We start from the raw sequence: 57421 nt of genomic DNA on the forward strand, positions 1-57421 counted from the left end.
GCCGGGGTCGGCTACGCGCGCACCCCGCCGTGGCTGCTGCGGCCCGGCGACGTCGTCGAGGTCGAGGCCGAACGCCTCGGCAGCGTGCGCAACCCGATCGTCGGCAACGACGCGCGGGCGCTGACGGGCGCCCGAGGGGTGACCGCGCCGGAGGGGTGAAGCGCGACACTGGGGTGGTGGAGACACGACCTGTCCGCGGCGGGGCGGGGCGGCCGGGGCACCGGTTGCGCTTCGGCCCGGCCGCCGAGGGCATCGAGCGGCTGGCGGCCTCGCTCGTCGGCGAGGCGTTCGCGCCCCACCGCCACGACACGTACGCGATCGGCGTCACGCTCGCCGGCGTGCAGACCTTCCGCTACCGCGGCGAGCTGCGGCGATGCCTGCCGGGGGAGTGGCACGTCCTGCACCCCGACGAGCTGCACGACGGGGCCGCGGGCACCGACGCGGGCTTCGGCTACCGGATCTTCTACGTCGACCCGTACCTGATCCAGGAGGCGCTGGGCGGCCGGCCGCTGCCGTTCGTCGCCGACCCCGTCGTGCGGCCGGAGGGGATGTCGCCGGCGCTGCTCGCCTGGCTGCGGCACCTGGACGAGCCCCTGGAGGAGCTGGCCCGGCTGGAGGTCGCGCTGCTGGTCGCGGCGGCCCTGGAGCGTCACGCCGACGTCCCCGTCCGGCGGCGGCGCGATCCCCTCGCGATCGAGGCGCTGGCACGGGTGCGCGAGCTCATCGCCGCCGACCCCGCGACCCGGCACCCGGTGGCCGAGTTCGAACGCGTCTCGGGGCTCGACCGCTGGACGATCGCCCGCCAGTTCCGCGCCGTCTTCGGCACCAGCCCGACCCGGTACCGGACGATGCGGCAGCTGGACGTGGCCCGGCGGGCGATGAGCGGCGGCCTGCCGCTGCGGGAGGCCGCGCTGCGGGCGGGCTTCGCCGACCAGAGCCACCTGACCCGCATGTTCAAGCGCGCCTACGGACTCACCCCCGGCGAATGGACCACCGCCCTCACCTGACGCCCGGCGCGTCCACCCCTGTGCTCACCTGACGCCCGTCGGTCCTGGCCTCGATCGCGCGGATCACGGCCACCATGTCGAGCGTGCCGTGCCCGAGCGCCAGGGTCTCGGCGAACAGCGCGTGGCAGACGTCGATCAGCGGCGAGGCCACGCCCGACGCCCGCGCCGCCCCGGCGATGAGCCGGTTGTTCTTCAGCACGTCGGCGATGGCCGCTTGGGCGGCGAGGTCGCCGTCCAGCAGCTTGCGGACCTTCCCCCGCGACACGTCGCTGGCCATCGGGCCCGAGTCGAGCACCTGGGCGAACCTGTCCAGGTCCAGGCCGTGCCGGGCGGCGAAGTGCGCGGCCTCGGCCAGGCCGCTGACCATGGTGATCAGGAAGATGTTCACCGCCAGCTTCATCAGCAGCCCGCCGGGCACCGGGCCGCACGCGATCGTCCCGGCGCACATCGGCGCGAGCAGGGGGCCCACCTCCTCGACCGCCGCGGGCTCGCCGGCCAGCATCGCCACCAGCCGCCCGGCCTCGGCCGGGCCGCGCGAGCCCGACACGGGCGCCTCGACGTAGTCGCCGCCGGCCGCCCGCACCGCCGCGCCCAGGTCCGCCGACCACGCCGGGGACGTCGTGCCCATGTGCACCACGATCCGCCCGGCCACCATGGACGCGAACCGCGGCGTGCCGCGCCCGAGCACCGCGTCCACGGCGGCCTCGTCGGCCAGCATGAGCAGCACGACCCTGGCCCGCGCGAACACCTCGTCCGGGCTCGCCGCCACGTGCGCGCCGGCCGCCCGCAGCGGCTCGCACCCGGCCGCCGTACGGTTCCAGACCACGACCGGCGTGCCCGCCCGCACCAGGTTGAGCGCCATGGGCCGGCCCATGATCCCCAGTCCGATGAATCCCGTTCCGGCCATCCGTCCTCCCGCTCCGCGTGTCCCGCCGTCACCGTTGTAGCGGCAGGGACCGGCTCCGGTCTTGAACGGTTGTGCGGCCCGCGCCGGCGTCAGGGCGTGGTGACGTCGAGGTCGACGCTGGAGACGCCGAGCACGCCGTCGATCTCCAGCAGCTCGGTGACCAGCACCTCGACCGGCCCCGGGCCCTGGACGACGAGCCAGATCGAGATCGACTCCCGGTCCTTGGGCGGCTGGTCGCGTTCGAGGGTGAGCTCGGCGATGACGAAACCCCTGTCGCTGCACAGCGCGAGCACCCGCCGGAGGGCGCCGTGGCGGTCGAGGTAGGTCAGGTGCAGGCGCGACTGGGCGTACTTGGAGCGGGGGAGCCGGGCGCTGAGCGGGGTGAAGGCGAACAGGACCAGGAAGTGGCCGGCGGTGACGGCGACCGCCAGCAGCCACAGTCCGGCCCCGGCGGCCATGCCGACCGCGCAGGTCAGCCAGACCACCGCGGCGGTGGTGAGCCCGCGCACCGCGTCCCGGCGGACGAAGATCAGGCCGCCGCCGATGAACCCGATGCCCGACACGATCTGCGCGGCCACCCGGGACGGGTCGAGCGTGACGTGCTCACCCAGGACGTCGGCGAAGCCGTACTTGGACACCAGCATGATCAGGGCCGAGGCGAAGCCGACCAGCGTGTGGGTGCGCAGGCCGGCGCTCTTCTGGCGGATCTCGCGTTCGAGCCCGATGGCGGCCGACAGCAGCAGGGCCAGACCCAGTTCTCCCAGCTGGGTCCATCCTTGTCCGGCCAGTGCCGTCGTGGCGAACGCCGTCCCCATTTGCCCAGATGTCCCCGGCGTGCGGGGGTCTCACACCTTGCCAGCGAGAAGTTAGTTGCCTGACTTAGTTTCTGTGCTACGGTTCTTCTTAGTCAGGCAACTAACTAATGATTGAGGAGAACCATCATGTTCGTTGTCACGGGTGCCACCGGGAACGTCGGCCGCACGCTGGTCGGTCTGCTGGCCGAGGAGGGCCTGCCGGTCACCGCCGTCGCCCGCCGCGTCACGGAGGCCGACGTGCCGCCGGGCGTCCGGGCCGTCGCCGCCGACCTGGGCGACGTCGCGAGCCTGCGTCCGGCCCTGGCGGGTGCGGACGCGCTGTTCCTGCTGGTGGCGGGGGAGGACCCGGAGGGCGTGATCGCGGCGGCCGGGGAGGCGGGCGTGCGCAAGGTCGTCCTGCTGTCCAGCCAGGGCGCCGGGACCCGGCCGGGGGCCTACCCGCACGCCGTGCGGTTCGAGGAGGCCGTCCGCGGGTCGGGGCTGGCCTGGACGGTCCTGCGTTCGGGCGGCATGGCCTCCAACGCCTACGCCTGGGCCGAGCCCGTACGCCTGAGCCGCACCGCCGAGGCCCCCTTCGGCGACGTCGGCCTGCCCTTCGTCGACCCCGCCGACGTCGCCGCCGTGGCGGCCGCCGTCCTGCGCGAGGACGGGCACGACGGGGCGACGTACGTGCTGACCGGCCCCGAGGCCACCACTCCGCGGGACCGGGCGGCGGCGATCGCGGCGGCGCTCGGCGAGCCGGTGCGCTTCGCCGAGCAGACCCGCGAGGCCGCCCACGCGCAGATGGCGCAGGTCATGCCGCTGCCCGTGGTGGAGGGCACGCTCGCCATCCTGGGCGAGCCTACCCCGGACGAGCGGAGCGTCAGCCCGGACGTCGAGCGCGTTCTCGGCCGTCCCGCCCGCCCGTTCGCCGCCTGGGCCGAGCGCAACGCCGCCGCCTTCCGCTGACCACCGGCGACGGGCCCAACACCGCCGGTCTTGTCGGTGGCGGGTTCTACGGTGGTCCGCATGACCGACAACGACACCCCCAAGACCACCTGTCCACCGTCAGGCTGACCGGCGCCCCGCTCGGCGAGCCGTGGGAGCCGGCCGATCGGGACGGCCCCGACTGGCGTTCACCTCCGCCGTGCACGACAGCCCCGCCAACCTCCTCCGCGAAGCCGTCGACGGCCTGGTGGGCGAGGACCCGCCGGCCGGCTGGCAGCCGGACAACCACCGGTAACGCCGCAGAAGCCGGTGACGGCGGGCGTCACCGGCTCCGGATCCGCGCCCGTCAGGTGATCGGGCAGGTGTCGCGGTACTCCTCGATCGCGGTCCCGCGCGGGGCGGGGCACAGGAACTGGTCGTAGCGGGTGTCGTCGTCGACGAACCGCTTCAGCCAGGCCACCATCGACTTGGCCATCGTGGTGTTGGTGACCTGCGGGAAGAAGTGCGAGGCGCCGTTCAGCTCCAGGTACGCCTTCTCCACCGACGACGGGATCGACTGGTAGAACGGCTCGGAGTGGGTCGCCACCGGCGCGATCGTGTCGGCCTCACCCCCGATGATCATCGTCGGCACCCGGAGGCCCGACCAGCTCTTGGTGAGGTTCCACGGCGCGAGCGGCACCGCCGCCTGGAGCGACGGGCGCGCGTCGGCGGCCTCCAGCGTGCCGCCGCCGCCCATGGAGTGACCGGCCACCGCGAGCCGGGACGCGTCGATCCTGCTGCGCACGGCCGACGGGCTGCCCGAGGTCAGGTAGTCCAGCGCGGCCAGGAGCTGACGGCCGCGGCTGGCCGGCTGGTCGTAGATCGTGGTGGTCTCGATGCCGATCACCACGAACCCGTGCGAGGCGATCCGCGGCCCCAGCCAGGCGAGGCTGGACCAGGTCGCCGTGTAGCCGGGCGAGATGGCGATCGCGCCGAAGGTGCCCTGGCTGGTGTCGGTCGGGTAGTAGATCGTCCCGCCGCCGAAGCCGGAGACGCTCAGCCGCGAGACGCCGAGCTCGGCGGTCGCGAACGGGCCGCGGGCGGCTTCCAGGATCGCGCCGGTCGGGTCGGGGCCGCGCTCGTACGGACCGGCCGCGTGGGCCGCCGGCGCCGCCGCGACGCCACCGGCGAGCAGCGTGACGGCCAGGGCGAGCTTGGTGAACGTTCGCGCGCCGAAGTGGGGGGTGGAGAGCTGCACGTCGTCGAACTCCCTGCTCATCGGGGGAATGACTGCTGTCTGTCGCCATTGTCGGGACACGCGGTCAGCCGTGCATCGGTGAAATCACCGGTCTCGTGCCGCCCGCCGCCCGGTTCAGGCGCTACATGAACCTGACCAGCTCCACCCGTGAGCGGATGCCGAGCTTGCTGAAGATGTTCCGCAGATGGTGCTCGACCGTGCGCCTGCTGAGGAAGAGCTGCTCGGCGACCTCCTTGTTGGTGGCGCCGGCGGCCACCATGCGGGCGATCTGCGCCTGCTGCGCGGTGAGCTGCGACACCGTCGCGTCCGCGGCCGGCCGGACCGGCTCGCCGGAGGCCCGCAGCTCGGCCCTGGCCTGCTCGGTCCACAGCCGCGCGCCGTGCCGTTCGAACGTCTCCAGCGCCGTGTGCAGGTGGTTCCTGGCCGCGCCGGGCCGCCGGTCACGCCGCAGCGCGCTGCCCAGCAGCAGGTGCGTACGGGCCGCCTCGAACGCGCAGACGCCCTGGCCGTGCAGGCGCAGGGCGTCCAGGAACAGCTCCTCGGCCTCGCCGGGACGCACCGCCAGCAGCGCCCGGCAGCGCGAGACCAGCGCCCGCAGGCCGGGGCTGCGCGTGCTGCCGACCCAGCGTTCGAGCACCCGCAGGGCGGCCGCGGCCCGCTCGCGGTCGCCGGTGCGGGCGGCCGCCTCGATGTAGTGCGGGGTGGACATGACCCTGATGACGACGTGGCGGTTGCGCCGCTCGGCCCGCAGCCTGCCCGCGGCGTCGGCCACGCGGCCCGCGGCCAGGTCGAGGCAGGCCAGCGCCCAGTTGCCGACCGCGCCGGCCAGACCCAGCTCGTGGGCGTCGGCCAGCTCGATGGCGGCGTCCGCGCGGATCCGGCACGTCTCCTGGTCGCCCTCCACGGCGGCGCTGATCGCCAGCCAGGCCAGGTGCTGGGCCGCGGTGTTGTGCTGGCCCGTCTCCCGGGCCAGCCGCAGGCCCTTCGCGGCGGTGGCGGCGACGGAGGCGTACCGGCCCGTCCAGACGTCGGGGTAGATCGTGAACTCCAGGAGCTGCGGCACCGCCGACGCGGCCCCGCGCAGCCGGGCCTCCTCCACGGCCCGCGCCGACAGCCGGTGGGCCACCGCGTCCTCGCCCAGCAGCATGCCCGCCACGCACGCCCACGTGAGCACGGCCGGGTCGCGTACCGAGCCGGCCAGCTCCAGCACCCGCCGCAACGGCCCGGCCGCCTCCTGGTGCAGGCCGCTGAAGGTGTGGGCCATGCCCGCCAGGTACTCGAACATGAGCTGCGCCGGCGCCGGCTCGTCCGGACGTCGCAGGGCCGCCGCCTGCCGGGCGATCGCGATGAACGCCCGGTTGTCGCCCGCCCGGTAGCTGGCGTCCGCCGCGCGGACCAGCGCGCGCACGCCGAGCACGCGGTGGCTGTCCAGCAGCCCGCGGGCCGCCGCCAGCAGCTCCTCGCGGGCGCTGCCGGTCTCGCCGCCCAGCAGCTCCAGGCTGCCGCGCAGGAGCTGGACGTGGCCGCGCAGTTCCTCGGGCGCGCCGGGCGACCGCAGCCGGGCCAGCAGGGAACGCGCGGCCAGGGGACGTCCGGACACCCAGGCGTGCCTGGCGGCGGCGGCCAGCCGTCCGGCCTTGACCGCGGGATCAGCGGTCAGCTCGGCGGCGCGCTCCAACGCCAGGTAGGGCTCGGGGAACCCGGCACGACGCTCCGAGGCCAGGCACGGCTCGGAGCTCCCGGCGGCCCACCGCACGGCCAGCGCCGCCCGCGCCAGCTCGTCCCCGGCCTCCTCCCCGCCATCCCCCGCCCAGGCCCGATGCCACGCCCGCCGCAACCCCTCCCAACCACCTGCGTGGCACCCGCCCGGGGTGAGCAGGTCGGCGAGGAGGCGGTGGGCGCGGCGGCGCTCGGCCAGCGACGCCGCGTGGTACGTGACCGCCCGCATCGCGGGTTCCCGGAACACGAACGCGTCCCCGTCGGCCCGCAGGACGCCCGCCCGTTCGGCCGGTTCGAGCACCGACAACGCGCACGCCGGGCTCGCCGCCCTGGCCAGGGTCGCCACGTCCAGGGCCGGATCGGCGGCGATCAGCAGCGACAGCCGGCGCGTACGCGCGGGCAGCCGGGCCAGCACGCCCGTGTGCTCCCGCCACAACCGCCCACCAGGAGGCAGGACGGCGGGCGGCGCCGCGAGCCCGGCCCGCTGGTCGGGGGTGAGCGCGCCGATCAGCTCGCGCAGCGCCAGCGGGTTCCCGCGGGCGATCTGGTCGAGCGCGGCCGACAGGTCCTCGGCGAGCCCGCCGGGCGCCAGGTCCGCGGCCAGCTCCCGCACCGCCGGCCCGTCGAGCCCGCGCAGCTCCCGCGCGGGCACGCCCTCAAGCCGCCGCATCGCCTCGCCGTCGAACCCCTCCGGCTCCCGCTCGCCGTACGGGACGGCGTGGGAGGGCGGGGGTCTGCTGGTGAAGAGCAGGGCGATCGGCTCGCAGGACAGGCGGCGGGCCACGAACGAGAGCGCGTCCAGGCTCGCCGCGTCCAGCCGGTCGGCGTCGTCCACGCAGGCCAGTACGGGACGCTCGGCGGCGACCGCCGACAGCAGCCCGAGCACGGCGGCGGGCAGCACGAGCCCCGCCCCGCAGGTCCCGGACTCCAGGGCCTCGGCCAGCGCGCGGGCCTGGGCGGCCGGCAGCGCCGCGACGACCCCGGACACCGGCCTCAGCAGGCCGTGCAGCCCCGCGTACGGCACCCCCGACTCCGGCTCCACCCCCGACACCCGCAGCACCCGGAACCCGGAGGCCCGCGCGGCGGCCAGGTCGAGCAGCGCCGTCTTGCCCATGCCCGCCGCGCCGGTCAGCAGCAGCGCCCCTCCGGAGCCGGCCCGGGCGTCGTCGAGGAGCCGCAGCAGGACGTTCTCCTCCGCGTCGCGGCCGCGTAACACGGGAACGCGCGTGACTGGGGACACGCCGTCCAGTGTCACGCGCGGATGCCGCCTCTGAAAGAGGCCGCCACCCACGGAAACCGCCGACGCCCCAGGAGCACGAGAGAGGGCGGACGGGAGAAAGTATGGCATTCCGGTGACAGCAAGCGCTTGGTGACCTACCTTGAGTCCTGACCGTCAAGGAGTGCCGATGCGGAATCAGGGGCTTGGGTCATGGCCGGCACGCAGGGCGCGGATGACGCCCGCCCGGCCCGCCGTCGGTTACCAGGGGATCGACCGCACCTACGGCGACCTGTACGACCGGGTCACCCGCCTGGCCCACGGGCTGACCGGCCTGGACGTGGGCCGCGGCGACCGGATCGCCTATCTCGGGCCCAACCACCCGTCCCTGGTGGAGACGTTCTTCGCCGCCGGACTGCTGGGCGCGGTGTTCGTCCCGCTCAACGCCCGGCTGGCCCCGCCCGAGCTGCGCTTCCTCCTGGACGACTCCGGCGCCCGCGTCGTCGTCCTCGGCGCGGGCCAGGACGGCGGCGGCCTGCCCGGCCGGCACCTGGACCAGGACGCCTTCGAGGAGCTGATCGCCGGCGCGCCCGCCGACCCCGTGGACGAGCCGGTGAGCCAGGACGACCTCTGCCTGATCATGTACGCCTCGGGCACCACCGGCCGCCCCAAGGGCGCGATGCTCACCCACGGCAACCTCATCTGGAACGCCGTGAACCTGCTGGTCGACGTGCCGCTCGCGCACGACGAGGTGACGCTGGTCAGCGCGCCGCTGTGGCACATCGCGGCCCTGGCGCAGACGCTCGTCCCGACCGTGCTGAAGGGCGGCCGGGCGCTGCTGGAGCCGTCGTTCCGGGTGGACAGGACGTTCGACCTGGTCGAGTCCGAGCGGGTCACGATGATGTTCGGCGTGCCGTCGATGTTCGCGGCCCTCGCGCGGTCGCCGCGCTGGGCGGACGCCGACCTGTCCAGCCTGCGGCACCTGCTGTGCGGAGGAGCGCCGGTGCCCGAGCCGCTGATCAGGACGTACCGGGAGCGCGGGCTGCCGTTCCTCCAGGGGTACGGCATGACGGAGACCTCCCCGGGCGCGCTCTTCCTCGGGGCGGGGCACCCGGACGCCGAGCTCGGTTCGGCCGGGGTGCCGTGCTTCTTCTCCGACGTGCGGCTGGTCGCCCACGACGGCTCGCCCGCCGCCCCCGGCGAGCCCGGCGAGGTGTACGTCCAGGGCCCCAACGTCATGCCCGGCTACTGGCGGCGTCCGAAGGAGACCGCGAAGGTGTTGTCCGCCGACGGCTGGTTCAGGTCCGGCGACATCGGCGTGGCCGACGAGGGCGGGTACGTCCGCATCCGCGACCGGATCAGCGACATGTACATCTCCGGCGGCGAGAACGTCTACCCGGCCGAGATCGAGAACCTGCTCCTCGCCCATCCGGCGGTGGCCGAGTGCGCGGTGATCGGCGTACCGGACGAGAAGTGGGGGGAGACCGGCAAGGCGCTGGTCGTGCTGCGGCCGGGCGCGAGCGCGGAGCCCGGGGAACTGCTCGCCCACCTCGACGGCCGCCTGGCCCGCTTCAAGATCCCGAGGTATCTGGAGCTCGTCCCCGGCCTACCGCGGAACGGCGCCGGCAAGCTGCTCAGGGCGTCCCTCAGAATGCTGCACGGGCAGCGGGGGCGGTGACCGGGCGGGGAGCGGCGGGTCAGCCGATGGCGGGCAGACGCAGGTCGGCGAAGACGCCGCGGTGGTCGGTGCCGGGCACGTCGAGGATCTCCGTACGGGCCACGCCCACCCGGCGGTCTGCGAGCACGTGGTCGATCGTGATGATCGGCGGTATCGCCCTGCCGTTGGGCCAGGTCGGGACGAGCCCCTTGCCCACCTGGTCGGCCGCGTCGACGTAGCCCCGGGCCAGCAGGTCGCGGAAGGCGCGGTGGTCGAGGCTGGCGTTGAAGTCGCCGGCCAGGATCCTGATTACCTCCGGCGACGGGGACGGGAGCGCCTTGAGCGAGGCGTCCCACTCGGCCGCCATCCGGCCGAGCGGCGGGTTGGGATGCACGGCCACGATCTCGACCTTGCCGCCCGAGGGCAGGGACAGCGTGGCGGCCGGCATGTTGTGGCCGATCGGGGTGAACAGCCCCCGCCGCGGCCGCAGCGGGTGCTTGGCGAACAGGCCGCTGCCGATCGCGCCGTCCGCGGCCTGGAGCACCCGGTACGGGAGCAGCTTGCGCAGCCCCGCCTGGTCGAGCCGCCGGACCGCGTCCGGGGGCAGCTCCAGCGCGCTGAACACCTCGATCTCGTACGTGCGCACCAGGCGGACCACGGTCTCGGCGTCTGCCCGTCCGAACAGGTTGACCGACAGCACCCGCAGCGGGATGCCGTCGATCACTCTGCCCGGCTCGACCCCGGACGTCCTCGGGATCAGGCACGCGACGAACACCATGCCCACGACGGCCGCGCTCAGCCCCGCCGGGCGGTTGCGCCTGAGCACCGCCAGCAGCGCGGTCAGCGCGGCCAGCCCCGCGCCGATCGGCGTCACCGTCATGAGCTGGATGAGGAAGGAGCCGGTCTCCAGGCCACCGACCCGCAGCGCCGCCCAGGCCGCCAGCAGCGCGACCACCGTCCAGGCGAACCAGCGCCTGCGCCGCCGGGGTGAGGGACGCTTGCCGGCGGATGCGCGTTCGGCCGTCGCGCTCGCTGCCCGTTGATCCACAGCATGAACCCTAAGGCAGCGGCGGAGGGCCCGAACCAGGGCCTTCCAGCCCGGCTCACTGGCTCGGCTCAGTGGCTCACCTCGCCGACTCGGCTCCCGTCTTGACGGCGAGGAGCTGCCTGCGCATCGCGACGAAGTCGCCGACGTCCGTCATCGCGACGTGGGCGGCGCCGCGCACGGTGGGCTCGCCGCGCATCCGGAGCCGGTAGATCAGCCGGGTGCCGCCGCCGGTGTCGCGGAGCGCGATGGAGCAGGTCGTGGTGGCGTCGGCGCCGCGGTCGGCCAGCACGAGGCTGTGCGGGGGCTCGATCCGCTCGACGACGAAGGCGCCGCCGTCCATGACGTCGCCGGGCTTGAGGTCGTGCGGGGGCTGCGCGGGCTCGCCGGCGGCTTCCGCCCGCGCGTCGGTTCCGGTGCCCGGACGGGTGCCGGGACGGGTGCTCGGGCCCGGGTAGCCGCCGAGCCGGACCACCCAGGCCCACACGACCGGCGGCGGCGCGTCCACGGTGACGGCACGGGTGGCCTGGAGCTGGGGGAGCGGCACGATGTCGTCACCCGGCAGGTCCTCGTGCACCTCTCTGTCGGTCGCGCCCCAGCGCAGGTGCCAGGGGCGCACGGCGAGCAGGTACCCGGCCGCCGCACCCGCGGCCAGCCGGAACACACGGCGTGGCAGGAACATCGCAGCACTCCTTCGTGTCACTGACGAGACGCGTCGCCGGACGGAACGTGTCACCGGCGGAACGTGTCGTCTGCGCGGCCTCTCGTCGATCGGCGCTCGGAATTTCGGTGCTTACGCTGAATTATGGGCCAATATGGCTAGATCTGGTCGGCTTTCCATATTGTCAGGCCATATGTCTCTGCAATCGGCTGCCACGCCTGCGCGAATTGCGCCTTCGCCGTCTGCGCGGCCTCCGATCTGCTGAGACCTCGCCGGTAATCGCGGTCGTCCGAGACCGGGCCGGTGCAGCCGCCCGCCAGATGGCGCCGGGCCCAGGAGAGGAAGGCGGTGTCGGCGTCGTAGGAGGCGTCGAGCGCGGTGATGAGCGTCTGCTTCAGCGCCGCGCCCTCGGGCAGGGCCGTCACCTCCAGCGTCCGGGCGGCGGCGAGCTGGTCGCGGCGGCCGGCGGTGATGTCCTCGATCGTGGTCACGCCGGCCCGGCGGCAACCGGTCGCGTCCGCGATCGCCGCCGACAGGCTGGCACGGGCGGAACTGCTGCTGGACAGCAGCTCGTCCACCCGCCCGGCCTGCCCGGCCGCACCTGCCGTGGGGTCCGTGCTCGGTGTCGGGTCGGTGCTCGCGGCCGGGTCGCCGGTGGGGGTGGCGTCCCCGGTCGCCGGGTCGTCCGTCGCCTCGTCCGAGGTCTGCGGCTGGACGGCCGACGGCGCGCCGCCCGAGCGCCCGCCCGCCTCCGCCGGAGAGGGCGGGCGGCTCCCGGCCACCCACCAGACCAGCGCCGTCGTCGCGCACGCCGCCGCCACGCTGACCAGCACCACCGGCCGCCGCCACCCCGGCGGACGCAACCGCGAGGGCGGCGGCGGATGATCGTCCCCCAGCGGCCCCCGCGAGAGACCGGCGAACGCCCCCTCCCCGGACGAGCGCACCACAGGCGGGACACCACCGGAACCGGCCCCCGGCGTGCCGACCCCTACGAACGGGACGCCACTGCCGGCGGGCGGGGAACCGGGGCCACCGGGTGGGGCGCCGGTGTCTGCGGGGTCGGCGGGTGAGGGGCCGGAGGAGGCGGGAGGTGTGGAGGTGGGGGGTGTGGGGGCGGGGAGGAGGGCGCCGCAGCGGGGGCACTGGGTGAGGGCGCCGGTGTCGCTGCCGCATCGCCCGCACCGCCCCTCGGCGCCTGAATGGTGGACCAATACACCCTCCCGTAATGCTCCGTAAAGGGAAGAATTTCAATTTATCGGGCTTTTGTCCCGAGCTTCACTTCCGGTGAACGAGACTATTTGATAACAACGAGCCCCCCGAAGCACTCGCCCCTCATAAGCTCGGCCGGGTTCACCGACGAAGGAGGGTCATGGCCGTCGACAGCTCCGGCGCCACCGGCTCCACGCGGGACACCAGGGCCCACCCCGGCGTGCCCCGCATGAGCAACGTCACCCGCTACCTCAGCGCCGCCGCCTACCTCGACAGCGGGTTCCGTGACCGGGTGCTGGGCGAGCTGATGTTCGATCCCTACCGCGCGGTCCCCCCGTCCTACGGCGGCTTCGACCTCGTCCCGGTGATCCACCACTGCCGGCGCTCGCGCTCGATGCTCGTCGTCCGCGACGCGCTCATCACCGTGTTCTTCCTCGTCGGGTTCGTGATCTCCCCGCTGACCACGATCGCGTGGGTGGCGACGCTCGTCCCGCTGGTGCTGCTCACGTCGGGGCGGGTCCGGCGCGGCTCGCTGGTGCTGCGGGCCATGCTCTGGTTCTGGGCCGCGAACATGGCCCTGCTCCTGCTGGCCGCGGTGTTCTCCACCGCGCTGTCCGTGCTGCTGCTGCAGAGCCTGTCCAGCTCCTCGTTCTACGACGACGGCCCCTCCTACGGCGTCGCCGACGTCCTCGGCCAGGGGCTCGGCACGCTGGCGCTGGCGATGGCCGTGCCCTTCACCACGCTCGGGGTGGCGCTGGTCTACCGGATCGCGACGTACATGACGCTGGCCGGCACGCTGCGGCCGGGCGCGCCCGAGCCGGTCACCGGCGCGACCGGCCCCCGCACCGCCCATCGCGTCGACTACGTGCGCAGCGCCCAGTGGGGCAACATCACCATGTACGCCAACGAGGACGCCTTCATGGGCGCCGGGTCCATCGCCAGGACCTGGTCGATCGCCGTCGAGCTCGACCGGGTGCGCGGCCGCGAGGGCCCGCCGCGCCGCCAGGACGACCCGGTCGACCTCGACCCCGTCGAGCTGCACGCCTTCGTCCGCGAGCGGCTGAAGGACATGCGCGACCGGGTGCTGCGTCCCAACGAGGGCATCCAGCGGCTCGACATCGGCGACCACGTCGTCACCAGGGGGATCTTCACCGTGGCCGACTGGCACGATGGCGGCGTTCCGGTGTCCCATCCGCTGATCGGCAAGAACGGCCTGCCCAGGTCCCACGCCACGCCCGAGGAGATCGAGGCGATCGTCCGCCATCCGCAGGGCGGCGTGCGCTACTACCAGCGCGTCACGATCAACAACGCCGGGCAGGAGATCCGCGACCGCAACGGCCGGCTCGTCGCTCCCGCCGAGGACCAGGAGGCGCTGACCTCCGCGTTCATCTACCTGGCCGTCGAGGGACGGATGCTCTACACCCAGTTCGTGGTCACCGTGCTCCCGCCCGCCCACGGCCCCTACCACGTGGTCGACCGGCTGCCCACGATGACCGGCGGCCGCATCGCCTGGGAGGCGGTCAGGTCGTTGAAGCTGCGGCTGCTGCGCGACGTGCTGGCCGCGCCCGCCCGGCTCGTCCGTACGGGGGTGCAGGCCGTCCGGCAGAACATGCTGGCGCCCGACCCGCGCAAGCACATCGTCTACCCCTACGGCGCCCGCTTCAGCGTCCGGGAGCTGGGCGCGAGCGACGACCTGCAGACCCACATCCAGGTCCTCGACGTCTCCAAGTACGTGCGGATGATCGAGCAGCGGCTCACCGAGGCGGTCCTCGACTTCCTGGAGGACAAGGGCGTGGAGACCGGCGCCTACCGGTTGCAGGCGGCGAGCGTGACCATGAACACGCTGTCGGTCAGCGGCGGCGCCACGGTCAGCGGCCCGGTCGCCTTCGGGCACCAGGCCGCGGCGACGGTCAACAACCTGGGAGGGCAGGGCGCGTGACGAACGAGCAGACCCCCACGCCGGGCTCGTACGGCGTGCACATCAGCGGCGGCGAGGTGAGCGGCCCGATCGCGGTGGGCCCGCACTCCCGCGCCACGGTCAACAACCTGGGCGGCTCGGCCCCCGGCGAGGCGGCCCGGCTGCTCGACCGGCTGGAACGCCTGCTCGCCGAGCACGAGGCGGAGGTGACCGAGCCCGCGCGGGCCCGCCGGGACGTCGCCGACGTGCGCCAGGAGATCGAGCAGGCCGACCCCGACCGCTCCCGCGTCCTCGACGCGCTCAAGCGGCTGTCGGCCCGGGCCGCCGAGGTGTCGGTGATCGTGGAGGTCGTCGGCCAGATCCGCGAGCTGTTCGGCTGACCGGCGGCTCTCGAAGGGGGCCGCGGTCAGCGGAAGACCGCGACCGCGGCCTCGCCGAGCATGTCGTCGATCAGCTGCACGACCTCCCTGACGACGGGGGAGTGCTCGCCCGCGATCTCCCGGAGGCGTTCGACGAGCCGGGCCGAGGGCTGGTCGAGATAGAGCTCGGCCTCCAGCCGCAGCGCCCCCACCAGCCCGCACAGCGCCGCGCCACGCCCGTCTGGCTGCTTCCAGCCCTCCACCGCCGAGCGCACCCCGGCCGAGGCGCGCACCACCGAGGCGATGTCGGCGAGCTGGTACCGCGTGTACGGCAACATGCCCATACGCCGCCCGGTCACCATGACCAGCACGCCCGCGGTGACCAGGCTCTGCCGGGTGCGGTCGTAGGCGTCCTCGGCCAGCTTCTTGATCCAGAACCTGGCCTCGCCCTCGGCCCGGTCGCGGGCCATCAGCGGGACCAGGGAGTCCACGACCGCGTCGCCGACCGGGGTGGGGTCGACGACGGCGATCCGGCCCCGCCCGACCGTGACGCGCCCGCTCAGCGCCAGGTCGAGCAGCACCGCCCCGGCCAGCCCGAGCGCCATCGAGTGCTGGTGCACCAGGGGCTTGCCGGACTGGTCGTGAGCGATGAGGAACAGCTCGTGGTGGAGCGGTGGCCGCGTCACGGCGACCGGATCCCGGTCAGGCCGGCCTTGTCGTCGCCGTCCAGCACCGGGCGGCGGCCGCGGGCGTACAGGACGCCGAGGACGACGACGCCGACGGCGAGCCAGATCAGGCCCACCCGCTGGGCCAGGATGTTGGCGTTGACGATCACGAAGATCAGGATCGCCATGCCGATCAGCGGCGCCACCAGGTGCGACCAGAAGTCCGTCGAGCGCTGCCGCACCCGGTAGTGGACGATCACCGACACGTGCAGCACGACGAACGCGATCAGGCCGCCCATGTTGACCAGGCTGCTCAGCAGGCCGACGCCCTCCTTGAGCTGCGAGGCCCACACGCCGATGCCGACGGACAGTGCCGAGACGAGCAGGATGGCGTTGGCCGGGACCGAGTGCTTGATCGACACCTTGGCGAGGAAGGCCGGCAGCTGCCGGTCGCGGGCCATGGCGTACAGCAGGCGGGAGACGGCGACCTGGGCGACCAGGGTGTCGGCGAAGCCCCAGGAGATGGCGGTGGCCGTCGAGGTGACGTGCCGCAGCCACTCGCCGCCCGCCGAGGCGGCGGCGTCGTAGAAGGCGGTCTCCGAGCCGGTGTTCAGCAGGCCCGCCGGGTCGGGCACCACCAGCGCGGCCACCCAGACCTGGGCGACGAACAGCAGCCCGGCCAGGATCAGCGCCAGCCGCATGGCCCTGGCCACCTGGGCCGAGCCGCCCGCGGACTCCTCGACGAGCATGCTGATGCCGTCGAAGCCGAGGAAGGACAGCACCGCGACGGAGACCGCGGCGAAGATCACCGGCCAGGAGAAGGTGTCGGGGTTGAACAGCGGTGAGAGGCTGAACCCGTGGCCCTCGCCCTGGAGCAGGGCCCAGATCCCGATCAGCACGAACAGGCCGAGCACGACCAGCTCACAGGTGATCAGCACCTTGGTGAGAGTGATCGTCATCCGGATGCCGCGCAGGTTGACCACCGTGTTGACGGCCACGAAGACGAGCAGCCACCCCCAGACCGGCACCCCCGGCACGCTGGCGTTCATGGCGATCGAGGCGACCAGGTAGAGCAGGCTCGGCACGAGCAGGTAGTCGAGCAGGATCGCCCACCCGGTCATGAAGCCGACCGACGGGGCGATGCCGCGGCCCGCGTAGTTGTAGACCGACCCCGACAGGGGGAAGGCCTTGACCATCTGCGCGTAGGAGGCCGCGGTGAACAACATCGCGACCATGCCCACCAGGTACGCCAGGACGGGCATGCCGCCCGAGGCCTTGTAGACCGGGCCGAAGATCGCGAACGGCGCGATCGGCACCATGAAGATCAGGCCGTAGAACACGAGGTCGGTCAGTCCGACCCCGCGGCGTAATTCCTGACGGTAGCCGAACTGCTCGATGCTCTCCTGAGGTTGCACGACAGCCTCTCCATGTCGTCCATGCGGGGGGTGACGGGCCTCGGTATACGCATGGGGTTACGGATACCGGTGGGGCTCGATCTGGCGATCCTTCCGTAGCCCACGGTCACGTCGCAAGAGGCTGCTCCAGGTGGTTGCGTACCTGACCTCGCCGCAGGGCCCGCGCCGGCGGAGGCGGGCGGGACGCGCGACGTCCCGCCCGCCGGCCGGCGGCGCCGCCTCAGCAGGCGCCGACGTCCTTCCAGACGCCCCACTCGCCGGTGGTGCCGGGCTCCTGGCCCTGCGTCCACCACTTGGCCTCCCACGTGTGGGCCTTGTGCGAGACGCGCTGGCCGCCGTTGTAGACGGCCGTCGCGCTCCAGGCGGGCGCGGTGCAGGCGCCGCCGGTCGGGGTGACGGTCGGGGTCGGGCTCGGGCTGGGCGCGACGCCGCCCCGAGCCAGGTCCTGGACCAGCCCGTACGTCCTGCCGCCGAAGGTCAGCGTGTAGTTCGCCTGGCCGGGGACGGGCAGGTAGTACACGTAGTCGAGGGTCACCGACGCGCCGGGCGCGAGCGTCTGCCAGGTGGGCAGCTTCACCGAGACCCGGTGGAAGTCGCCCTTGAGCCCGCCGACGTTGTTGCCGGTGTGCTCACTGCTGATCACCCGCAGGCCGAAGCCCGACTGGTCCTTGGCGTTGTTCGGGGCGGAGGTCGCGTAGTCCCACTGGAACTCCGCGCCGCCCGGGATGGTGGTCTGCGTCTTGTTGGTGATGACGAGCTTGGGGTTGATCGGGTAGTTGCTGTCGCCGGCGGGGAAGCCGGTGGCCTCGATCGTGACGTCCACCTTCTCGACGGGGACGGCCACCTTGGCCTTGGCCGCGCCGTACGGGGCGGCGGTCCTGAGCTTGTCGTAGAGCAGGCCGGTCAGGGTCTGGCCCATGGAGTACTCGCCCTTGGCCGCGTCCCAGGCGTAGTCGCCGGCCAGCTCCCAGATCATCACGCCGCCGATGCCCTGGTTCCTGACGTAGTCGGCCTTGGCGCCGAGCGACTGGTCGTCCTCGGTGGACAGGAACACCTTCTTGGTGGCGTTCCACAACCAGGGAGCGGTCAGGGTGGCGTTGTAGTTGCGGGTGTAGGTGCCGGTCAGCCGGTCCTCGGGGTCGTTGGCCGGGTCCAGGCCGTAGGCGGGGCCGTAGGAGCCGGCGATGCCCTTGGCCAGGTTCATGGCGTGCCACATGGGGTTGGAGCCGGCGCCGACCTCCTTGCCGTTCTCCTCGTCGTGCCACAGGTTGTCGATGCCGCGGGCGCCGTCGCCGCAGGTGGTCAGGCCCTGCGGGCAGCTGCCGCTCGGGCCGTTGGAGGTGCCCCACAGGCCGTTCGCGCCGCCGTTGACGTTCTTCCAGCCGCGCGTGTAGTACGGCACGCCGATGTTGATCCGGCCGGCCGGCATCGCGCCGCGGAAGTAGTGGTAGGCCCAGTCGGTGTTGAGGTAGCCGAGGCCGCCGTACTGGGCGGCGGTGTAGACGCCCCACTTGGCCAGCTCGGCGTCCTTGCCGTCGTCGTACAAGGCGGCGTTGGGGCCGACGAACTCGTTCCAGGCGCCGTGCAGGTCGTAGGACATGATGTTGACGTAGTCCAGGTACTGGGTGACCTGGAAGGTCTCCATGCCGCGCAGCAGGTAGCCGGAGGCGGGGGCGGCGACGGTCAGCATGTAGTACCTGCCGTCGGCGGCGGCCGCGGTGTCCAGCTTCTGGCGGAGCGTCCTCATCAGGGCCGCGTAGCCCTTCATCAGGCTCGACCGGCGGGCGTTGGCGATGGTCCAGTCGAGCGGGTTCCCCGCGTCCTTCATCGAGGTCGGGTACTCGTAGTCGATGTCGACGCCGTTGAACCCGTACGCGCGCACGAACGCGACGACCGAGTCGGCGAACGTGCCGATGCCGGCCTGGTTGACCGAGCCGTCGGCGTTGGTGGTCATCGAGTAGAAGCCGCCGGAGGGCACGCGGGCGCCGCTCGCGTCGAAGTAGCCGCCGGTCTCGGCCCAGCCGCCGACCGACACCAGCGTCTTGGTGCCGGGGTACTGCTTCTTGTACTTGTTCAGCAGGTTGAAATGGCCTTTGTACGCGTAGGCCGGGTCCATCTCGGCGCCGGCGACGCCGGGCCACTCGGTCGCGGTCGCGTCGGCGTCCACGGCGATCTTGTTGCTGCCGTCGACGTGGGCGAAGGCGTAGTTGATGTGGGTGACCTTGCCCCACGGGATGTTGCCGGCCAGGTAGGCGGGCCGGCCGTTCTTGCCGGTGCGCCAGCTGGTGAAGTAGCCGATGATGCGGCGGGGGTGGTCGGCCCCCATCTTCTCCCGGCCGTCCTCGTCGTAGGCCAGGCAGTAGGGGACGTCCACGCCGGGGGTCTGGTAGAGGCCGTCCGGGCGGCAGGCGGCGTTGTCGGCCGCGGCGGTGGCCGTACCGGCCAGGGCTCCCGCGATGAGGACCAGTGAGGTGCCGCACGCGGCCAGGGCCGCGCGTAGGCGTGTGGGCTTCAAGGCCACCTCCGATGGGGCATGACTGGGGGGTTGATCGGAAGGTAAGCCTGGTGACCAGGGCCGTCAATGCTCTCTGTTAGGAAACTTTCTTAATAGTTGCCGTCCGGTCGCGCGGGCGGTCACGATCCGGTCCGGCGCAGGATGAGCACCGCGATGTCGTCGCGCGGCGCGCCGTGCGTGAAGGTGTCCAGGTCGGCGGCCAGGGCCTCGACGGTCCTGGCCGGCGGGTCGCGGGCCCAGGAGCGCAGCCGTTGCTCCAGCGGGTAGAAGGAGCCGTCGCGGTCGCGGGCCTCGGTCACGCCGTCGGTGCACAGCAGCAGCGAGGCCCCGCGCGGGAAGGCGAAGCGCGCGCCGTGGCGTGGCTCGCCCGCCAGCCCGGCGAGGCCGAGCGGCACCTCCGGCTCACCGAGCCAGAGCTGCCCGGCGTTCCCGCCGTGGATCAGGTACGGCGCTATGTGCCCGCAGTTGACCGCGTCCACCTCCAGCTCCGGGCCGATGTCCAGCAGCAGCGCGGTGACGAACCGCTCGGGCTCGCCGGTGTGCGCGGCGAACCTGTTGTGCCTGATCACGGCGTCCTCCAGGGCGTCGGCCACGCCCATGAGGGAGATCTCGCGATAGGCCGCCTCCCGGAAGGCGCCCAGCACGGCCAGCGCGGCGCCGATCGCGGGCAGCCCCTTGCCCTGCACGTCCGCGATCATCACCCGGGTCCCGTACGGCGACGGCGCCACCTCGTACATGTCGCCGCCCACCATCGTGTCCTCCTCGATGGGCTGGTAGAGGCCGTCCACGACCACGTCGAGCGAGCGCAGCGGCAGCGGCCTGACGAGCTGCCGCTGCAACGCCGCGGCGGCCGAGCGCAACCGGCGGACCTCCTCCTCGCGCTGGATCCGGTAGCTCGCGCCGACCACGCTCATCAGCCCGAACGCCGCGGTGAAGCCGGAGACCTCCAGGTTCGTCCGCAGATTGCCGCCCAGATAGGCGACCGAGGCCGACACCACCGCCAGCACCCACACCGACGCGACCGCCGTCTGCCACACCGAGCCCAGCCCCGACACGATCGCGGGCAGGAAGATCAGCACCGGCACGAGCTCCGCGCCCCCGCCGGTGAACCTGTCCAGCCCGACCACCAGCACCGTGATCCCGATCAGGCCGACCAGGAAGACCGGTGTCGTGAAGAAGGGCCGCCTGGGCCCGCCACCCCACAGAATCGTCGTTCACCCCCGGTGACCAGCTTCTCCCAAGGCGTCCGTGTTCCGTCCTGCGGCGCGCCGGGCACGGCGAAGGGCCGGCCCCGAAACCCGGGACCGGCCCTGACGTGCGAACTTATCCGAGGCCGTTCTTCATGGCCGTGAGGAGTTCGGCGTTGGTGGTGTCACCGCTGAGCTCCCAGAAGAACGCGCCGCCGAGGCCCTGGTTCTTCGAGTAGCTCATCTTGCCGCCGATGGTGCTCGGCGTGTCGTAGCTCCACCACTGGTTGCCGCAGTAGGCGTAGGCCGTGCCCGCGACCGTGCCGGTGGACGGGCAGCGGGTCTTGATGACCTTGTAGTCCTCGATGCCCTGCTCGTACGTGCCGGGCGCCGGGCCGGTCGCCGTGCCGCCGGGCGCGGCCTGGGTCACGCCGGTCCAGCCGCGGCCGTAGAAGCCGATGCCGAGCAGCAGCTTGGCGGCCGGGACGCCCTTGCTCTTGAGCTTCTGGATGGCGTTGTCGGTGTAGAAGCCGGGGATCGGGATCTTGTCCCAGGTGGTGAGCGGGGAGTGCGGGGCGGTCGGGCCCTGCGCGTCCCAGCCGCCGAAGAAGTCGTACGTCATGACGTTGTACCAGTCGACGTACTGGGCGGCGCCGCCGTAGTCGGCCGCGTCGATCTTGCCGCCGTCGTTGCCGTCGGCGGTGATGGCCGCGGTGACCAGGTTGTTCGCGCCGAAGCGGGAGCGCAGCGCGGACATCACGTTCTTGAACGCCGCCGCGCCGCTGGTGTCACAGGTCAGGCCGCAGGCGTTCGGGTACTCCCAGTCGATGTCGATGCCGTCGAAGACGTCGGCCCAGCGGGGGTCCTCCACCAGCTTGTAGCAGGAGTCGGCGAAGGCGGTCGGGTTCTGCGCCGCCTGGCCGAAGCCGCCGGACCAGGTCCAGCCGCCGAAGGAGAAGAGCACCTTCAGGTTGGGGTACTTCTTCTTCAGCTTGCGCAGCTGGTTGAAGTTGCCGCGCAGCGCGCCGTTGTCCCAGGTGTCGGCGACGCCGTCGACGCTCTCGCCCGCCTGGTAGAAGCGGTCGTAGTCGGCGTAGCTGTCGCCGATCGTGCACTGCCCGTTCTGCACGTTGCCGAACGCGTAGTTGATGTGGGTCAGCTTGGCCGCCGAGCCGCTGGTGTCGATGTTCTTGACGTGGTAGCCGCGCTGGTAGATGCCCCACTGGACGAAGTAGCCCAGCACCTTGTTGCCGCCGCCACCGCCGCCGCCCGTGGTGGTCGCGGTGATCTGGTTGCTGTCGGCCGAGCGGTTGCCCGCCGCGTCACGCGCGCGCACGGTGTAGTTGTAGGGGGTGTTGGCGCTGAGGCCGGTGTCGTTGTACGTGGTGCCCGTGACGGTGGTGACCAGGGTGCCGCCGCGGTAGACCTCGTAGCCGGTGACCGCCACGTTGTCGGTGGAGGCGTTCCAGGCCAGCGAGACGCTGTTGTTGCTGACGCCGGTCGAGCGCAGGTTGCCGGGGACCGACGGCGGTGTCTTGTCGTCGCCGCCACCGCCGCCGGTGGTCGTCGCGGAGATCTGGTTGCTGTTGGCCGAGCGGTTGCCGGCCGCGTCACGCGCGCGCACGGTGTAGCTGTAGGCCGTGTTCGCGGTGAGGCCGGTGTCGTTGTACGTGGTGCCCGTGACGGTGGTGACCAGGGTGCCGCCGCGGTAGACCTCGTAGCCGGTCACGGCCACGTTGTCGGTGGAGGCGTTCCAGGCCAGGGCCACGCTCGTGTCCGTGACGCCGGTCGAGCGCAGGTTGCCCGGCACGGACGGCGCGGTCGTGTCGCTGCCGCCGCCGCCGGAGACCTTCCACAGCGCCGCCACGTTCGGCGGCTCCCAGCCGGGCTGGGAGGTGTGCGCCTGGAGACAGACGTAGTCGACGCCGTTGTAGGTGACGACCGTGCCCGCCGTGTAGGCGGTCCACGGGGCCCAGGCCGCCGCGTACGCCACCGTGCTGGCGGAGGCGAGCGCTGGGGCGGCCACGGCCGCGGTGAGAGGCAGGGCCAATGCCGCCATTCCCGCCAGGACCTTGCTCAGAATGGTGTGCTTCATGTCGCTCCGACATCCGTTGGGGGGTGTGTGGGGAGTGGGATGGGAGACTTCTGGGGAAACTATTAGGAAAGTTTCCTTTAAGTTGTGAATCGACGGTAGCTTCTGCCTGGGGGAGCGTCAATACGTATCGGTCAGGCGTCCGTAATCGTGCCGGTCAGACCCTGGGCGCGCCCGTTCACGAGGGGATAACGGTTCAGGAACGGGGGCTGACGGCGGGGTGAGCCGTGGCTCAGCATTGGAGCGTGGCAGGAATCTCCGCCTGGCGGCGGACGCCCACGCGACGCGGGCCCTACGTGGTCCGCGCGGTCGCGGAGTTACGGTCCTGGCCGTCGCTGAACGTCAGCGGCACCGGTCAGCAGGTCACCTTCGCCGTACACGGAACCGAGATCCTGCGCCTGGCCGGCCGGGACGAGATCCACGTACGGCTCACCGCCCCCGCCATCGGCCGCCTGGAGCCGTACCTGCGGGCGTGCGACCAGGTCCATGCCTGCCGCGACCGCGCCTGGGTCGCCGTGCAGGTCGACGCCGAGCCCGATCTGGAATTGTTGCTGGCGCTCACGAGTGTGGCGATAAAGGCGCACGTGGCGTGAACCGATTCGGTGCGTAGCGTTTCTCCCACGCACCGTCGAATTCATTGCCGCCATTTGCCTGGGAATTACTCGCCGGGTAGCTTGGTTGTACACAGCCGAACGGGGAGTCGTCCCAGGTAGGGATGGCATTGCCTGGGAATTACCCAAGCGGGACCCGTGTTGTACAGAGTCGATGCGGACATCCCCGCATCCGGGCGTCGCACATATACCTTCAGGCCCTTTCCCGGGCCCGGGAAGACGATGCGTCAGCCCTTTGCCTGACCAAGAGACCGCTGAATCCGCCTGTGCGCGGAACCGGGGACCCATGTGTCCAATGGGGTGAATCGGCACCGTGGTGCCGTAGGGCAGCTTCCCGCCCGAACCCGTCAGCTAACCCGGCAAGCGGCACGGAAGCTCAAGGAGTAACACCCTCATGGCCAAGCACCGTCTTCACCGTGCCTACAAGCTCGACCTCGCCAAGATCGCTCTCGGCGCGACCACCGTCGCCGGCGTGCTCGGCACGCACGCGGCAGTGAACGCCGACACCGCCACCGCCCACACCGCCACCCAGACCGCCAAGGTCGCCGGCGTGGCCGCCCAGCCGCGCGTCGCGCAGAACCGCGTCGCCGACGAGAGCGCCAAGGGCAAGGTCAACGTCACCGCCGCCCAGGTGCTGGCCACGGCCCGCGCCCAGGTCGGCACCTCCGAGGACGCCAACGGCGGCGGCACCAAGTTCCAGAAGTGGTACGCCGACTCGCAGCGCGCCGCCGAGACCGCCGCGCGTGACGGCGGCAACCGCGCCATGTACCTGAACGCCCCCTGGTGCTCGATGTTCGTCTCCTGGGTCGGCGAGCAGACCGGCGCCCGCCCGCAGGTCGGCTGGGACGCCTACACCGTGACCCACGCCAAGTGGTTCGCCGCCAACGACCGCTGGGGCACCGAGGCCAAGCCGGGCGCCGTCGTCTTCTTCTCCTGGAGCGGCAGCAAGAGCCTGAACGACATCCAGCATGTCGGCTTCGTCGTCAAGGACAACGGCGACGGCACGATCTCCACGATCGAGGGCAACACCGGCAACGGCAAGGTCGAGCAGCGTGTCCGCCCGACCTCCCAGGTCGTCGGCTACGGCTACCCGTCGTACGCCGCCTGATCCTGCCAAGCAAAGAGCGCATTCCCCGCGGGGAGTGCGCTCTTTCGCGTTTCAGGGCCGCCGGTGCCGGTGGACCAGGACCGCCGCGGCCTGCCCGGCCGAGCGGGCCGCGCCCGGCTCCTCGGAGATCATCGCGGTGACCGTGGCGCCGTCGATCAGGGTGAGCAACTGCTCGGCGAGCAGGCCGGGGTCCCCGGCTCCGGCCTCCTCGGCGAGCGAGCGCAGGTAGGCGCGCAGGCGCTCCTTGTGCTCGCGCACCGCCGTGCGGACGGCGGCCGAACCGGCGCCCAGCTCGGCGAAGGCGTTGGCGAACCCGCAGCCGCGGAAGCCGTCCTCGGCGAACCAGCGTTCCAGCCACGCGAAGACCGCCGGGATGCGGTCGCCGGCGTCGGCCACGTACGCGGTGAGCGAGGCCATCCAGCGTTCGTCGCGCCGCCGCAGATAGGCCACGACCAGCGCCTCCTTCGACGGGAAACACTGGTAGAGGCGTTTCAGCGAGACGCCGGAGGCGGCCCGGATCTCGTCCATGCCGACCGCCTGCACGCCGCGGCGGTAGAACAGGTCGCCCGCGGCGTCCAGCAGCCGCTGCTCGTGATCCATGACACCCCTCCAGGTGCTTGCCGCGGAGAACGATCGTTCTCTACGCTAGCGCACAACCCGGGAGAACGCCAGTTCTCTCGATCGGAGAGGACCGCCCATGACCCGCCCGCCCGTCCCGCCGTTCACCGAGGAGACCGCCCGGATCAAGGTCCAGGCCGCCGAGGACGCCTGGAACACCCGCGACCCCGACCGCGTCGCGCTCGCGTACACCGAGGACTCCGTGTGGCGCAACCGGGGCGAGTTCGTCACCGGCCGCGCCGAGATCGCGGAGTTCCTGCGCCGCAAGTGGGCCCGCGAGCTGGACTACGCCCTGCGCAAGGAGCTGTGGGCGGTCACCGGCGACCGCATCGCCGTGCGCTTCCAGTACGAGTCCCGCGACGCCGCCGGCCAGTGGTGGCGCAGCTACGGCAACGAGCAGTGGGAGTTCGACGCGTCGGGGCTGATGCGCCGCCGGGAGGCCAGCATCAACGACGTCGCCATCACCGAGGAGGAACGCCGCATCTTCGGCTCCCGCCCGCTGTCCGAGCACGGCGTGGACGTCCTGGGCATCCGCCACGCGGAGATCGCCGGGGTAAGGTCGGAAGGCCGATCGTAGGAGGTCTGACATGGCGGTCTTGCTGCTGGGCACCCTCGACACCAAGGGGGAGGAGTACGCCCTCGTCCGCGACCTGATCGTCCGGGCCGGCCAGGGCGTCGTCCTCATGGACACCGGCGTCATGGGCGCCCCGGCGCTGGCCGCCGACGTGCCCGCCGAGGCCGTCGCGCGGGCCGCGGGCACGGGCCTCGATCGGCTCAGGAGCGCCGGCGACCGCGGCGCCGCGCTCGCGGCCATGGCGGCCGGGGCCACCGCCCTGGCCAAGGACCTGCACGCCCGCGGCGAGCTGAGCGGCGTGCTCGCGCTCGGCGGCAGCGGCGGCTCCTCCATCGCCGCCGCCGTCATGCGGGCGCTGCCCGTCGGCCTGCCCAAGCTGCTCGTCTCGACCATGGTCAGCGGCGACGTCTCGGCCTACGTCGGGGAGACCGACGTGACGCTCATGTACAGCGTCGTCGACGTCGCGGGCGTCAACTCCGTCTCCCGCCGCATCCTGACCAACGCCGCCGCCGCGATCAGCGCGATGGCCGCCTCCTACGACGCCGGCGCCGAGCCGTCCGGGGAGGACAAACCGCTGGTCGCGGCCACGATGTTCGGCGTCACCACGCCCGCCGTCGACGCCGCGCGGGCCCGGCTGGAGTCCCTGGGCTACGAGGTGCTGGTCTTCCACGCCACCGGCTCGGGCGGCCGGGCCATGGAGGCGCTGGCCGCCGGCGGCCACTTCGCCGGGGTGCTCGACCTGACCACCACCGAGCTGGCCGACGAGCTCGTCGGCGGCGTGTTGTCAGCGGGCCCCGACCGCCTGACCGCCGCCGGGCGGGCCGGCATCCCGCAGGTCGTCAGCCTGGGCGCCGTCGACATGGTCAACTTCGGCCCGATGGAGACCGTGCCGGAACGGTTCAGGTCACGGCAGCTCCTGGCGCACAACCCGACGGTGACGCTCATGCGCACCACTCCCGACGAGAACGCCGAGATCGGGCGGGCGATCGGCGAGCGGCTGGCCCGCGCTTCCGGGCCGGTCACGCTGTTCGTGCCGCGCGGCGGCGTCTCGGCCGTCGACGTCGAGGGCGGCCCGTTCCACGACCCGGCGGCCGACGCGGCCTGCTTCGACGCCGTGCTCGCGGCCGTCGCGGGCACCGCCGTCGAGGTCGTGCAGAGCGACCAGGACATCAACAACGCGCAGTTCGCCGTGGCGGCCGCCGACCGGCTGCACCGGCTGATCGAGAAGGGGGCTTGATGCGTCGCGACGAGGCACTACGGAGGTTGCGCGCCGAGCGGGAGGCCGGCCGGCTGATCATCGGTGGCGGCGCGGGCACCGGGCTGTCGGCCAAGTCCGCCGAGGCGGGCGGGGTCGATCTGCTCATCATCTACAACTCCGGGCGGTTCCGGATGGCCGGCCGCGGCTCGCTCGCCGGCCTGATGCCGTACGGCGACGCCAACGCGATCGTCGTGGAGATGGCGGGGGAGGTCCTGCCGGTCGTCAAGGACACGCCGGTGCTGGCCGGGGTGTGCGGGACCGACCCGTTCCGGCTGATGCCGCGCTTCCTCGACGAGCTGAGGGACATGGGCTTCACCGGCGTCCAGAACTTCCCGACGGTCGGCCTGATCGACGGTGTCTTCCGGGCGAACCTGGAGGAGACCGGCATGGGCTTCGACCTGGAGGTGGAGATGATCAGGCTGGCCGCCGAGCGCGACCTGCTCACCGCCCCCTACGTGTTCACCCCCGAGCAGGCCACGGCCATGGCGCGGGCGGGCGCCGACATCCTCGTCCCGCACATGGGCCTGACCACCAAGGGCAGCATCGGCGCCGTCACCGCGATCGGCCTCGACGAGGCGGCCGTGCGCGTCCAGGAGATGCGCGACGCCGCCGTCGCCGTCAACCCCGACGTCATCGTGCTGTGCCACGGCGGCCCCATCGCCGAGCCCGACGACGTGCGCCACATCCAGCAGCGCACGGTCGGCGTCGCCGGGTTCTTCGGCGCGTCCTCGATGGAACGCCTGCCCGCCGAGCGGGCCATCGCCGAACAGGTCCGCGCCTTCAAGCAGCTCTGACCGGGAGGAACCCGCCATGCACCGACGACCGGACGCCCTGCCCACGATGATCTTCGACTGGGGGGCCATCAAATGGCACGTGACGCCCGACGCCGTGCCGGGCGCGTCCTCCACGTTCGGCGAGGTCATCATCAACCCGAACAAGGGCCACGAACGCCACCTGCACCCCGACTCCGACGAGGTCCTCTACGTCATCGAGGGCGAGGGGCGGCAGACCGTCGGCGGCGACCCGGAGTTCCCGGTCAGGGCCGGTGAGGCGATCTACATCCCGAAGGGCACGCTGCACTCCACCTTCAACACCGGCTGGCGGCCGCTGCGGATCATCGCGACGTACACGCCGGGCGGGGCCGAGCTGGCGCTGCGCGAGCTGCCCGGCTTCGTGGAGCTCGGCCCCGGCGACCACCCCACCTGGGCGGCCGCCACCTCCTGAGCGGCGGAGGCCGTGCGCGGGGTGCGAGCCCGCGCGCGGCCTCCGGCGTGCTCGACCTCCATGTGAATGATCGTTCACGTCCGGTCTGTCGGTGGCCTCCGGTAGATTTCCGGGTCTGTTGATCAAGCCCCATCGGAGTTGGCTGTCGGCGCGAGCATGCCGTCAGACTGGAGGTCGAGACCTTGGACGCGGACGAAACCGCGTGGGAGCAGCGCAGCGTCGTGCGGGTGGTGCCGCCGGTCCAGCCGCGCAAGCTGGCGAAGGTGCCCTTCGTCGAGCTGGCTGACGGCAGGTTGCAGGGGGTCGTGTCGAGCGGGTCCGACATCGAGCGGGTCTACGTCTCCTCGATCGCCGCCGGCACCCACGACCTGAGCTGCAGCACCAACAACAACCGCCCGTGCGGCGCGCTGCACGGCTACGCGTGCAAGCACATCCGCATGCTGGCCGACGAGGCCGTGCTCCAGTACGGCCTCGACCGGGTGGCCCGCTACCTGCGCGTCGAGGTGCCCGAGGGCGGCCACCTGATGAGCGCGCTGAACGGCACCCCCCAGCGCACCCCGGCGGCCGTGGTGTTCAGCCGGTTCCTGCGCCACCTGGCCTACCTGGAGGTGCCCGACAGCACCGAGCCGCTGGCCGAGCTCCACTGGTTCCCGGCGATGGGGCCCGAGACGGGAAAGGTGGGCTGATGCTCGACGTACAGCTCGGGGAGCTGGCCGGCGACGGGCCGGCCGGGGTCGCGGAGGCGCTCGCGCTCGCCACGGGGTTCGACGGCGCGCTCGGGCACGGGTTCGCCAGGGTCGCCGAGGAGCCGGCCGCGGCGCTGGCGGCGCTGGCCGGCGCGCTCGCGGGCTCCCCGCTCGGCGAGCGGCTGGGCGAGGCGGTGGAGAAGGTGACCGCGGGGTCGGTCGCCGACGAGCACCTGGCCGCGCTGGCCGGCGGGCGGGCCGCGCTGTTCGGCGCGGTGCACGACGCCCTGCTCGCCCGCCTCGACCACGCTCTGGGCCGCAGCCGCGCACCCTGGCCGCTGGCCGCCGCCACGGACGCCACAACAGGGGCGGCGTCCGTGGGCGGCGTGCCGGGCAGCGGGGCGGCGTCCGGCGGCGTGCCGGAGAACCTGCTGGCCGGGTGCCGGGTCTGGTTGCGGGAGCTGGCGATCACCGGCTGGCGGGGCGTCGACGACGACCTCGTCTCCGGCGCCGACCAGGCGATCGAGGCGCTGCTCGGGGTGCCCGAGCTGCGCGGGCTCGCCGTGCTGCTCGACGGGCTGGCGACCGAGCTGCGGGCCTCGTCCCCGGTGGCGACGATGGACCGGCTGCCGCTCAGGCGGTGGGCCGACCTGTGGACGCGCGGGCTGCTGCTGGCCCAGTCCGGGCCGTGGCACGGCGTGCCCGAGCCGGTGTCGGGGCGGCTGCTCATCCTCGGCGCCGACGTGCACGAGCACGCCACGGTCGTCCGCGTGCAGGTGCACGGCGTCCTGGAGGAGGCCGGCGGCCAGACCCGGCTGGTACGCACGAGCGTCGCGGCGGCCAAGGTCGACACCATCGTGGGCCCGTCGGTGTGGCGGCTGTTCGGCGGGCGGCCCGTGCTCATGGGCGCGCTGGCCGACCACCGGTCCGTGGAGATCGACGGCATGCCGCTGCTGCCCGGCGGCGACCTGCTGTGGCACGACGACCGCGCCCGCACCGGCGCCGAGGCCGACCCGTTCACCACCGCGCGGGTGCGGCTCGCGGGCGCGCTGGCCCCGGCCACGCCGCCGCTCGACCGCCACCCCGTGCGCATCGCCGAGCCGGTGCTGGTCGAGGGGTACACGGTCGACGGGCACACCCTCGACCTGGGCGGCAACAAGCTCGCCCTCGACCTCGACCGGCTCCCGGCGAGCTGCCCGCTCACGCCGGAGCTGGTGGCCGCGTCCTCGGCGTGCGTCGGGCTGGTGCGCCGCGACGGCGGCAGGTGGCTGCTGCAACCGCTGGCCGTTCAGGCCACGGTCAAGAAGAAGCCCGTCACCGTGCACAACGGCGACTGGGCGAACGGCCCGACCGACCCCAAGGTCGTCAAGGCCGAGGCCAAGGCCGGCGACGTGGTCGCCGTGCTGCGCGAACGGGCAGGACGGCTGCTGCGGAAATGACCGACTCGACCACGAGCGCCGACGAGACCCGGCGCCAAGTGCTGTACTGGCGGCTCATGTCGCGGCTGTTCTCGGCCGACGAGCAGCCCGCGCTGGAGACGGCCAGCATGGGCATCGTCGGCGACCTGGAGCTGCCGCCCGCGCTGCTCGACCCCGGCGTCTCGGTGGACACGCTCGTCCAGCGCTTCCCCGAGCTGGGCGCCGAGCTCCAGGACCTGATGGCCGACAAGGAGCACGAGGAGGGCGGCGAGGTGCGCCGCGCCGCCCTGGTCTCCAAGCTGCTGCTCAACGTGTTCTCCACCGGCACGGGCGACGTCACGGCGGGCGACCTGGCCCGCTGGAAGCAGGACGCCGCCTGGTTCGAGAAGGGCATGGGCTGCGAGCCCGGCGGCCTGCGGAACGGGCCGGGCAACGACGAGCTGGCCGCCGTCCTCGCCATGATCGAGGGCGATCTGGTCAAGCGCATGCGGCTGCGCGAGGTGCTCGCCGACCCGGCTCTGGCCAGGCAGCTCACGCCCAGCATGTCGCTCATCGAGCAGCTGCTGCGCGACAAGTCCAACCTGTCCGGCGTCGCCCTCGCCAACGCCAAGGCGCTCATCCGCAGGTTCGTCGACGAGGTCGCCGAGGTGCTGCGCACGCAGGTGGAGAAGACCAGCGTGGGCGTCATCGACCGGTCGGTGCCGCCGAAGCGGGTCTTCCGCAACCTCGACATCGAGCGCACGATCTGGAAGAACCTCACCAACTGGAGCCCCGAGGACCAGCGGCTCTACGTCGACCGGCTCTACTACCGGCAGACGGCCCGCCGCACCACGCCGGCCCGGCTCATCGTGGTCGTCGACCAGTCGGGCTCGATGGTCGACGCGATGGTCAACTGCACCATCCTGGCCTCGATCTTCGCCGGCCTGCCCAAGGTCGACGTGCACCTCGTCGCGTACGACACCCGCGCGCTCGACCTGACGCCGTGGGTGCACGACCCGTTCGAGGTGCTGCTGCGCACGACGCTCGGCGGCGGCACCGACGGCACGGCCGCGATGGCCCTGGCCAGGCCGAAGATCGCCGATCCGCGCAACACCGTGATGGTGTGGATCTCCGACTTCTACGACAACCGCTCGCTGATCAACGACTTCGGGTCGATCCACCGTTCAGGGGTCAAGTTCATCCCCGTCGGCTCGGTCAACAGCTCCGGCCACCAGAGCGTCGACCCGTGGTACCGCCAGAAACTCAAGGACCTGGGCACCCCCGTGCTCTCCGGCCACGTCCGCAAGCTCGTCTTCGAGCTCAAGAACTTCCTCACCTAGGAGAACCCCCGACCATGAGTGACATGCTGCGCGCCCCCGCAGAGGTGAAGTACGCCGACGAGCTCGACTGGCTGGAGTCGGTCGACGACGGCCCCAAGCCGTTCTCGTGGCGGCTCAGCCCGCGCATGATCCGCATCTTCATCCTCGGCTCCGAGCGTTCCGACGGGCTCGACCGTGAGATCCCGCAGAAGTGGTTCGGTGACCGCAGCTTCGTCGAGCGCAGCATCGTGACGCTGGCCTCCGACCGCGGCCTGCTGCTCATCGGCGACCCCGGCACGGGCAAGAGCTGGCTGGCCGAGCTGCTGTCCGCGGCGATCAGCCGCAACTCCACGCTGGTCGTGCAGGGCACCGCGGGCACCACCGAAGACCACATCAAATACTCGTGGAACGTCTCGATGGTCATCGCCAAGGGCCAGTCGCGCGAGTCGATGATCCCCTCGCCGATCATGAACGCCATGGAGCAGGGCGTGATCGGCCGCTTCGAGGAGCTGACCCGCTCGACCAGCGACGTCCAGGACGCGCTGATCTCCATCCTGTCGGAGAAGTACGTCTCCATCCCCGAGCTCGACGACGACAACATCGTCTTCGCCCAGCCCGGCTTCTCGATCATCGCCACCGCCAACAGCCGCGACCGGGGCGTCAACGACCTGTCCTCCGCGCTCAAGCGCCGCTTCAACTTCGTCCGCATCCCGGTGGTGACGAACAAGAAGAGCGAGGCGGAGATCGTCCGGTTCCGCACCGAGGAGCTGCTGCGCCGGCACCAGATCGAGCTCGACCTGCCGCCCACGCTGCTGGACATCCTGCTGCAGAGCTTCGCCGACCTGCGGGCCGCGGCCGCCTCGGCGACCAGCGACGACGAGAAGCTGGAGTCCGCGCTGTCCACGGCCGAGCAGATCGGCGTGCTGGAGGACGCCATCCTGCACAGCCACTTCTTCGGCGACCGCACGCTGCGCCCCGAGACGCTGGCCGGTTCGCTGGTCGGCTCGCTGGCCCGGCGCAGCCCGGAAGACCTGGCCATCCTCAACAAGTACTGGCACGGTGTGGTCGAGCCGCGCAGCAAGAAGGACGGCGGCCCGTGGCAGGACTTCCTCGAGGGCGGCCGCCAGGCCATCTCCACCCTGTCATGAGCCTCTTCCAACCGCTGAAGGATCAGCTCAGCGAGGCCGCCGCGGCCTTCGCGGGCGACGGCGCGGTGTCGTCCATCCTCACCGGCATCGTCGAGGACGTCGACCGGGCGCTGCGCGAGAAGCTGGAGATCTTCCCGGTCTGCCACCACTCGCCGGCCTCGGCGCTGGCCATGGTGCGCCGCCTGCGGGAGAAGCAGCCCAAGGTCATCTACCTGGAGCTCTGCGAAGACCTGGCGCCGCTGCTGACCGAGCTGCGCAACTGCCGGCTCCCGGTGGCGCTCCAGGCGTTCGCGACCGACCTCGACGGCTTCCCCAAGGGTTCGGGGCCGCTGAGCGTGGTGGCCCCGATCACCGAGGCGTCGGCCGAGTACCAGGCCATCTCGTACGCGCTGGAGACCCCGGGCGTCGAGCTGGTGCTGGTCGACCGCTCGGCCGACCACGTCTTCCAGTGGCTGCCGCGCGAACGGGATGAGCCGGCGAAACCGGGGGAGGAGGCCGGCCTGCACGGCGACGCCGTCGGCGTGGAGATCGGCGACCTGCGCCCCCGCTTCGCCGAGCTGGAGGAGCACCTGCTCCACCACGGCAAGGTCCGCCACTGGTCGGAGTGGTGGGACCAGTACGTCGAGCAGCCGCTCTCCGGCGCAGACTACGACACCTACCGCCAGGTCATGGTCCTCATCGGCAGCCTGTTCCGCCGGTTGCGCCCCGACGACGACCGGCTGGCCGGCGACGAGGAGCGCGAGCGCTACATGTGGACCAGGATGCGCGAGCACCTGTCCGCCTCGGGCGCCGACCCGGCCGACTGCCTCTACGTCTGCGGCGCCTTCCACGCCGCCAGCCGCGTCGAGCAGTTCGGCCTGGCCGCCACGGCCCCGTACGAGATCGGCCCCCGCACCGCGACCCGCTGGCTGTACGGGCTCATCCCCTCCAGCCACTCGGCCATCGAGGCGCAGTTCGGGCTGGCCTCGGGGTCGGTGTCGATCGCCGCCGCCACCTGGGCCAAGGCGGTGACGCGGAGCAAGCTGACCCCGTTCCAGCTCAGCGGGCAGAAGGGGGCCAGGAAACGGCCGGTCAAGCTGCCCGCGCCCGCCGCGCCGGCGCAGGTCACCGACCGGCTGACCGGGTTCCTGTCCAGGCCGCCCACGCTCGACGCGCTCGACGAGGCCGAGCTGCTGGGCTGGAGCGTCGACATCGTCCGGCTGGCCCGGCGCAACGGCTACCTCGCCAGCACCGCCGACGCCATCGCGGTGTTCGAGACGTCGATCCTGCTGGCCGGCATGCGCAACCGGGCCAGGCCCACGCCGTACGACTTCCAGGACGCGGCGGTCACCTGCATCGAGAAGGACGTCGTGCCGGGCCGGCGCGACGTGCGGCGCCTGTGCGAGATCCTGCTCGGCGGCGACCGCATCGGCTCGGTCGGCTACGACGCGCTGCCGCCGCTGGCCCAGAACGTCTATGACCGGCTGCGGCCGCTCGGCGTCGACTTCGACAAGCGCACGATCCAGCGGGCGCTGCTCGACCTGCACTCCGACCCGGAGCTGCGGCCCTGCTCCGACCTGCTGTGGATGCTGCGCTTCGTGCTGCCCGCCGACGCGGCCCGGCCGATCATGGGCGAGCGCAAGCTCGGCGAGCGGGCCATCCAGGAGAGCTGGGACCTCGCGCTCGGCCGCAACCAGCGGGCCATCATCGAGCTCGGCTACGAGGGCGTCACCATCGAGCAGGTGGTCGAACAGCGGCTGCGGCGCGCGGTCTGGGAGCCCGACGCCACCGCCGCCGTGGCCCTGGCCGCCGTCGAGGACGCCATCCTCTACCTGGGCGGCGGGCGCGTCGCCGACGAGCTGGGCGCGCGGGCGGTGGAGCTGCTGGCCGGCGAGCGCGGCGTCGACGACGCGCCCGACGTGCTGCGCCGCATCCGCCGCCTGCTGGCCTACTACCGCACCGCCGAACCCACGCTGCCGGCGTGGTGCGAGGCGTTCGTGACCGAGGGGTACGCCCACTACTGCACCCTGCTCCCGACCGCGTTCGTCGAGGACGACACCGGGGTGCGGCAGGTGTCGGCGATGCTCGGGTTCCTGTTCACGATGGAGGGGCTGGCGCTGGCGCTCGGGTGCGACCGGGCGCAGCTGGAGATCGCGGTGCGGCAGTCGCATCCGGAGGCGCCGGCCAAGGTGGCGCTGCTGTGGGCCGCCCAGCACCTGCTGGGGCTGCTGCCGCTGGCCGAGCTGCGGTCGCGGTGCGACGAGCTGCTCGGCAACCCGCTGGTCATCCCGTCGTTCCCGCAGTACATCACCGGGTTCGTGCAGGCGATGGAGCCGGCTCCGGCGCTGTCTGGGTTCGTGGTGGAGGTGATCTCCAAGGCGTTCGGACGGCTGCCCGACCAGGTGCTGCTGCCGTGGCTGCCGAAGCTGATCACGACGCTGCGCGACCAGGCGGGCGAGCTGATGCCGGTCCTCGTCCGGGAGGCCGGGCGCACGTTCCCCGGCAGCCTGACGGCGGTCGACGCCTGGACACCGCCGTGGGCCCGGACGGCGGCGGCCGCGCCGAAGGCGGCCCCCGCGGTCGCGTCCGGGCCGGTCGCCGAGCTGCTGGCGGGGCATCCGGCGGCGTGCGACGCGGTGGCGGGGCTGCTGGGCTGCGAGGGTGGCTGGCAACAGCCCGCCTCCGCCATCGGGCCCGGGAACCGCGAGGTCGAGACCCTCCTCACCGACCACCCCGCCACAGCCGCCGCCTTGGCGACCCTCCTCGCCTGACGGCCCCCCGAGCGCCGGAACGCCGGTGCTCGGGGTCGGGTTTCCCGGCGCGGGATGGTCAGCGGCCGAAGCAGATGGTGTGGCCGGGGTGGACGTGGTCGGGTTTGTAGGCGGCCTGGTCGATCGTGACGCCCTCGGGGGACACGAGCAGGATGGTTTCGCCCTGGTTGCGGAGCTGTACCCGGCCGTCGAGCACGACCTGCAGCACGCCACCACCCGCGAGCACCCCGGTCAGCTCCATGCGCCCGCCCGCCGAGTCCGCCAGCCGCCACCCGCCGAGGTCCACGGACCGTCCGGTGACGTTGAGGAGGGTGACCGTCTCGTGCCCCCGGTCGGCCCCCACCGGGTCGGGCAGCGCGGCCACGATCAGCACGTCCCCGGTGGACGGCGGGCGCGCGACGACGGGCGCGCCGGGCGGCGCCGGGTCGGGGCTGATGACGAAGTCCTCGGGCCAGGCCGTGAGCTGGATCTGGCTGCCCGAGGCGCGGATCACGTCGTGCAGGTTGCCGTGTTCGAGCCGGTCCAGCAGGAACACCGCGTCGTCCCGGTTGACGGGGTCGGCCCGGAGCCAGGCGTCGAAGCCGTCCAGGTTCGCCGCCCCGGTCGCCAGATAGGGCACCAGCCGGCGGAACAACTTCGGCCACATGACGAGCCCGGTGAGCGCCTCCAGCGAGCCGGCCTCGGCGGGCCCGTCGGGGTCGGCGGCCGAGCGCGGCCAGATGCCGGTGGGCGACGCCGCCGCCCTGGCCGTGCGCGACACGCCGGCCAGGTGCGTGCGCAGCGTCGCGGGCAGCGTGGCGTAGAAGGCCGGGTACGTCAGCCCGGCGGCCAGCAGCCTGGCGTTCGCGGACGTGTCCACCAGCGCCTCGTCGAGGAACACGGCCTGCCCGTCGGGGCCGGGGTGCTCGCCGGCGAACACGAACCCGATCAGCCGGCCGTTGGCGTCGATGCCGTTGCTGAGGACGTGCCCGCGCAGCTCGTCCTGGTCGGCCGACTGGACCTTGTTGGGCAGGTCGTCGAAGAAGCGCACATTCGTGAAGCCGAGCAGCCGCAGCAGCTCGTCGCGGGCGGCGTTCGCGCCGGTCAGCTCCTGGTGGGTGTCCTGGAAGTGGGTCTCCAGGGCGTCGATGGCCTCCAGACGGACGGAGATGCCGCGCGCGCCGAGCTCCGGCGGCCGTCCGGACGGCCGGGCCAGCCCTTCGACCAGCGCGGGCGTGTCCGGCCTGAACTTGATCGTGTCGCCGTCGGGCTCGGGGCCCTGCCGGGGAAGGTCGGGGTAACGGATCACGAAGCTGCCGCGCAGAAGTGTGTAGCTCATTGGGTTCCCCCCCAAAGACGGCCATCACCGCCCTATCGGCCATCGGGAGCGTAACTCCGCGCACTTCTCGGCGTCCACGTCCCACGCCGGACCGGGGAGCGGCCCGGCGCGGGACGTGCCGGATCAGGCGGCGCCGAACCGGGGGATCGGCAGGTCCTCGGTGGCCAGGTGCACGATGTGCGACTCGGTGTAGACGTCGATGCTGTGCCGGCCGCCCTCCCGGCCCACGCCGCTGGCCTTCACCCCGCCGAACGGCGTGCGCAGGTCGCGCACGTTCTGGGAGTTGACCCAGACCATGCCCGCCTCGATCGACTGGGCCAGCCGGTGCGTCCGGCGCAGGTCGTTGGTCCACAGGTACGCCGCCAGGCCGTACCGGGTCGCGTTGGCCAGCTCCACCGCCTCCGTCTCGGTGGAGAAGGGCGTCACGCAGACGACCGGTCCGAAGATCTCCTCCTGGAAGATCCGCATGTGCGGGGCCACGTCGGCGAACACCGTCGCGGCCAGGAAGTTGCCCGCCGTCAGGTGCTCGGGCCGGGAACCGCCGGCGACCAGGCGGGCGCCCTCGCGCGAGCCGAGCTCGACGTACTCCATGACCCGCTCGTAGTGCTCGGGGTGGATGAGCGCGCCCAGTTCGGTGGCGGGGTCGCCGGGCGCGCCGACGCGTACCCGCGCGGCCCGCTCGGCCAGCCTGGCCACGAACTCCTCGTACACGGTGTCCTGGACGAGGACCCGCGAGCTGGCCGTGCAGCGCTCGCCGTTCAGCGAGAAGACGCCGAAGACGGCCGCGTCGAGCGCCCGCTCCAGGTCGGCGTCCGCGAAGACGAGCAGCGGCGACTTGCCGCCCAGCTCCATCGACAACGTCTTCAGCGACGACGCGGCGTTGCGCATGATGGTCTGCCCGGTGCCGCTCTCGCCGGTGAAGGAGATCACCGGCACGTCGGGGTGGGCCACCAGCGCCGCGCCCGCGTCCTCGCCGATGCCGTGGACCAGGTTGAACACGCCCTCGGGCAGCCCGGCCTCCTCCATGATCTCCGGCAGCAGGCTCGCCGAGGCGGGGGACCACTCGGCCGGCTTGAGCACCACCGGGCAGCCGGCCGCCAGCGCCGGGGCCAGCTTCCAGGTCTCCAGCATGAACGGCGTGTTCCACGGCGTGATCAGCCCGGCGACGCCGACCGGCTTGCGCACGACGTAGTTGAGCTGCGCGGAGCCGACGCGGTAGACGTCCTCGCCCATGGTGGTGATCACGTCGGCGAAGAAGCGGAAGTTGTGCGCCGCGCGGCGGGCCTGGCCGCGGGCCTGGGTGATCGGCAGGCCGGTGTCCCGGCACTCCAGCGCGGCGATCTCGTCGTCCCTGGACTCGATGGCCGCCGCGACCGCGCGCAGCGTGCCGGCCCGCTGCTCGGCGGGCATCGTGCTCCACGGGCCGTCGGTGAACGCCTTCTGGGCGGCGGCGACGGCCGCGTCCACGTCGGCCGCGCCGCCCGCGGCCACCTCCAGGTACGGCTCGTTCGTGGTCGGGTCGAGCGCGGTGAAGGTCGCACCGGACTGGCTCGGGACGTGCCGGCCGCCGATGTAGTGCTCCAGTTTCATCAGGCGACTCCCTCGCTCTGTGCCAGTAGTTCGTTGATCCGGGCGATGCCGGGCTCGGTGGGGGTGATCAGGGGGGCTCGTACGTGGCCGGAGGCGATCAGGCCGCGCTGTTCCAGCACCCACTTGGCGGGGGCCGGGTTCGTCTCCACGAACAGCAGCTCGACCAGCGGGTGCAGCGAGTAGTGCAGCTCCAGCGCGGTCGCGTGGTCGCCGGCGGTGTACGCCTCGTACATGCGGGCCACGGTCTTCGGCGCGAGGTTGGCCGCCGCGCTGACGAAGCCGACGCCGCCGATGGCCAGCAGCGGCAGGCAGAGCAGCTCGATGCCGGACCACATGAGGAAGTCGCGCCCGCACAGGTTGAGCACGTGCGAGAAGTGCTCGAAGTCCTTGGTGGTCTCCTTGACGCCGACGATGTTGTCGTGGTCGCGGCGCAGCCTGGCCACGGTCGCGGGGGCGATGTCGACGGCGGTGCGCGAGGGCACGTTGTAGATGACGATCGGCAGCGCGGGGAACTCGGCGGCGACCGTGGCGTACCAGCGGTAGAGGGCTTCCTGGGTGGGACGGGCGTAGTAGGGCGTGATGACCAGGGCGGCGTCGGCGCCCAGGCGCTCGGCCTCGGCGGTCAGCCGCAGCGTCTCGTCGAGCTTGGCCGAGCCGGTGCCGGGCAGGAACGGCACCCGGTCGGCGGTCTCCTCGGCCACCACGGCCATCGCCGCGACGCGCTCCTCGACGGACTGGGCGCCGGGCTCGCCGGTGGACCCGCCGGTCGAGATGCCGTGCGAGCCCTGGTCGAGCTGCCAGCGCACCAGCGAGCGCAACGAGTCGAGGTCCAGCGACCCGTCGGCGGCGAACGGCGTCACCACGGGGGCGATGGATCCGCGGATGGTCGACGGATCCGAGCGGAACTTCATGGATTCTCCTTCTTGGGGGGTCAGCGCTGCTGCTCGTACGCCTCGCGCCAGGCGCCCTTCAGCGGGTAGAGGCCGTCGATCGAGGCTCCCTCGGAGACGCGATCGAGGATGAAACGCTCCTCGTCCTCCTGCCGGGCGGCGTCCCCGGCGACCTCGGCGACCAGCGCGGGCGGGATGACGACGACCCCTTCGGCGTCGCCCACCAGCACGTCGCCGGGGCACACCAGCACGCCGCCGCAGTCCACCGGCACCTGCGAGTCCATCGGGACGTGGCGGCGGCCGAGCACGGCGGCGTGCGCGGCGCCGTAGTAGGAGGGCAGGTCGAGCGAGGCGAAGGAGGGGCTGTCGCGCAGCCCGCCGTCGGTGACGACGCCGGCCGCGCCGCGGCGCAGGGCGCGCATGGCCAGGATGTCGCCCAGCGTGCCCGCGCCGTGCTCGCCGCGGGCGGAGATGACCAGCACCTCGCCCGGCTGGAGCTCCTCGACGGTGCGCTTCTGGGCGTTCATGCCGCCGCCGCGCTCGGCGAAGACGTCCTCGCGCAGCGGCAGGTAGCGCAGGGTGCGCGCGACGCCGACCATGCGCAGGTCGGGACGGGCGGGGCGGACGCCCTCGATGAAGTGGTGGTCGATGCCGCGCGCGCGGAGCTGGGAGGAGAGCGTCGCGGTGGAGACCGAGCGCAGCGCGGCGACGACCTCCGGGGTCAGCGGGCCGGGGTCAGGGGCGGGGACGGGTTGGGCGGCGCCGTACGCGGCGGCCCTGGTCGCCTCGGTGACCTGGGGCTGGACGCCGTACGCCGCGGGGGGATCCTGGCCGGCGACGACCTCGTTGCGCAGCCGGGCCGTGCCCTCCAGCTCGACCTCCACCACGTCGCCGGGCCGGACGACGGTCGAGCCCGCCGGGGTGCCGGCCAGGATCAGGTCGCCGGGCTCCAGCGTCATGTACCGGGACAGGTCGGCGACGAGCAGGTCGAAGCCGAACAGCAGCTCGTCGGTGCACGCCTCCTGGGCGAGCTCGCCGTTGACGTAGGTGCGCAGCCACAACCGTCCGGGATCGGCGCCGGTGAGCAGTTCCGAGCCGACCGGCGTGAACCCGTCCTGGCCCTTGGCCCGCAGGTTGGAGCCGAGGTCGGCGTGCTTGAAGTCGTAGACGCCGAAGTCGTTGGCCGCCACGTACCCGGCCACGTGCTCCAGCGCGCGTCCGGGGGGGACGCGATGGGCCCGGCTGCCGATGAGGATGCCGATCTCGCCCTCGAACGCCAGCAGCTCGCACCCCTCGGGACGCACCACGGGCCGTCCGGACCAGGACAGGGACGTCGGCGGCTTGAGGAAGTAGGAGGGGACGGCAGGGACGCGACCGCGCTCGGCGGCCCGGCTGCGGTAGTTCAGATGGACCGCGACGATCTTCCCTGGTGACAGTCCGAGAGGGTGTCCCACCTCGTCTCCTTCCAAATCATATACGACATCATTTATGTTATGGCATGTGGAACAATATCGACATACCCCCGCAGATGCCTACATGATGCTCATCACGTCATCAGTGGAGAGGAGAGTGCGGATGATGGTTCAGACCGCCCAAGCAGGCCGGGAGTGGCGTGATGGGTGAGATCGTGCTGGCCGCCAAGATCACGCATGTGCCGTCGATCTGGCTGTCGATCCAGCCCGGCAAACACTTCAGCATCCGCCGTCCCGCGGAACTCGCCCTCGCCGAGGTCGGCAGGCGGGCCCGCGAGCGCGGCGCGGACACGTTCCTGATCGCCGACACCCATTGGATGAACAGCATCGGCTTCCACCTCAACGGCAAGCCGCGCCACCAGGCCACGTACGTCAGCCATGAGTTGCCGCACTTCATCCACGACCTCGCCTACGACTACGCGGGCGATCCCGAGCTGGCCGAGCTGATCCGCGAGGAGATCGTCGCGGGCGGCCAGAAGGCCCGCGTGCACACCTACCAGGACCTGGGCCTGGAGTACGCCACACTCGTGCCGATGTACTTCATGAACCAGGACTCCGACATCCGGGTCCTGCCCATCGGCTGCAACATCTACTCGACCGTCGAGGAGAACCGGCGGATCGGCGAGGCGCTGCTGCGGGCCGTGCTTCGCAGCGACAGGAAGGTGGCCTTCCTGGCCAGCGGGTCGCTCTCGCACGCCTTCCCGCCCAACGAGATCGCCGAGTCGCTGCTCGACGACGTGAGCAGCGAGCTGAACCGCAAGGTCGACCACGCGGTGCTGGAGATGTGGGACGAAGGGCGCATCCCGGAGTTCCTGGACATGCTGCCCGACTACAACGAGCGGTGCACCGGCGAGGGGGCGATGGCCGACACCGCCATGCTGTTCGGGCTGCTGGGCTGGCGCGAGTACACCGGGCGCGGCGAGCAGCTGTGCCCGTACTTCGGCAGCAGCGGCACCGGCCAGGTGGTCGTCGACTTCCCCGTACCCGCCCACCACACGAGATGAAGGAGCCGGCGCACATGACGGCCGTACAGACGTTCACGCCCGACCGGCCCGCCGGGGCGCCGCCCGTGCTGCTGCTGCACGGGTTCGCCTCCAGCGGGCGGCAGGACTGGGTGGAGACCGGGATCGCGGCGGAGCTGGCCGCGGCCGGGCGCGTGGTCGTCGTGCCCGACCTGCCCGGTCACGGGAAGAGCCCGGTGCCGGACGGGCCGGCGGGCGCGCCCGAGATCGCGGCCGCGCTGCTCGCGCTGGCCGGCGACGGGCCGCTCGACGTGGTGGGGTACTCGCTCGGCGCCCGGCTCGCCTGGGAACTGCCGGAGCTGGCCCCCGATCGGGTGCGCGCGGTCGTGCTGGGCGGGCTCAGCCCGTTCGAGCCGTTCGCCGCGCTGGACGTGGCGGCGCTGCGCTCGGCCGTCGCGGGCGGCGAGCCGGGCGACCCGATGACCGGCATGATCGCGGCGATGATCGCGGGCGCCTCCGGCGGCGACCCCGAACGGGCCGCCGGGCTGGTGCGGCTGGTCGAGGGCCTGCGCGGCACGCCGTTCGAGCCCAAGGGCTGGGCCGGGCGCACGCCGCCGGTGTTCGTGGCGGGCGCGGAGGACATGATGACCTCCGGCATCGAGAACGTCGTCGCGCTGGTGCCCGGCGCCCGGCTGGTCACCGTCCCCGGCGACCACCGCGGCGCGCTGGCCGGGCCCGCGTTCCGCGCCGCGCTCGGCGAGGCGCTCGGCCCGGCGTCCGGCCCGGTGGCTGATCCGGCGTCCGGCACGTGACCAGCACCGGCGGAGTCGCGTCGAAGGCGGAGCTCAGCTACGAGATCCTGCGTTCGCGCATCCTGGACGGCACCTACGGCCCTGGCTACCAGCTCGTCATGGACCGCCTCGCGCGGGAGATCGGCGTCAGCACGATCCCCCTGCGCGAGGCGCTGCGCCGCCTGCAGTCCGACGGGCTGGTGGAGGTCGTGCGCAACGTCGGCGCCCGCGTCGCGGTCTTCGACGCGGCGCAGGTGCGGCACACGCTGGAGGTGCTGGCCCGGCTGGAGGGGTACGCGACCGCCGTCGCGGCCCCGCGCATGGGCCCGGCGGACGTGGCGCGCTCCCGCGAGATCAACGCCCGGCTGTTCCAGGCGCTCGACTCCTTCGACCCCACCGCGTTCACCGCGCTCAACCGCGCCTTCCACTTCTCGGTCTACGAGCACTGCGACGACGAGCACCTGAACTTCCTGCTGGAGGCCGAATGGACCAGGCTGGACCACATGCGGCGCTCGGTGTTCGGCTACCTGCCGGGCCGGGCCCGCCGTTCGGTCGAGGAGCACGAGCACCTGCTCGACCTCATCGCCGGGGGAGCCGACCCCGCCGAGATCGAACGGCTGGCCTGCGCGCACAAGACGAACACCGCCGGCGCCCTCTATGACGTCCGGGTCACCCACGGCTAACGATCGGGTCATACCCTCCCGGCATTTTGTCCTACACTGGTAGACGAAACGCCGTACGGAGGGGTGCCCGCATGCCCAAGATCATCGACCACGACCAGCGTCGCAGCGACATCATCGACGTCACGTGGGACCTGATCACGAAGGGGGGCATCGAGGCGGCCACCATGCGCGAGATCGCGAACGCGGCGGGCTTCGCCAACGGCGCGCTCAAGCACTACTTCCCCGGCAAGGAAGACATCATCGAGGCGACGTACGAGCGCGCCCTGGCCATCGTGACCAGCTACGTCAAGCTCGACGGCCGCCGCGGGCTGGGCGCGCTGCGCGAGATGTGCGAGGCCGCGATGCCGATCGACGAGGAGCGCATCACGGCCGGCCGGGTGCTGCTGATCTTCTGGCAGACCTCGCTGACCAACCCCAAGTTGTACGACAAGTACCTGGAGCACCTGCGGGCCTGGCGCGGCATGCTGCACCGGCTGATCGAGGAGGGCCGCGCCGACGGCGACATCCACACCTCGATCCCCGACGAGCAGCTCGTGGACGAGCTCGTGCTGCTCAACGCCGGGGCCAACGTGATGAGCCTGGTCGGCCCGCAGTTCTCCACGGTCGAGCTGCAGAAGCGGCACCTGGAGTCGTTCTTCGACCGCATCTCCCGGCCCTGATCCGCGTGTTCCGGCCCTGATCCGCGTGTTCCGGTCCTGACCTGCGCGTTCCGGCCCGCGCCGCCACCTGGGCGGCGCGGGCCGCGTCGTGCTCAGACCGCTTCGGCCACGATGACGCGCGGGCTGCCCGGCAGGGCCAGCTTGTCCACCGGCTTCCAGGCGGCCTCGTCGAGCCAGGCGCGCACCTGCGACTCCTCGTAGACGACGGTCCCGTCGATCACCAGGTACTCCCCGGCGTGCAGCGCGTCGATGGCCCGCTGCTCGGCGTCGTCGTCGAGGAAGAAGTCGAGCAGCAGCAGCCGCGCCCCCGGCGCCGCCGCCGCGCGGGCGTTGCGCAGGATGGCCCGGTTCTGCTCGACGCCGAAGCGGTGGATGACGTGGTTGACCATGACCAGGTCGTACGGGCCGGCGGGCGTGGCCGTGTCGGTCGGGACGCCGGTCACCTCGGCCCGGTCGGCGAACCCGGCCTCGGCCACCTGCTGGGTGATGGAGTCGGCGAAGGTCGGGTCGTACACGAAGGAGGCCCGCAGCTCCGGGTTGGCGCGCAGGGCCTCGAAGGCGAAGGCGCTGGACAGGCCGCCCAGGTCCAGCAGGCTGCGGAAGCCGGCGAAGTCGAACGCGCCGCCCAGCATCCTGGCGTGCAGGCTGTTGTACGTCATGACCCCGGCCATGAACGTGCCCCACCGGTCGCCGGAGGTGTCCAGGACGCCCGGCTCGGTGGTGTCCACGGTCGTGTCGAACTGCAGCCAGTGGCCGTAGCTGATCTGGTTGAGGAACGTGAGGAACGGCCCGAGGTCGAGGTCGGACGACTTTCGCCCGGCCAGGTAGCCGGCCGCGTCGGCGCCGAGGGCGTACCGGCCGTCGGTCCTGGTCAGCAGGCCGAGCCCGGCCATGCTGTCGGCCAGGATGCGGGCCATGCGGGGGGTGACGCCAGTGGCCGTCGCGATCTCCCCGGCGCTGCGCTCGCCGTCCGCGAGCGCCTCGAACAGCCCGATGCGGCTGGCCGCGAAGAGCTGCTTGGCGCCCATGTAACCGGTGGCGATGGCGACGATCGGATCCGGCGTGGGGGAAGGCGTGGACATGGTCAAGACCCTGCCCTTTCTGTATTGTCTACGAATGTAGACGTTCACCATAGACCCTCTGTCTACGAACGTGGAATAACCGTTGACAGTAGGGGACCCCTCTGTCAACCTTTGTAGAACTATCTGGCTCGAACATGGCTTTTCGGCAGCTCAGTGTGGGTTTGCGTGCCCCACTTCGAGCACGGGACCGGTGCCTGGAATGGAGCTCTCGCGCATGTCGCTGCTCAATCTGACGGATCTGACCATCGGCGTCACCCGGGAGGACGCCGAGCCCCAGGAAATCGTCCACCGGCTCACCCTCGACGTCGCCTCCGGGCAGACGCTCTGCGTGGTGGGGGAGTCGGGCAGCGGCAAGACCGTGACGGCGCTGTCGATCATCCGCCTGCTGGAGTTCGTGGCCCCGGCATACACCGAGGGCACGATCGAGGTCGGCGGCGTGGACGTCACGCGGCTGAGCGCCGAGGGCATGCGCGCCTACCGGGGCGCCCGGATCGGCATGATCTTCCAGGAGGCCCTGGACTCGCTCAACCCCGCCCAGCGCGTCGGCGCGCAGCTCATCGAGGGCTACCGGCCCGAGGGCGCGCTGCCCCGGCAGGCGCTGCGCCGGGGGAGCCGGCTGCGCCGCGAGGCCGAGGCCAAGGCCAGGAGCCTGCTCACCGAGGTCGGACTGGCCGACACCGACCGGATCATGGCGCTCTATCCGCACCAGATGTCCGGCGGCATGCAGCAGCGCGTGATGATCGCCATGGCACTGATGTCCGACCCCGACGTCCTCATCGCCGACGAGCCGACCACCGCCCTCGACGTGACCACGCAGGCCGAGATCCTGGCGCTGTTCCGTCGCGTGCAGCGTGAGCATCGGACCGCCTGCGTGTTCATCACCCATGACATGGGCGTCGCCGCCGAGATCGCCGACCGGATCGCCGTCATGTACCGGGGCAGGCTGGTGGAGGTCGGCGACAAGATGGACATCCTCCGCAAGCCTACGCATCCGTACACCAAGGCGCTGCTGGAATGCGTGCCACAGCTCGGCGTCAGCCGCCGTACCGGATTCCCGACGATCTCGGAGACCAGGCTGCGGGCCGCCACCGAGGCCGACGGCGTGCCCGTCGGCGGGAGCGTGACCGAGACGCCGGCGCTCGGCGACGAGCCGGCGCCGGCGACCGGCACTCCGCCCCTGGTCGTCGAGGACGTCACCAAGGTCTACCGGACCGGCCGCCGGGCGAGCGTGCGCGCGGTCGGCGGCGTCTCGCTGGAGATCGCGCCCGGCGAGTTCTTCGGCCTGGTCGGCGAGTCCGGCTCGGGCAAGACGACGCTCGGCCGCATGGTCAGCGCCCTGGAACGGCCGACCTCGGGCAGCATCTCCTTCGGCGAGCACCGCATCACCGACGCGGGGCTGCGCGGCGACGAGCGCGCCTTCCGCCGCGCCACCCAGCTGATCTTCCAGGACCCGCAGAGCTCGCTCGACCCCCGGCACACCGTGGCCCGCATCATCGCCGAGCCGCTGCGCGAGCTGACCCGGCTGCGCGGCGCGGACCTCGACCGGCGGGTGGCCGAGCTGATCGACGAGGTCGGCCTGCCCGCCGACTGCGCCCGCAAGCTGCCCTCGCAACTGTCCGGCGGCATGCGCCAGCGCGTGTCCATCGCGCGCGCGGTCGCCGCCGAGCCGAAGCTCATCGTCGCCGACGAGCCCACCTCCGCCCTCGACGTCTCCGTCCAGGGCCAGGTCATGAACCTCCTTCTGCAGCTGCGCCGCTCGCACGGCATCAGCTTCCTGTTCATCACGCACAACCTCAGCCTGGTGCTGTCGGTGGCCGACCGCGTCGGCGTGATGTACAAGGGCGACCTCGTCGAGGTCGGCGCCCCGGAAACCATCGCCTCCTCCTCCACCCACGAGTACACGCGCCGGCTCCTGGCCGCGAACCCCGACTTGTCGGCATACGTGGGATAGCCCCGGGCCGACCTTCTCCTTCTGTCCCCCCTTTTAGAGCAAGAGCGAGAACCCACCATGAACGTGCTCAAGAGCCTGAGGGCCGGGCTCGTCTCCGCCGCCGCGGCGAGTGCCCTGCTGCTCTCCGGCTGCGCGGGCGGCGCGACGTCGTCCTCCTCGTCCTCCTCCGCCGACGCCGGCACCCCCGTACGCGGCGGCGACCTCGTGGTCGCGGTGCCGACCGACCCGCAGTCGCTGGACATGGTCGCCAACCCCGGCCAGGTCACCGCCCACATCGGCAACATGCTGTACGAGAAGCTCTTCGAGGTCGACAAGACCTTCGCGGCCAGGCCGATGCTGGTCGACACCTACAAGCGCAGCGACGACCGGCTCACCTACACCTTCGAGCTGCGCGCCGGTGTCACGTTCCAGGACGGCGCCCCGCTCACCGCCGCCGACGTGGTCGCCAGCCTGGAGCGCTGGCTGAAGAGCCACGTCACCGGCCAGCAGGTGGCCGCCGACGTCAAGAGCCTCAAGGCTGCCGGCGACCGCACGATCACGCTGGAGCTGAAGAAGCCGCGTTACCCGCTGATCGACGAGCTGGCCAGCCCCGGCGCGGAGATCTACGAGGCCAGGAACCTCAAGGACGTGCCGGCCACCGGTTTCGCCAAGGAGGGCGCGGTCGGCACCGGGCCGTACAAGCTGAAGAGCTGGGACATCGGGCAGCAGGTCGTGCTGGAGCGTTACGACGGCTACAAGTCGCGCGCCGAGGAGGACTGGGGCGGCCAGGCCGGCGCCAAGCACGCCTACCTCGACACGGTCACCTACAAGGTCGTCGCCGACCAGGACGCAGTGGTCAACGGCCTGCAGACCGGCCAGTGGGCGCACGCCATGCCGGGCGACGACCAGTACACCCCGCTGAAGAACAACCCCGCCGTGGTCGTGTCGAACCTGGCCGGGGCCAACCAGAACGTGCTGATCCCCAACTTCAACAAGGGCTCCAAGTTCTCCGACGTGCGCGCCCGGCAGGCGCTCAACCTGCTGATGGACAAGCCCGCGCTGAACGCCGCCACCGGCGGCGGCCCCGACCTCACCGTCGAGGTGGGCGCGCTGGTCTCGCAGGACAACAAGGGCCTGTACTCCACCGCCGGCGACGACGTCTACCGGCAGCACGACCCGAACCGGGCCAAGGAACTGTTCGCGCAGGCCGGCGTCAACGCCGGTGACACCGTGCGGATCCTGACCTCCAGCAGCTATCCGCAGTTCAGCCAGTGGGCGGTGCTGCTGCAGGACCAGCTCTCCAAGATCGGCATCAAGACGAAGATCGACACCTACGACTTCCCGACGATGCTCGGCACGATCACCAAGGACCCCGGCGGCTGGGACGTCACCACCCTGTTCTTCAACGCCGCGCTCACCTCGCCCTCGCAGATGCCCGCGCTGACCCTCGGGGCGTTCAACGGCTCCGGCTCGCCCGAGCTGGCCAAGCTGATCGAGGACTACAACGCCGCGACCTCCCCCGAGACCGCCAGGACGCTCATGGACCAGCTCCAGGCGTTCGTGTGGCAGCAGCTCCCGGTCATCACGATCAGCCAGTCGAAGCTGTACGCCGCCTACTCGCCCAAGCTCAAGGGGTACGACACGTTCTACCGCGTGTTCTGGAACTCCTGGCTGCGGAAGTGAGGGGGGAACATGGCGGGACTCCTGCTCCGGCGGCTGCGTGACCTGGTCGTCATCCTGCTGATCGTGGGCACGATGATGTTCTTCGTCATCCGCCTGATCCCGGGCGACCCGGCCATCGCCATCCTCGGCCCGACGGCCAGGCCGCAGGACGTCGAGGCGCTCCGGCAGAGCATGGGCCTGACGGGCTCGCTGTGGGAGCAGTACCTGAGCTGGCTCGGCAACGTGGCGGGCGGCGACTTCGGCTCGTCGATCACCTACCACGCGCCGGTGGCAGGGGTGGTGGCCGAGCACTTCGTCCCGACGCTGACCCTGGCGGTGATCAGCACCGTCCTCAGCTTCGTCGTCGCGGTGCTGGTCACCTCGTGGAACGCGGTCTCGCCGCGCAACCCCGTGGCGCGCGCGCTCAACCTGCTCTCCTCGCTCGGCATGGCGATCCCCGACTTCTGGATCGCGCTGATCCTGGTGCTGGTGTTCGCGGTGTCGCTGCGCTGGTTCCCCTCCAGCGGGTACGCCGACCTCTTCGCCGATCCGGTCGCCGGGGTGCCGATGCTGGTGCTGCCGGTGGTGTGCCTGGTCATCGGGCAGTCGGCGCTGTTCACGCTGACCCTGCGGGAGAGCGTGCTCGGCGAGCTGCCGCAGACGTACCTGCGCACCGCGCGGGTCAAGGGCCTGTCGGAGCGGCAGGTCATGCTCAGGCACGTGCTGCCGAACGCGCTCATGCCGCTGATCACCCAGCTCGGCAGCAACTTCGCGATGATGGTCGGCGGCATCGTGATCATCGAGTCGATCTTCGTCATCCCCGGGCTGGGCTCGTTGCTCATGGGCGCGGTCTCGACCCGGGACTTCCCGCTCGTCCAGGGCGTGACGCTGTTCGTCGCGCTGATGTTCGTGGTCGTCAACCTGGTCGTCGACCTGTCCTACGCCCTCCTCGACCCCAAGGTGCGTGTTTCGTGACTTCCGAGGCCGTCGCCGGGCGCGTCGGGACGGCCGGGCGGCCCTCCGCGGCCTCCCGCGCCTGGCGCCGCAACCGGGTGCTGATCACCGCCACCGCGCTGCTCGTCCTCGTCGTGCTGGCCGTCGTGCTGCTGCCGGCGTTCCTGCCGGAGGCGAACGCGACCGACCCGGTGCACCGGCTGCTGCCGCCCTCGGCCGGCCACCTGCTCGGCACCGATTCCTACGGCCGGGACGTGCTGAGCCGCCTGGTCTCCGGCGGCCGGGCCTCGCTCGGCCTCTCGGCGCTCATCACGCTCTGCGCGGCGTTCACCGGCATGGTGATCGGCCTGGTCAGCGGCTTCTACCGGACCGTGGACGCGATCGTCATGCGGATCATGGACGCCTGGATGTCGTTCCCGGCGATCATCCTGGCCATGGCGCTGGCCATCGGGCTCGGCGCCAGCATCTGGACCGAGCTGATCGCGCTGACGGTCATCTTCACGCCGTTCACGGCCCGGGTGATCCGCAGCCGGGTGCTCGGCGTGGCGGCGCGGCAGTACATCGGGGCGGCGCGGGTGTCCGGCATGCGGCCGGCGAAGATCCTGTTCGTGCACGTGCTGCCCAACGTGCTGCCGCTGGCGCTGGTGCAGGTCGTGATCCTGTCGGCCTCGGCGATGCTGGTGGACGGCGCGATGAGCTTCCTCGGGCTGGGCATCGCGCCGCCCACGCCGACGTGGGGAAACATGATCGCCGAGGGGCGGTCGTACCTGACGCAGGCGCCGTGGCTGATCGTGCTGCCGGGTGCGGCGATCATGTTCTGCGTGCTGCTGCTGAACCTCATCGGGTCGAGCATGCGCAACGTGGTGGACGCGCGCGCCCGGTCGATGAGCGAGCTGCAGAAGCTGCGCACCCGCCGTCCGGCACGGTGACGGCACAGTGACGGCACAGTGACGGCTCAGTGACGGCGGGCCCGCGCGGGGACCCCGGCGATCGCCGCCGGGCGTCCCCGCGCCCGCGTCAGAGGCTCCCGGCCCGGCACGTCGCGGGTCAGGGGGCCCAGACGCCGTCGGCGCGCACGTCGCGGTCCAGCCACAGGTCGGCCAGGGCCGCGCGCACCTGCGGGCCGTGCTCACTCCACAGCCGCAACGCGCCCAGGTTGTCCTCCAGCTGGGCCATCCGGCTCACCCCGAACAGCACGTTGGCCACCGCCGGATGCTCCAGGCAGAACACGATCGCGACCTGGGCGGGGGTCGCGCCGAACTCGTCCGCGACCCGGGCGACGGCGTCCGCGGCCTGCCTGACGGCCTCCCGGATGCCGCCCGGGTCCGCGCCGATCTTCCGTTCGGGGAACTTCCTGCCCACCAGGATGCCGCCCTCGAAGACGTCGCTGGCCTGCAGCGCCAGCGCCCCGGAGGCGAAGTGCCGGCCGTAGAAGCCGCCCTCGGCCATCGAACGCCGGGCGATGCTGTACTTGAGCTGGGCGAAGCTCGGCGGCGTCAGGCCCTCCTCGGCGGCGAAGCTCAGCGCGAGGTCGACGTCCTCGGCGATCCAGTTGTTGACGCCCCAGCTCGTGAAGCGGCCGGCCGCGATCTGCTCGGCGACGTCGGTCACGATCCGCCGGATGTCGGGCCGCTGCATGTAGTCGCCGACCACGACGGTCTCGGCGCTCTCGACGCCGACGCGGTCGAAGCTGACGTCGAGCTGCTCGCGGAAGCCCGTGCGCGGATACTCCCACAGCCACAGCTTGCCGCAGAGCTGCCAGTCGTCCCGGCTCGCGCCGGCCTCGCGCACCGCCCGGCCGAAGATGAGGTCCGTACGGGCCTGCTCGGCGTGCGGGCCCATGTTGTAGTGGGCGACGTCGAAGAGGGTCACCCCGGCGTCGAGCGCCGCCCTGATCAGGGCCACCGCGTCGCCGAACTCCATGCGGTCCCAGGTGTTCCAGGAGCCCAGCCCGAACAGGGACGTCGTCGTGCCGCCCGGTCCGAGGCGCCGTGCCGGAACCCGCTGTGTGTCGCTCACGTCGATCCACTCCCTGCCGGATGAAGCCTTTTTTGTCTACGCTTGTATAATAATAAACCCAGGACGCCCGCGCAGCCCCGTCTGCGAAGGCCCGCACCGAACAGGAACCCCCACATGAGCGAACCTGTCGTTCCCAGGACCGTCCTCGTCACCGGCGGCGCGAGCGGCATCGGCCGCGGCGTCGCCGAAGCCTTCGCCGCGGCGGGCGATCGGGTCGTCATCGCCGACCTCGACGAGGCGCGGGCCAGGGCGGTCGCCGCCGAGCTCGGCGCCCACCACGTCCAGGTGGACGTCGGGGACGCCGCCTCCGTCGGGTCCGCCGTCGCGGCCGTCGCCGCCGAGCACGGCGACATCGGCGTGCTGGTGAACAACGCCGGGCACACCGCGGGCGGCGGCCCGCTCATCGGGCTCGACGTGGACGTCTTCGACGCCTGCGCCCGGGTCAACTTCCGCGGCACGTTCCTGATGACCCGGGCCGTCGGGGCGCACATGGTGCAGCGGGGCGTCCGCGGCTGCATGGTCAACATCTCCTCCATCGGCGCCCGCCAGCCCACGCCCGGCCTCGGCCACTACGAGGCCACCAAGGCCGCCATCGACGCCCTGACCCGCTCGGCCGGCATCGAGCTGGCCCCCCACGGCATCCGCGTGAACGGCGTCGCCCCCGGGCCGGTGCTCACCCCGATGACGGCCATGTTCGCCACCGACGACGCGGCCAGGAAGGCGTGGGAGGCCCGGATCCCGCTGGGCTCGATCGCCCAGGTGGCCGACATCGTCCCCGCCGTGCTCTTCCTGGCCTCCGACGGCGCCCGCCACATCACCGGCGTCAGCCTCCAGGTGGACGGCGGCCAGCTCCTGGCCTGACCCCTCCACCGGCGGGGCCGGGCCGCCACCCGGCCCCGCCGCTCAGTCCACGGACACCCGTCTCAGTCCAGGGACACCCCTTCGCGCAGGTGGACGATCCGGCCCGCGGTCACGGTGGCGTCGACCGCGACCTGCGGCAGGTCTCCCGGCGCGACCTCCAGGGGGTCGCGGTCCAGCACGCAGAAGTCGGCGGCCTTGCCCCACTCCAGCGACCCCTTCCACGCCTCCGCGCCGTCCTGGACGGCGGGCGCCGTGGTGTAGCAGCGCAGCAGGCGGGTCATCAGCCGGGGGCGCGGCGCCCGCTCGCCCAGCAGCCCGCACGCCGCCGCCACCTGCGCCCGCCAGTCGGGCGTGGTCACCGGCCCGTCGCTGCTCAGGGTGAACGTCATCCCGGCGGCCAGCAGCTCCTGCAGCGGCCAGGCCGTCCCGGCGACCTCCGGGCCGAGCGCGCCGGCCACCCAGCCGGCGGTGGCCGCCGCGATCACCGGCTGCGTGGTGAGGCCCATGCCGAGCCCGGCCATGCGGGCGATCTGGGCGGGGTTCACCAGGTCGCCGTGGATGACGTAGTGCCGCCTCGCGGCCCCGCGCTCGCCCGCCAGCTCGGCCACCAGTTCGGCCACCGTGTCCACGAACGCGTCGATGGACCGGTCGCCGGTGGCGTGCACGCCGACCTGGAGGCCCGCGCGGTGCGCCAGCCGGATCATGGCGCGCAGGTTGTGCTCCCGCGCGGCGTCGTCCGCCCCCGCCACCAGCAGCGATCCGTGGCCGCCCGAGGTGTAGCGGTGGCAGGTCCAGGCCGAGCCCATGGGCGGGATGCCGTCGGCGAAGATCTTGAGCCCGGTCACGTTGAGCCAGGCGGGGTCGGTGCGGGGGAGGGGCGCGTCCAGGCCGGCGGCGACGTCCTCCAGGGTGCTGGGGCCGTCGAGGGTGCCGAACAGCCGCAACGCGGTCACCCGTGCCCGCAGCTCGCCCTCCTTCGCCAGCGTCGCGTAGGTGTCCAGGACGGCCTGCGAGAAGCAGCCGGTCTCGCCGTCGTCCTCGCCGGGGCCGAGGCCGGGCTCGGTGTAGCTGGTGATGCCGAGCGAGGCGCAGATCCGCCCGGCGCGCAGGATGGCGGCCCGCCTGGACTCCTCGTCGGCCAGCAGCCGGCCCCGGTGGGCGGACAGGCCGTTCTCGCTGATCAGCGTGTCCGGCCAGACCGCTCCCAGCCAGGCGGCGTGCAGGTGCGAGTCGTTGATGCCGGGCAGGACCGTCCGGCCGGCCAGGGAGAGCACCCGGGTGCCGGGCCCGGCGTGCGCCAGGGCCTCCTCGTCCGTCCCGACCGCCACCAGGCGGCCGGCGCGCGCAGCCAGGCCGCTCGCCCGCCCGTCGCGGGCGTCGAAGGTGAGCACGTTGCCGCCGACCGCCACGAGGTCCGCGTACTCGTCCGCTGACACCGGGTTCCTCCTGAGGGGCTGTAATTGTTTGTCAACGAGTGTAGATTAACCACACTTAACGGTCGAAAGCCACGAAGGTGACCATGCCTACGAGAACCGCCGCCGCCGTCCTCACCGAGCACGGCAAGCCCCTCAGCCTTCAGGACGTCCCGCTGCCCGACGCCGTCGAGCCCGGCGCCGCCCTGGTGCGCATCACGTGCACCACCCTGTGCGGCACCGACGTGCACCTGTGGGCCGGCCAGATGACGTTCCCCGGGATGCTGCCGATGATCCTCGGCCACGAGATGGTCGGCGAGGTCGTCGAGGCCGGGCCGGGCACCACCGACGCCCTCGGCCGCCCGATCGCCCCGGGCGACCGCATCGGCTGGTCGGAGTCCACCTGCGGCCACTGCTACGGCTGCGCCGTGCTGCGCCAGCCGGTCGCCTGCGCCGACCGCGGCTACGGCTTCACGCAGCGCGCCGACCGCCCCCCGTACGCCACGGGCGGCCTGGTCGAGTACTGCTACGTGACCCCGGGCGCGGCCAAGCTGCTGCTGCCCGCCGACGTCAAGGACACCTGGGCCTCGATGTCGGGCTGCGCGGCCAAGACCGTGCTGCGCGCCGTGGACCGGGCCGGCGGCATCAGGACCGGTTCCACCGTGGTGGTGCAGGGCGCGGGCGCGCTAGGCATCTTCGCCACGGCCGTCGCCAGGATCGCCGGCGCGGGCACCGTCATCACCGTGGGCGGCCCGGACGACCGGCTGGCCGCCGCCCGGCGCTTCGGCGCCGACGCGACCGTCTCGACCGACCTCGGCAAGGACGAGCGCGTCGCCCGGATCAGGGAGCTGGCCGGGGAGCGCGGCGCGGACTACGTGTTCGACCTGGCCGGTGCGCCCACCGTGGCCGAGGAGGCGGTCGCGGTGGCCGCCCAGCGCGGCACCGTGGTGATCGTCGGCTCCACCGGCTTCGAGCTCGCGCCCGTGCCGCTCGGCGCGGTCATGGGCAAGGAGCTGACCGTCGTCGGCTCGCTCAACGGCGACATCGCCGACTACCACCGCTCGATCGAGTTCTTCCAGACCTTCGCCGCCCGCATGCCGTGGGACGAGCTGTTCAGCGAGCCCGTCGGCCTGGCTCAGGCCACCGCCTGCGTCGAGTCGATGTCCAGGCTCGGTGAGATCAAGGCCGTCGTCGACCCCCGCCTGCCCTAGGAGACCTGCCGTGCAGACCATCCCACGCCGCCGCATCGGCCGCACCGGACCGGAGACGGGCGTGCTCGCGCTCGGCTCCTGGCACACCTACGACCGCATGGACTTCCACGACGCGGTCGCCATGATCCGCGAGGCCGTGGACCACGGCATCGACCTGTTCGACGTCGGCGTCTACGGCTTCCCCGGCATGCCGCCCGTGTTCACCGACGTGATCTTCTCGGCCCTGGTGCGCGCGGCCGGCCTGCGCCGCGAGGACTACCTGCTCTCCTCCAAGCTGTGGCTGGAGGGCTACCCGGAGCACAGCCTGCGCGACCAGCTGCTCAACGCCCTGTTCCGGGCCGGCGCCGACCACGCCGACCTCGTGGTGCTGGGCGACCTGCGGCACGACGGCATGGACCTGCACCGGCTCGTCCTCGACCTGGCCGGCCTGGCGAAGGAGGGGCTGATCCGGAGCTGGGGCGTCAACAACTGGTCGGCGTCGAACGTGCAGACGCTCATCGACGCCGCCGCCGGCGAGGGCGTCGAGGGCCCGGCCATCGCGCAGCTGAAGTACAGCGTCTCGCGCCGCTCGATCCCCGACGGCGCGCCATTCGCCCGCATCTTCGCCCAGGGCGTCACGCTGCAGTCCTCCGACGTGCTGGAGGGCGGCGTGCTGCTGGGCAAGGGCGTGGACCGGCAGGTCGGCCGCGACCCCGGCGGCATCAGGGAGCGCATCGCGGCCTCGGCGGCGGAGGTGGCCGCGATCGCCGCCGACCTGGACGCCACCCCGGCGCAGGTGTGCGTGGCCTTCACGCTCACCCACCCGGCCAACACCACCACCCTGTTCGGCGCGACCAGCCTGGACCAGCTGCGCGACAACCTGGCGGCCGTGGAGCTGGTCGAGCGGGTCGGCGCCGAGGAGCTGCGGGCGCTGGTGGCGCCGCTGTGGGCCGACCGGGACGCCGTCGATCCGGAGGGCCCGTGAGCACGCCGCCGAGCAGGGGGTACGAGGGCTTCGGCGGCACGGCCCGCGAGCTGGCCTCGCAGTCCACGCCCTGGTGGCCGCGGCCGCGGCGGGCGCGTCCCGGGGCGCCCAACGTGGTGGTCGTGCTGGTGGACGACCTGGGGTTCAGCGACCTGTCGCCGTTCGGCTCGGAGATCGACACGCCGCACGTGCAGGCGCTGGCCGAGTCGGGCTACCGGTTCAGCAACTACCACAGCACCCCGCTCTGCTCGCCCTCCAGGGCCGCCCTGATGACCGGGCTCAACCCGCACCGGGCCGGGTTCGCGATGGTGGCCCACGTGGACCCGGGCTATCCCGGCTACCGGATGGAGATCCCGCGGGAGGTGCCCACGCTGGCCGAGTCGTTCCGGGCCGGCGGGTACGCGACGTTCATGGTCGGCAAGTGGCACCTGACCATCGAGTCCAAGCTGCACGACGGCGCCGACAAGAGCTCCTGGCCGCTCCAGCGCGGCTTCGACCGCTACTACGGCTCCATGGACGGCTTCACGTCCCTGTTCCACCCGCACCGCCTGATCAGCGACAACGGCCCGATCCCCGACGAGGGCTTCCCGGACGACTTCTACCTGACCGACGCCCTCACCGACCGCGCCATCGGCATGATCAACGGCCTGCGCGCCAACGACGCCGACAAGCCGTTCTTCCTCTACTTCGCCCACCAGGCCGTGCACGGCCCGGTGCAGGCCAAGCCGGCCGACGTCGCCAAGTACCGCGGCCGCTACGACGCGGGCTGGGCCAGGATCCGCGAGGAACGCTTCGCCCGCCAGCTCCGCGACGGCCTCTTCCCCGAGGGCACCCGGCCGTCCGACCCGGACCTGGCGCCGTGGGAGGAGCGCACCGAGCTGTACGCCCGCCACATGGAGGTCTACGCCGCCGCCGTGGACGCCGTGGACCAGAGCCTCGGCCGGCTGGTCGAGCACCTCAAGCGCATCGGCGAGTACGACGACACCGTCATCGTCGTCACCAGCGACAACGGCGCGACCGCCGAGGGCGGCCCGGAGGGCACCCGCAGCTACCTCAGCCGCTTCGTGCACCTGGCCGGCCTGCCCGACGACTGGTGCCACGACGTGCCGCGCGACCTCGACCTCGTCGGCGGCCCCCAGGTCCACGGCCACTACCCGCGCGGCTGGGGGAACGTCTCCAACACCCCGTTCCGCCGCTACAAGGGCCACGCCTACGCGGGCGGCATCCACGTGCCGTTCGTGTTGTCGTGGCCGGCCGGGCTGCCCAGGCAGGCCGGCGACCCGGGCGTGCGCGACCAGTACGCCTACGTCACCGACGTCGCGCCCACCCTGCTCACGCTGGCCGGCCTGGACCACCCGCAGGACGTGGACGGCGTGCCGTTCGACCACTTCCTGCGCGAGCGCGACCGGCCGAGCCGGCACCGCTCGCAGTACGTCGAGAGCGGCGGGCAGCGCGGCTACTTCGAGGACCACTACAAGCTCATCGCCCCGCACCTGCCCGGCACGCCGTTCACCGACGACGGCTGGGAGCTGTACGACATCGCCCGCGACCCGGCCGAGACCACCGACCTGGCCGCCGAGCAGCCGGAACGGGTGGCCGACCTGGCCGCGAAGTGGCGGGCGGCGGCCTGGCTCAACACGGTTTTCCCGCTGGCCGACACGCCGGACATGCTCAACACCCGGCCGCCGGCCGAGCTGGCGCTGTCGGAGCCGGTCAC

Annotated in this window: 50 protein-coding genes and 1 riboswitch (2 of these 51 running past the window's edge); of the genes, 30 read left to right on the plus strand and 20 right to left on the minus strand. The window is 72.4% G+C overall.

Features of this window, described 5'->3' with window-relative positions:
* Both AB0C33_RS26255 and AB0C33_RS26260 read left to right on the plus strand, forming a co-directional pair.
* Positions 1-159 carry the end of a fumarylacetoacetate hydrolase family protein gene (locus AB0C33_RS26255; RefSeq protein WP_358292303.1) on the plus strand. Its footprint begins 726 nt before the window's first position, so only the last 159 of its 885 coding nucleotides appear in the window; its start codon lies off the left edge, out of view; it ends in the stop codon at positions 157-159.
* Between the two features lie 17 nt (positions 160-176).
* Entirely contained in the window at positions 177-1007 is an 831-nt protein-coding gene (locus tag AB0C33_RS26260; protein ID WP_358292306.1) for an AraC family transcriptional regulator, read from the plus strand.
* Here the strand turns inward: AB0C33_RS26260 and AB0C33_RS26265 are convergent.
* Together AB0C33_RS26265 and AB0C33_RS26270 are read right to left on the minus strand one after the other, a co-directional pair.
* The gene (locus AB0C33_RS26265) at positions 1000-1914 is read right to left on the minus strand and encodes an NAD(P)-dependent oxidoreductase (protein WP_358292308.1); all 915 of its coding nucleotides are present in this window, start codon (positions 1912-1914) and stop codon (positions 1000-1002) included. The two genes, AB0C33_RS26260 and AB0C33_RS26265, sit on opposite strands and share 8 nt — an antisense overlap.
* A gap of 89 nt (positions 1915-2003) precedes the next feature.
* On the minus strand, positions 2004-2729 hold the full coding sequence (locus AB0C33_RS26270; protein ID WP_358292311.1) for an MgtC/SapB family protein: 726 nt from the start codon (positions 2727-2729) through the stop codon (positions 2004-2006).
* A 126-nt stretch (positions 2730-2855) separates the two neighbouring features.
* Between AB0C33_RS26270 and AB0C33_RS26275 the strand changes: the two genes are divergently transcribed.
* Positions 2856-3677: an NAD(P)H-binding protein gene (locus AB0C33_RS26275; protein ID WP_358292314.1), complete on the plus strand. Its 822-nt coding sequence runs from the start codon at positions 2856-2858 to the stop codon at positions 3675-3677.
* A gap of 325 nt (positions 3678-4002) precedes the next feature.
* Here AB0C33_RS26275 and AB0C33_RS26280 read toward each other — a convergent pair whose 3' ends face one another.
* Both AB0C33_RS26280 and AB0C33_RS26285 read right to left on the minus strand, forming a co-directional pair.
* A complete protein-coding gene (locus AB0C33_RS26280) occupies positions 4003-4914 on the minus strand; it encodes an alpha/beta hydrolase (protein WP_358292317.1) in 912 nt (303 codons plus the stop codon).
* Positions 4915-5014: 100 nt separating this feature from the next.
* Complete coding sequence (locus AB0C33_RS26285; RefSeq protein ID WP_358292319.1) at positions 5015-7852, minus strand: AAA family ATPase; 2838 nt, start codon at positions 7850-7852, stop codon at positions 5015-5017.
* A 211-nt stretch (positions 7853-8063) separates the two neighbouring features.
* Between AB0C33_RS26285 and AB0C33_RS26290 the strand changes: the two genes are divergently transcribed.
* A complete protein-coding gene (locus AB0C33_RS26290; RefSeq protein ID WP_358292322.1) occupies positions 8064-9506 on the plus strand; it encodes a long-chain fatty acid--CoA ligase in 1443 nt (480 codons plus the stop codon).
* Positions 9507-9525: 19 nt separating this feature from the next.
* On the opposite strand, the gene AB0C33_RS26295 is transcribed toward AB0C33_RS26290, so the two are convergent.
* The 3 genes from AB0C33_RS26295 to AB0C33_RS26305 form a co-directional block, all read right to left on the minus strand.
* On the minus strand, positions 9526-10533 hold the full coding sequence (locus AB0C33_RS26295) for an endonuclease/exonuclease/phosphatase family protein (RefSeq protein ID WP_358292324.1): 1008 nt from the start codon (positions 10531-10533) through the stop codon (positions 9526-9528).
* A gap of 76 nt (positions 10534-10609) precedes the next feature.
* Positions 10610-11212: a hypothetical protein gene (locus AB0C33_RS26300; protein WP_358292326.1), complete on the minus strand. Its 603-nt coding sequence runs from the start codon at positions 11210-11212 to the stop codon at positions 10610-10612.
* 137 nt (positions 11213-11349) lie between these two features.
* On the minus strand, positions 11350-11769 hold the full coding sequence (locus AB0C33_RS26305) for a hypothetical protein (protein ID WP_358292328.1): 420 nt from the start codon (positions 11767-11769) through the stop codon (positions 11350-11352).
* A 37-nt stretch (positions 11770-11806) separates the two neighbouring features.
* Here AB0C33_RS26305 and AB0C33_RS26310 point away from each other — a divergent pair, with 37 nt between their 5' ends.
* The 3 genes from AB0C33_RS26310 (at position 11807) to AB0C33_RS26320 (ending at position 14698) form a co-directional block, all read left to right on the plus strand.
* A complete protein-coding gene (locus AB0C33_RS26310; protein WP_358292330.1) occupies positions 11807-12076 on the plus strand; it encodes a hypothetical protein in 270 nt (89 codons plus the stop codon).
* Positions 12077-12560: 484 nt separating this feature from the next.
* Entirely contained in the window at positions 12561-14339 is a 1779-nt protein-coding gene (locus AB0C33_RS26315; protein ID WP_358292331.1) for a hypothetical protein, read from the plus strand.
* Positions 14336-14698 (plus strand): hypothetical protein, encoded by a 363-nt coding sequence (locus AB0C33_RS26320; RefSeq protein ID WP_358292334.1) that lies wholly within the window; start codon positions 14336-14338, stop codon positions 14696-14698. The genes AB0C33_RS26315 and AB0C33_RS26320 overlap by 4 nt, the downstream gene beginning before the upstream one ends.
* A gap of 26 nt (positions 14699-14724) precedes the next feature.
* On the opposite strand, the gene AB0C33_RS26325 is transcribed toward AB0C33_RS26320, so the two are convergent.
* The 5 genes from AB0C33_RS26325 to AB0C33_RS26345 all read right to left on the minus strand — a co-directional run bounded on the left by AB0C33_RS26325 (position 14725) and on the right by AB0C33_RS26345 (position 22554).
* Positions 14725-15363, minus strand: a complete 639-nt coding sequence (locus AB0C33_RS26325) for a GPP34 family phosphoprotein (protein ID WP_358292337.1) — start codon at positions 15361-15363, stop codon at positions 14725-14727.
* A complete protein-coding gene (locus AB0C33_RS26330) occupies positions 15360-16757 on the minus strand; it encodes an APC family permease (RefSeq protein WP_358292340.1) in 1398 nt (465 codons plus the stop codon). The genes AB0C33_RS26325 and AB0C33_RS26330 overlap by 4 nt, the downstream gene beginning before the upstream one ends.
* 220 nt (positions 16758-16977) lie before the next feature.
* Complete coding sequence (locus tag AB0C33_RS26335; RefSeq protein WP_358292343.1) at positions 16978-19272, minus strand: glycosyl hydrolase family 18 protein; 2295 nt, start codon at positions 19270-19272, stop codon at positions 16978-16980.
* A 119-nt stretch (positions 19273-19391) separates the two neighbouring features.
* Positions 19392-20405 (minus strand): PP2C family protein-serine/threonine phosphatase, encoded by a 1014-nt coding sequence (locus AB0C33_RS26340; protein WP_358292346.1) that lies wholly within the window; start codon positions 20403-20405, stop codon positions 19392-19394.
* Positions 20406-20595: 190 nt separating this feature from the next.
* Positions 20596-22554 (minus strand): glycosyl hydrolase family 18 protein, encoded by a 1959-nt coding sequence (locus AB0C33_RS26345; RefSeq protein ID WP_358292349.1) that lies wholly within the window; start codon positions 22552-22554, stop codon positions 20596-20598.
* 242 nt (positions 22555-22796) lie between these two features.
* On the opposite strand from AB0C33_RS26345, the gene AB0C33_RS26350 reads away from it, so the two are divergent.
* The gene (locus tag AB0C33_RS26350) at positions 22797-23144 is read left to right on the plus strand and encodes a luciferase family protein (RefSeq protein WP_358292351.1); all 348 of its coding nucleotides are present in this window, start codon (positions 22797-22799) and stop codon (positions 23142-23144) included.
* 260 nt (positions 23145-23404) lie between these two features.
* A riboswitch (cyclic di-AMP (ydaO/yuaA leader) is annotated at positions 23405-23542 on the plus strand.
* Between the two features lie 14 nt (positions 23543-23556).
* Positions 23557-24270 carry a CHAP domain-containing protein gene (locus AB0C33_RS26355; protein WP_358292354.1) on the plus strand — a complete coding sequence of 238 codons (714 nt, stop codon included), beginning with the start codon at positions 23557-23559 and terminating at the stop codon, positions 24268-24270.
* Positions 24271-24321: 51 nt separating this feature from the next.
* On the opposite strand, the gene AB0C33_RS26360 is transcribed toward AB0C33_RS26355, so the two are convergent.
* Positions 24322-24870, minus strand: a complete 549-nt coding sequence (locus AB0C33_RS26360; protein WP_358292358.1) for a TetR/AcrR family transcriptional regulator — start codon at positions 24868-24870, stop codon at positions 24322-24324.
* A 97-nt stretch (positions 24871-24967) separates the two neighbouring features.
* On the opposite strand from AB0C33_RS26360, the gene AB0C33_RS26365 reads away from it, so the two are divergent.
* From AB0C33_RS26365 to AB0C33_RS26405, 9 genes are all read left to right on the plus strand, one after another.
* Positions 24968-25465: a nuclear transport factor 2 family protein gene (locus tag AB0C33_RS26365; protein ID WP_358292360.1), complete on the plus strand. Its 498-nt coding sequence runs from the start codon at positions 24968-24970 to the stop codon at positions 25463-25465.
* 10 nt (positions 25466-25475) lie between these two features.
* Positions 25476-26699 (plus strand): Tm-1-like ATP-binding domain-containing protein, encoded by a 1224-nt coding sequence (locus AB0C33_RS26370; RefSeq protein WP_358292362.1) that lies wholly within the window; start codon positions 25476-25478, stop codon positions 26697-26699.
* Complete coding sequence (locus AB0C33_RS26375) at positions 26699-27514, plus strand: phosphoenolpyruvate hydrolase family protein (protein ID WP_358292365.1); 816 nt, start codon at positions 26699-26701, stop codon at positions 27512-27514. Before AB0C33_RS26370 ends, AB0C33_RS26375 begins: the two co-directional genes overlap by 1 nt.
* Before the next feature lie 16 nt (positions 27515-27530).
* Complete coding sequence (locus tag AB0C33_RS26380; RefSeq protein WP_358292368.1) at positions 27531-27944, plus strand: cupin domain-containing protein; 414 nt, start codon at positions 27531-27533, stop codon at positions 27942-27944.
* A 182-nt stretch (positions 27945-28126) separates the two neighbouring features.
* Positions 28127-28630, plus strand: a complete 504-nt coding sequence (locus tag AB0C33_RS26385; protein WP_358292370.1) for a hypothetical protein — start codon at positions 28127-28129, stop codon at positions 28628-28630.
* Complete coding sequence (locus AB0C33_RS26390; protein WP_358292373.1) at positions 28630-30069, plus strand: hypothetical protein; 1440 nt, start codon at positions 28630-28632, stop codon at positions 30067-30069. The genes AB0C33_RS26385 and AB0C33_RS26390 overlap by 1 nt, the downstream gene beginning before the upstream one ends.
* A complete protein-coding gene (locus tag AB0C33_RS26395) occupies positions 30066-31367 on the plus strand; it encodes a VWA domain-containing protein (protein WP_358292376.1) in 1302 nt (433 codons plus the stop codon). The genes AB0C33_RS26390 and AB0C33_RS26395 overlap by 4 nt, the downstream gene beginning before the upstream one ends.
* A gap of 14 nt (positions 31368-31381) precedes the next feature.
* Positions 31382-32494 carry an AAA family ATPase gene (locus AB0C33_RS26400; RefSeq protein ID WP_358292378.1) on the plus strand — a complete coding sequence of 371 codons (1113 nt, stop codon included), beginning with the start codon at positions 31382-31384 and terminating at the stop codon, positions 32492-32494.
* The gene (locus tag AB0C33_RS26405) at positions 32491-35244 is read left to right on the plus strand and encodes a DUF5682 family protein (RefSeq protein WP_358292380.1); all 2754 of its coding nucleotides are present in this window, start codon (positions 32491-32493) and stop codon (positions 35242-35244) included. Before AB0C33_RS26400 ends, AB0C33_RS26405 begins: the two co-directional genes overlap by 4 nt.
* A 58-nt stretch (positions 35245-35302) precedes the next feature.
* On the opposite strand, the gene AB0C33_RS26410 is transcribed toward AB0C33_RS26405, so the two are convergent.
* The 4 genes from AB0C33_RS26410 to AB0C33_RS26425 form a co-directional block, all read right to left on the minus strand.
* Positions 35303-36562: a lamin tail domain-containing protein gene (locus AB0C33_RS26410; RefSeq protein WP_358292382.1), complete on the minus strand. Its 1260-nt coding sequence runs from the start codon at positions 36560-36562 to the stop codon at positions 35303-35305.
* 123 nt (positions 36563-36685) lie between these two features.
* Positions 36686-38152, minus strand: coding sequence for a 5-carboxymethyl-2-hydroxymuconate semialdehyde dehydrogenase (gene hpaE / locus AB0C33_RS26415; RefSeq protein ID WP_358292384.1), 1467 nt, complete (start codon positions 38150-38152; stop codon positions 36686-36688).
* Positions 38152-39063, minus strand: a complete 912-nt coding sequence (gene dapA / locus AB0C33_RS26420) for a 4-hydroxy-tetrahydrodipicolinate synthase (RefSeq protein ID WP_352352622.1) — start codon at positions 39061-39063, stop codon at positions 38152-38154. Before dapA ends, hpaE begins: the two co-directional genes overlap by 1 nt.
* A gap of 20 nt (positions 39064-39083) precedes the next feature.
* Positions 39084-40496, minus strand: a complete 1413-nt coding sequence (locus AB0C33_RS26425; RefSeq protein WP_358292387.1) for a fumarylacetoacetate hydrolase family protein — start codon at positions 40494-40496, stop codon at positions 39084-39086.
* Positions 40497-40657: 161 nt separating this feature from the next.
* On the opposite strand from AB0C33_RS26425, the gene hpaD reads away from it, so the two are divergent.
* From hpaD to AB0C33_RS26445, 4 genes are all read left to right on the plus strand, one after another.
* Entirely contained in the window at positions 40658-41518 is an 861-nt protein-coding gene (hpaD, locus tag AB0C33_RS26430; RefSeq protein WP_358292389.1) for a 3,4-dihydroxyphenylacetate 2,3-dioxygenase, read from the plus strand.
* 14 nt (positions 41519-41532) lie between these two features.
* Positions 41533-42288 carry an alpha/beta fold hydrolase gene (locus AB0C33_RS26435; RefSeq protein WP_358292392.1) on the plus strand — a complete coding sequence of 252 codons (756 nt, stop codon included), beginning with the start codon at positions 41533-41535 and terminating at the stop codon, positions 42286-42288.
* The gene (locus tag AB0C33_RS26440; protein WP_358292395.1) at positions 42285-42950 is read left to right on the plus strand and encodes a GntR family transcriptional regulator; all 666 of its coding nucleotides are present in this window, start codon (positions 42285-42287) and stop codon (positions 42948-42950) included. The genes AB0C33_RS26435 and AB0C33_RS26440 overlap by 4 nt, the downstream gene beginning before the upstream one ends.
* A gap of 71 nt (positions 42951-43021) precedes the next feature.
* Positions 43022-43609, plus strand: coding sequence for a TetR/AcrR family transcriptional regulator (locus AB0C33_RS26445; protein ID WP_352352627.1), 588 nt, complete (start codon positions 43022-43024; stop codon positions 43607-43609).
* Positions 43610-43701: 92 nt separating this feature from the next.
* Here the strand turns inward: AB0C33_RS26445 and AB0C33_RS26450 are convergent, their stop codons facing one another.
* Positions 43702-44691: a methyltransferase gene (locus AB0C33_RS26450; RefSeq protein ID WP_358292398.1), complete on the minus strand. Its 990-nt coding sequence runs from the start codon at positions 44689-44691 to the stop codon at positions 43702-43704.
* 214 nt (positions 44692-44905) lie between these two features.
* Here AB0C33_RS26450 and AB0C33_RS26455 point away from each other — a divergent pair, with 214 nt between their 5' ends.
* Genes AB0C33_RS26455 through AB0C33_RS26470 form a run of 4 tightly spaced genes read left to right on the plus strand, consistent with a single transcriptional unit; the run spans position 44906 to position 50166 of the window.
* Entirely contained in the window at positions 44906-46642 is a 1737-nt protein-coding gene (locus AB0C33_RS26455) for an ABC transporter ATP-binding protein (protein ID WP_358292401.1), read from the plus strand.
* A gap of 57 nt (positions 46643-46699) precedes the next feature.
* Positions 46700-48304: an ABC transporter substrate-binding protein gene (locus AB0C33_RS26460; protein ID WP_358292403.1), complete on the plus strand. Its 1605-nt coding sequence runs from the start codon at positions 46700-46702 to the stop codon at positions 48302-48304.
* A 9-nt stretch (positions 48305-48313) separates the two neighbouring features.
* On the plus strand, positions 48314-49258 hold the full coding sequence (locus tag AB0C33_RS26465) for an ABC transporter permease (RefSeq protein ID WP_358292405.1): 945 nt from the start codon (positions 48314-48316) through the stop codon (positions 49256-49258).
* Positions 49255-50166 (plus strand): ABC transporter permease, encoded by a 912-nt coding sequence (locus AB0C33_RS26470; RefSeq protein WP_358292408.1) that lies wholly within the window; start codon positions 49255-49257, stop codon positions 50164-50166. The genes AB0C33_RS26465 and AB0C33_RS26470 overlap by 4 nt, the downstream gene beginning before the upstream one ends.
* Before the next feature lie 118 nt (positions 50167-50284).
* Here the strand turns inward: AB0C33_RS26470 and AB0C33_RS26475 are convergent, their stop codons facing one another.
* Positions 50285-51256, minus strand: a complete 972-nt coding sequence (locus AB0C33_RS26475) for an aldo/keto reductase (protein ID WP_358292411.1) — start codon at positions 51254-51256, stop codon at positions 50285-50287.
* A 114-nt stretch (positions 51257-51370) separates the two neighbouring features.
* Between AB0C33_RS26475 and AB0C33_RS26480 the strand changes: the two genes are divergently transcribed.
* On the plus strand, positions 51371-52117 hold the full coding sequence (locus AB0C33_RS26480; RefSeq protein ID WP_358292414.1) for an SDR family NAD(P)-dependent oxidoreductase: 747 nt from the start codon (positions 51371-51373) through the stop codon (positions 52115-52117).
* A gap of 62 nt (positions 52118-52179) precedes the next feature.
* Here the strand turns inward: AB0C33_RS26480 and AB0C33_RS26485 are convergent, their stop codons facing one another.
* Positions 52180-53553: an amidohydrolase family protein gene (locus AB0C33_RS26485; RefSeq protein WP_358292417.1), complete on the minus strand. Its 1374-nt coding sequence runs from the start codon at positions 53551-53553 to the stop codon at positions 52180-52182.
* Positions 53554-53636: 83 nt separating this feature from the next.
* On the opposite strand from AB0C33_RS26485, the gene AB0C33_RS26490 reads away from it, so the two are divergent.
* The 3 genes in view from AB0C33_RS26490 to AB0C33_RS26500 are tightly spaced (at most 10 nt apart) and all read left to right on the plus strand, a layout consistent with a single transcriptional unit that may run on beyond the window.
* Positions 53637-54740: a zinc-binding dehydrogenase gene (locus tag AB0C33_RS26490; protein ID WP_358292420.1), complete on the plus strand. Its 1104-nt coding sequence runs from the start codon at positions 53637-53639 to the stop codon at positions 54738-54740.
* 10 nt (positions 54741-54750) lie between these two features.
* A complete protein-coding gene (locus AB0C33_RS26495; protein WP_358292423.1) occupies positions 54751-55704 on the plus strand; it encodes an aldo/keto reductase in 954 nt (317 codons plus the stop codon).
* Positions 55701-57421, plus strand: the 5' portion of a protein-coding gene (locus AB0C33_RS26500; protein ID WP_358292426.1) for an arylsulfatase. 544 nt of this gene lie beyond the right edge of the window; 1721 of the gene's 2265 nt are visible here — the first part of the coding sequence; it begins with the start codon at positions 55701-55703; its stop codon lies off the right edge, out of view. The genes AB0C33_RS26495 and AB0C33_RS26500 overlap by 4 nt, the downstream gene beginning before the upstream one ends.

Origin of the sequence: Nonomuraea sp. NPDC048881 (assembly GCF_040649795.1) — a bacterium.
GTDB lineage: Bacteria > Actinomycetota > Actinomycetes > Streptosporangiales > Streptosporangiaceae > Nonomuraea.

Bases quoted from the DNA above. Each gene is read 5' to 3' on its own strand.
- AB0C33_RS26345 (WP_358292349.1), bottom strand. From the start codon at position 22,554: ATGAAGCACACCATTCTGAGCAAGGTCCTGGCGGGAATGGCGGCATTG.
- AB0C33_RS26300 (WP_358292326.1), bottom strand. From the start codon at position 11,212: ATGTTCCTGCCACGCCGTGTGTTCCGGCTGGCCGCGGGTGCGGCGGCC.
- AB0C33_RS26490 (WP_358292420.1), top strand. From the start codon at position 53,637: ATGCCTACGAGAACCGCCGCCGCCGTCCTCACCGAGCACGGCAAGCCC.
- AB0C33_RS26405 (WP_358292380.1), top strand. From the start codon at position 32,491: ATGAGCCTCTTCCAACCGCTGAAGGATCAGCTCAGCGAGGCCGCCGCG.
- AB0C33_RS26435 (WP_358292392.1), top strand. From the start codon at position 41,533: ATGACGGCCGTACAGACGTTCACGCCCGACCGGCCCGCCGGGGCGCCG.
- AB0C33_RS26460 (WP_358292403.1), top strand. From the start codon at position 46,700: ATGAACGTGCTCAAGAGCCTGAGGGCCGGGCTCGTCTCCGCCGCCGCG.
- AB0C33_RS26280 (WP_358292317.1), bottom strand. From the start codon at position 4,914: ATGAGCAGGGAGTTCGACGACGTGCAGCTCTCCACCCCCCACTTCGGC.
- AB0C33_RS26400 (WP_358292378.1), top strand. From the start codon at position 31,382: ATGAGTGACATGCTGCGCGCCCCCGCAGAGGTGAAGTACGCCGACGAG.
- AB0C33_RS26445 (WP_352352627.1), top strand. From the start codon at position 43,022: ATGCCCAAGATCATCGACCACGACCAGCGTCGCAGCGACATCATCGAC.
- AB0C33_RS26270 (WP_358292311.1), bottom strand. From the start codon at position 2,729: ATGGGGACGGCGTTCGCCACGACGGCACTGGCCGGACAAGGATGGACC.
- AB0C33_RS26290 (WP_358292322.1), top strand. From the start codon at position 8,064: ATGACGCCCGCCCGGCCCGCCGTCGGTTACCAGGGGATCGACCGCACC.
- AB0C33_RS26450 (WP_358292398.1), bottom strand. From the start codon at position 44,691: ATGTCCACGCCTTCCCCCACGCCGGATCCGATCGTCGCCATCGCCACC.
- AB0C33_RS26465 (WP_358292405.1), top strand. From the start codon at position 48,314: ATGGCGGGACTCCTGCTCCGGCGGCTGCGTGACCTGGTCGTCATCCTG.
- AB0C33_RS26410 (WP_358292382.1), bottom strand. From the start codon at position 36,562: ATGAGCTACACACTTCTGCGCGGCAGCTTCGTGATCCGTTACCCCGAC.
- AB0C33_RS26355 (WP_358292354.1), top strand. From the start codon at position 23,557: ATGGCCAAGCACCGTCTTCACCGTGCCTACAAGCTCGACCTCGCCAAG.
- AB0C33_RS26360 (WP_358292358.1), bottom strand. From the start codon at position 24,870: ATGGATCACGAGCAGCGGCTGCTGGACGCCGCGGGCGACCTGTTCTAC.
- AB0C33_RS26265 (WP_358292308.1), bottom strand. From the start codon at position 1,914: ATGGCCGGAACGGGATTCATCGGACTGGGGATCATGGGCCGGCCCATG.
- AB0C33_RS26315 (WP_358292331.1), top strand. From the start codon at position 12,561: ATGGCCGTCGACAGCTCCGGCGCCACCGGCTCCACGCGGGACACCAGG.
- AB0C33_RS26480 (WP_358292414.1), top strand. From the start codon at position 51,371: ATGAGCGAACCTGTCGTTCCCAGGACCGTCCTCGTCACCGGCGGCGCG.
- dapA (WP_352352622.1), bottom strand. From the start codon at position 39,063: ATGAAGTTCCGCTCGGATCCGTCGACCATCCGCGGATCCATCGCCCCC.
- AB0C33_RS26455 (WP_358292401.1), top strand. From the start codon at position 44,906: ATGTCGCTGCTCAATCTGACGGATCTGACCATCGGCGTCACCCGGGAG.
- AB0C33_RS26380 (WP_358292368.1), top strand. From the start codon at position 27,531: ATGCACCGACGACCGGACGCCCTGCCCACGATGATCTTCGACTGGGGG.
- AB0C33_RS26275 (WP_358292314.1), top strand. From the start codon at position 2,856: ATGTTCGTTGTCACGGGTGCCACCGGGAACGTCGGCCGCACGCTGGTC.
- AB0C33_RS26375 (WP_358292365.1), top strand. From the start codon at position 26,699: ATGCGTCGCGACGAGGCACTACGGAGGTTGCGCGCCGAGCGGGAGGCC.
- AB0C33_RS26365 (WP_358292360.1), top strand. From the start codon at position 24,968: ATGACCCGCCCGCCCGTCCCGCCGTTCACCGAGGAGACCGCCCGGATC.
- hpaD (WP_358292389.1), top strand. From the start codon at position 40,658: ATGGGTGAGATCGTGCTGGCCGCCAAGATCACGCATGTGCCGTCGATC.
- AB0C33_RS26390 (WP_358292373.1), top strand. From the start codon at position 28,630: ATGCTCGACGTACAGCTCGGGGAGCTGGCCGGCGACGGGCCGGCCGGG.
- AB0C33_RS26395 (WP_358292376.1), top strand. From the start codon at position 30,066: ATGACCGACTCGACCACGAGCGCCGACGAGACCCGGCGCCAAGTGCTG.
- hpaE (WP_358292384.1), bottom strand. From the start codon at position 38,152: ATGAAACTGGAGCACTACATCGGCGGCCGGCACGTCCCGAGCCAGTCC.
- AB0C33_RS26370 (WP_358292362.1), top strand. From the start codon at position 25,476: ATGGCGGTCTTGCTGCTGGGCACCCTCGACACCAAGGGGGAGGAGTAC.